At 29.6% G+C, this 47,304-nt stretch carries 39 protein-coding genes, 7 tRNA genes and 1 riboswitch; of the genes, 4 read left to right on the top strand and 42 right to left on the bottom strand.

Features of this window, described 5'->3' with window-relative positions; all coding sequences use genetic code 11:
• Positions 1–43: 43 nt before the first annotated feature.
• The gene (locus ACY1IQ_RS18610) at positions 44–1,198 is read left to right on the top strand and encodes a ribose-phosphate pyrophosphokinase (RefSeq protein ID WP_461615383.1); all 1,155 of its coding nucleotides are present in this window, start codon (positions 44–46) and stop codon (positions 1,196–1,198) included.
• Positions 1,199–1,369: 171 nt separating this feature from the next.
• Here the strand turns inward: ACY1IQ_RS18610 and ACY1IQ_RS18605 are convergent, their stop codons facing one another.
• From ACY1IQ_RS18605 to ACY1IQ_RS18510, 20 genes are all read right to left on the bottom strand, one after another.
• Complete coding sequence (locus tag ACY1IQ_RS18605; protein WP_461615384.1) at positions 1,370–1,549, bottom strand: hypothetical protein; 180 nt, start codon at positions 1,547–1,549, stop codon at positions 1,370–1,372.
• A 256-nt stretch (positions 1,550–1,805) separates the two neighbouring features.
• Positions 1,806–3,122 (bottom strand): histidine--tRNA ligase, encoded by a 1,317-nt coding sequence (gene hisS / locus ACY1IQ_RS18600; RefSeq protein ID WP_461615382.1) that lies wholly within the window; start codon positions 3,120–3,122, stop codon positions 1,806–1,808.
• A 559-nt stretch (positions 3,123–3,681) separates the two neighbouring features.
• Positions 3,682–4,786, bottom strand: a protein-coding gene (gene prfB, locus ACY1IQ_RS18595) for a peptide chain release factor 2 (protein ID WP_461615381.1) whose coding sequence is annotated in 2 segments (ribosomal slippage) — positions 3,682–4,707 and positions 4,709–4,786 — 1,104 coding nt in all. Because the reading frame shifts where the segments join, the coding sequence is not laid out codon by codon here.
• Positions 4,787–4,788: 2 nt separating this feature from the next.
• Positions 4,789–7,293 (bottom strand): preprotein translocase subunit SecA, encoded by a 2,505-nt coding sequence (secA, locus tag ACY1IQ_RS18590; protein ID WP_461615380.1) that lies wholly within the window; start codon positions 7,291–7,293, stop codon positions 4,789–4,791.
• Between the two features lie 317 nt (positions 7,294–7,610).
• A complete protein-coding gene (gene hpf, locus ACY1IQ_RS18585; RefSeq protein ID WP_291565433.1) occupies positions 7,611–8,141 on the bottom strand; it encodes a ribosome hibernation-promoting factor, HPF/YfiA family in 531 nt (176 codons plus the stop codon).
• Positions 8,142–8,616: 475 nt separating this feature from the next.
• Positions 8,617–10,233, bottom strand: coding sequence for a DNRLRE domain-containing protein (locus ACY1IQ_RS18580; protein ID WP_461615379.1), 1,617 nt, complete (start codon positions 10,231–10,233; stop codon positions 8,617–8,619).
• A 488-nt stretch (positions 10,234–10,721) separates the two neighbouring features.
• Entirely contained in the window at positions 10,722–11,399 is a 678-nt protein-coding gene (locus ACY1IQ_RS18575; RefSeq protein ID WP_461615378.1) for a ComF family protein, read from the bottom strand.
• Positions 11,372–12,379, bottom strand: coding sequence for a hypothetical protein (locus tag ACY1IQ_RS18570; protein WP_461615377.1), 1,008 nt, complete (start codon positions 12,377–12,379; stop codon positions 11,372–11,374). The genes ACY1IQ_RS18575 and ACY1IQ_RS18570 overlap by 28 nt, the downstream gene beginning before the upstream one ends.
• A gap of 15 nt (positions 12,380–12,394) precedes the next feature.
• Positions 12,395–14,605, bottom strand: coding sequence for an SF1B family DNA helicase RecD2 (gene recD2 / locus ACY1IQ_RS18565; RefSeq protein WP_461615376.1), 2,211 nt, complete (start codon positions 14,603–14,605; stop codon positions 12,395–12,397).
• A 382-nt stretch (positions 14,606–14,987) separates the two neighbouring features.
• A complete protein-coding gene (gene metK, locus ACY1IQ_RS18560) occupies positions 14,988–16,163 on the bottom strand; it encodes a methionine adenosyltransferase (RefSeq protein WP_461615375.1) in 1,176 nt (391 codons plus the stop codon).
• 80 nt (positions 16,164–16,243) lie between these two features.
• Positions 16,244–16,349: riboswitch (SAM riboswitch) on the bottom strand.
• Between the two features lie 229 nt (positions 16,350–16,578).
• Entirely contained in the window at positions 16,579–17,691 is a 1,113-nt protein-coding gene (locus ACY1IQ_RS18555) for a PQQ-dependent sugar dehydrogenase (protein ID WP_461615374.1), read from the bottom strand.
• Between the two features lie 550 nt (positions 17,692–18,241).
• Positions 18,242–18,326: transfer RNA gene (locus tag ACY1IQ_RS18550), tRNA-Tyr, on the bottom strand.
• An 8-nt stretch (positions 18,327–18,334) separates the two neighbouring features.
• Positions 18,335–18,409: transfer RNA gene (locus tag ACY1IQ_RS18545), tRNA-Thr, on the bottom strand.
• Between the two features lie 18 nt (positions 18,410–18,427).
• A tRNA-Val gene (locus ACY1IQ_RS18540) sits at positions 18,428–18,503 on the bottom strand.
• A gap of 6 nt (positions 18,504–18,509) precedes the next feature.
• Positions 18,510–18,594: transfer RNA gene (locus ACY1IQ_RS18535), tRNA-Tyr, on the bottom strand.
• An 8-nt stretch (positions 18,595–18,602) separates the two neighbouring features.
• Positions 18,603–18,677, bottom strand: a tRNA-Thr gene (locus ACY1IQ_RS18530).
• Positions 18,678–18,694: 17 nt separating this feature from the next.
• A tRNA-Val gene (locus tag ACY1IQ_RS18525) sits at positions 18,695–18,770 on the bottom strand.
• Between the two features lie 5 nt (positions 18,771–18,775).
• Positions 18,776–18,860: transfer RNA gene (locus tag ACY1IQ_RS18520), tRNA-Tyr, on the bottom strand.
• A gap of 368 nt (positions 18,861–19,228) precedes the next feature.
• Complete coding sequence (locus tag ACY1IQ_RS18515) at positions 19,229–19,993, bottom strand: hypothetical protein (RefSeq protein WP_461615373.1); 765 nt, start codon at positions 19,991–19,993, stop codon at positions 19,229–19,231.
• 131 nt (positions 19,994–20,124) lie between these two features.
• Entirely contained in the window at positions 20,125–20,754 is a 630-nt protein-coding gene (locus tag ACY1IQ_RS18510) for a hypothetical protein (protein WP_461615372.1), read from the bottom strand.
• Between the two features lie 502 nt (positions 20,755–21,256).
• On the opposite strand from ACY1IQ_RS18510, the gene yyaC reads away from it, so the two are divergent.
• Positions 21,257–21,802, top strand: a complete 546-nt coding sequence (gene yyaC, locus ACY1IQ_RS18505) for a spore protease YyaC (RefSeq protein ID WP_461615371.1) — start codon at positions 21,257–21,259, stop codon at positions 21,800–21,802.
• Between the two features lie 370 nt (positions 21,803–22,172).
• On the opposite strand, the gene mreB is transcribed toward yyaC, so the two are convergent.
• From mreB to ACY1IQ_RS18410, 19 genes are all read right to left on the bottom strand, one after another.
• Positions 22,173–23,201: a rod shape-determining protein gene (gene mreB, locus ACY1IQ_RS18500; protein ID WP_039635249.1), complete on the bottom strand. Its 1,029-nt coding sequence runs from the start codon at positions 23,199–23,201 to the stop codon at positions 22,173–22,175.
• Positions 23,202–23,291: 90 nt separating this feature from the next.
• Positions 23,292–23,546, bottom strand: a complete 255-nt coding sequence (gene spoIIID / locus ACY1IQ_RS18495; protein WP_039635247.1) for a sporulation transcriptional regulator SpoIIID — start codon at positions 23,544–23,546, stop codon at positions 23,292–23,294.
• Between the two features lie 160 nt (positions 23,547–23,706).
• The gene (locus tag ACY1IQ_RS18490) at positions 23,707–24,411 is read right to left on the bottom strand and encodes a peptidoglycan DD-metalloendopeptidase family protein (protein WP_461615370.1); all 705 of its coding nucleotides are present in this window, start codon (positions 24,409–24,411) and stop codon (positions 23,707–23,709) included.
• Between the two features lie 680 nt (positions 24,412–25,091).
• Positions 25,092–26,195, bottom strand: a complete 1,104-nt coding sequence (spoIID, locus tag ACY1IQ_RS18485; protein ID WP_461615369.1) for a stage II sporulation protein D — start codon at positions 26,193–26,195, stop codon at positions 25,092–25,094.
• A gap of 251 nt (positions 26,196–26,446) precedes the next feature.
• Positions 26,447–27,706, bottom strand: coding sequence for a UDP-N-acetylglucosamine 1-carboxyvinyltransferase (gene murA / locus ACY1IQ_RS18480; RefSeq protein ID WP_461615368.1), 1,260 nt, complete (start codon positions 27,704–27,706; stop codon positions 26,447–26,449).
• A 26-nt stretch (positions 27,707–27,732) separates the two neighbouring features.
• The gene (locus ACY1IQ_RS18475) at positions 27,733–28,428 is read right to left on the bottom strand and encodes a hypothetical protein (RefSeq protein ID WP_461615367.1); all 696 of its coding nucleotides are present in this window, start codon (positions 28,426–28,428) and stop codon (positions 27,733–27,735) included.
• A gap of 449 nt (positions 28,429–28,877) precedes the next feature.
• On the bottom strand, positions 28,878–29,060 hold the full coding sequence (locus ACY1IQ_RS18470) for a hypothetical protein (protein WP_461615366.1): 183 nt from the start codon (positions 29,058–29,060) through the stop codon (positions 28,878–28,880).
• A gap of 293 nt (positions 29,061–29,353) precedes the next feature.
• Positions 29,354–29,758 (bottom strand): F0F1 ATP synthase subunit epsilon, encoded by a 405-nt coding sequence (locus tag ACY1IQ_RS18465; RefSeq protein WP_461615365.1) that lies wholly within the window; start codon positions 29,756–29,758, stop codon positions 29,354–29,356.
• A gap of 187 nt (positions 29,759–29,945) precedes the next feature.
• Positions 29,946–31,337 carry a F0F1 ATP synthase subunit beta gene (gene atpD / locus ACY1IQ_RS18460; RefSeq protein ID WP_461615364.1) on the bottom strand — a complete coding sequence of 464 codons (1,392 nt, stop codon included), beginning with the start codon at positions 31,335–31,337 and terminating at the stop codon, positions 29,946–29,948.
• A gap of 33 nt (positions 31,338–31,370) precedes the next feature.
• A complete protein-coding gene (atpG, locus tag ACY1IQ_RS18455; RefSeq protein ID WP_461615363.1) occupies positions 31,371–32,222 on the bottom strand; it encodes an ATP synthase F1 subunit gamma in 852 nt (283 codons plus the stop codon).
• An 11-nt stretch (positions 32,223–32,233) separates the two neighbouring features.
• Positions 32,234–33,748 carry a F0F1 ATP synthase subunit alpha gene (atpA, locus tag ACY1IQ_RS18450; RefSeq protein ID WP_461615362.1) on the bottom strand — a complete coding sequence of 505 codons (1,515 nt, stop codon included), beginning with the start codon at positions 33,746–33,748 and terminating at the stop codon, positions 32,234–32,236.
• 37 nt (positions 33,749–33,785) lie between these two features.
• Positions 33,786–34,880 carry a F0F1 ATP synthase subunit delta gene (locus tag ACY1IQ_RS18445; RefSeq protein ID WP_461615361.1) on the bottom strand — a complete coding sequence of 365 codons (1,095 nt, stop codon included), beginning with the start codon at positions 34,878–34,880 and terminating at the stop codon, positions 33,786–33,788.
• 1 nt (position 34,881) lies between these two features.
• On the bottom strand, positions 34,882–35,361 hold the full coding sequence (locus tag ACY1IQ_RS18440; RefSeq protein ID WP_461615360.1) for a F0F1 ATP synthase subunit B: 480 nt from the start codon (positions 35,359–35,361) through the stop codon (positions 34,882–34,884).
• Positions 35,362–35,421: 60 nt separating this feature from the next.
• Positions 35,422–35,676 (bottom strand): ATP synthase F0 subunit C, encoded by a 255-nt coding sequence (gene atpE, locus ACY1IQ_RS18435; protein ID WP_461615359.1) that lies wholly within the window; start codon positions 35,674–35,676, stop codon positions 35,422–35,424.
• A gap of 43 nt (positions 35,677–35,719) precedes the next feature.
• Positions 35,720–36,400, bottom strand: coding sequence for a F0F1 ATP synthase subunit A (locus ACY1IQ_RS18430; protein ID WP_461615358.1), 681 nt, complete (start codon positions 36,398–36,400; stop codon positions 35,720–35,722).
• A gap of 15 nt (positions 36,401–36,415) precedes the next feature.
• The gene (locus ACY1IQ_RS18425; protein ID WP_461615357.1) at positions 36,416–36,778 is read right to left on the bottom strand and encodes a hypothetical protein; all 363 of its coding nucleotides are present in this window, start codon (positions 36,776–36,778) and stop codon (positions 36,416–36,418) included.
• 592 nt (positions 36,779–37,370) lie between these two features.
• Positions 37,371–38,492, bottom strand: a complete 1,122-nt coding sequence (wecB, locus tag ACY1IQ_RS18420) for a non-hydrolyzing UDP-N-acetylglucosamine 2-epimerase (protein ID WP_461615356.1) — start codon at positions 38,490–38,492, stop codon at positions 37,371–37,373.
• A gap of 16 nt (positions 38,493–38,508) precedes the next feature.
• Complete coding sequence (locus tag ACY1IQ_RS18415; protein ID WP_461615355.1) at positions 38,509–39,537, bottom strand: MraY family glycosyltransferase; 1,029 nt, start codon at positions 39,535–39,537, stop codon at positions 38,509–38,511.
• 243 nt (positions 39,538–39,780) lie between these two features.
• A complete protein-coding gene (locus ACY1IQ_RS18410) occupies positions 39,781–40,269 on the bottom strand; it encodes a deoxycytidylate deaminase (protein ID WP_461615354.1) in 489 nt (162 codons plus the stop codon).
• A 366-nt stretch (positions 40,270–40,635) separates the two neighbouring features.
• On the opposite strand from ACY1IQ_RS18410, the gene ACY1IQ_RS18405 reads away from it, so the two are divergent.
• Together ACY1IQ_RS18405 and ACY1IQ_RS18400 are read left to right on the top strand one after the other, a co-directional pair.
• Positions 40,636–41,337 (top strand): Crp/Fnr family transcriptional regulator, encoded by a 702-nt coding sequence (locus tag ACY1IQ_RS18405; protein ID WP_461615353.1) that lies wholly within the window; start codon positions 40,636–40,638, stop codon positions 41,335–41,337.
• A gap of 227 nt (positions 41,338–41,564) precedes the next feature.
• Positions 41,565–42,113 carry an NADH peroxidase gene (locus ACY1IQ_RS18400; protein WP_039635209.1) on the top strand — a complete coding sequence of 183 codons (549 nt, stop codon included), beginning with the start codon at positions 41,565–41,567 and terminating at the stop codon, positions 42,111–42,113.
• Positions 42,114–42,288: 175 nt separating this feature from the next.
• Here ACY1IQ_RS18400 and ACY1IQ_RS18395 read toward each other — a convergent pair whose 3' ends face one another.
• The 3 genes from ACY1IQ_RS18395 to ACY1IQ_RS18385 form a co-directional block, all read right to left on the bottom strand.
• Positions 42,289–42,540, bottom strand: a complete 252-nt coding sequence (locus tag ACY1IQ_RS18395; RefSeq protein WP_461615352.1) for a hypothetical protein — start codon at positions 42,538–42,540, stop codon at positions 42,289–42,291.
• Positions 42,537–44,570: a S8 family serine peptidase gene (locus tag ACY1IQ_RS18390; protein WP_461615351.1), complete on the bottom strand. Its 2,034-nt coding sequence runs from the start codon at positions 44,568–44,570 to the stop codon at positions 42,537–42,539. Before ACY1IQ_RS18390 ends, ACY1IQ_RS18395 begins: the two co-directional genes overlap by 4 nt.
• 537 nt (positions 44,571–45,107) lie before the next feature.
• Positions 45,108–47,135, bottom strand: a complete 2,028-nt coding sequence (locus ACY1IQ_RS18385) for a sodium-translocating pyrophosphatase (RefSeq protein WP_461615350.1) — start codon at positions 47,133–47,135, stop codon at positions 45,108–45,110.
• Between the last annotated feature and the right edge of the window lie 169 nt (positions 47,136–47,304).

The raw sequence follows: 47,304 nt of genomic DNA, 5'->3' as shown, positions 1-47,304 counted from the left end.
AAAGAAAAGTAAAGGTTTCTTAATATTTAAAGGAGATGATATTATGAATATAAACTCACCAATTTCTATTCCTCATGGACAGTTAGGAATTATAGCCTTAGAAAGTAGTGGTGAATTAGGTAATAAAATTGATAATTACTTAATAGAAAAAAGAAAAAATGATTTATATGATAATTTCGATGATAAGGATACTTGTAAAAGGTCTTATCTTATTCCTACTAATGAAGTTCGCTTCTCTAATGGTGAAGGTAAAGTTGTATTAGAAGATACTGTACGAGGTAAAGATATCTATATACTATGTGATGTTGGGAATTATAGTTGCACCTATGAAATGTTTGGATTTAAGAATCATAAAAGTCCAGATGATCATTTTCAAGATATAAAGAGAGTTTTATCTGCAATAGGCGGTAAAGCAAGAAGGATTACTGTTATAATGCCCCTACTATATGCTGGAAGACAACATAGACGAAAAGTTAGAGAGTCATTAGATTGTGCTATTGCGCTCCAAGAACTAGAAAGATTAGGTGTTGGTGATATAATTACCTTTGACGTCCATGACCCTAATGTTCAAAATGCCGTACCATTAATATCTTTTGATAACCTTTATCCTACATATGAAATTCTTAAAACCTGTATAAAAGAAGAAAAGGACTTATTTATAGATAAAAGTAAAATGCTTGTGATAAGCCCTGATACAGGTGCAATGGATAGAGCTATTTATTACTCTAGTGTACTTGGTCTTGATATTGGTCTTTTCTATAAAAGACGAGATCATTCAAAAGTAGTTAGTGGTAAGAATCCAATTGTTCAACATGAATATATAGGTAGAAGTATAGAAGGACAAAATATATTAATTGTTGATGATATGATTTCTTCTGGAGAATCTATATTTGATATAGTAACAGAACTGAAAAAGCACAAAGCTGAAAAAATATATGTATCAACAACTTTTTCACTCTTTACTGAGGGTATTGATAAATTTAATGAGTTTTATGAAAAAGGTTTAATAAATAAAGTATATTCAACAAATCTCACCTACATTCCTCAAAATGTTAAAGATTCCAAATGGTTTAAAGAGGTTGACATATCTCAATTTATAGCAAATATAATAGATAATTTAAACTATGATAAGTCAATTAGTCCATTATTAGATGCAACAAAAAACGTTAAGGCTCTTTTAAAGAGCACGAAATCATAATATGGATAGAAATTCCCATTTAAGAAATTGGAGACTCTATTTCTTAAATGGGAATTTTTACAATTAAGCTTAAAATAAATACTTTCTTTACTATTATAATAAAATTCTAGTAAATATACTTATTTCACTTACTAGAAAAATGCATTGTTGCCTCGCTTTTACTTCATAAAATTAACTATCAATTTTATCTTTACTATTTGTTTTTTCATCTATATAAATATCAAATGCTTTAATTCCTCTATGAGCAAGTTTAACAAACAATATAAAACCATATACCCCCATAACAATTAAACCTAAAATAATAATTAAATTTATAAACGATACAAATGTAAAAATCCCCATTCTTCTCAAATTTCTTCCCCCTTAAATTCTATTTAACATCTATATTCTGTTAATCTTAGAAAAACACCTTTTAAAAACCATATAAACTCCTTAATATACTTGAAAATATCCTTATAAGATAATGATTTAAAATAGTTTTTAATTATATTAACCTTATTTTGTATGTTACTAATAGTGACATTTAAAATAAGGAATGAAAAAGAAAATAATAAATTATCATCTTCTTTTTCACTCCTTATATAAATTTAAAATTATTATTGTTTATCTAATTCTTAATTTTTTCTATTATTTCATCAAGAGTTAGCTTATACTGATTTCCAGTACTCATATCTTTTAAGGTTAATATGCCACTTTTTGCTTCATCATTTCCAATTAGAATTACATTTGATATACCTAGTTTATTTCCATAATTTAGTTTCTTAGCCATTTTTCCTTCTTCAAAATACACCTCAGAAATGATTCCTTCTGCTCTCAGTTTACTAGCAACATTAATACAATAATCTAGAGAATCGTCTACTGGAATTACTAAAACCTCTGTTAATGTTGCCTTCCCTTTACCTTCTATAATTCCAGCTTCCCTTAGTTGATAAAAAAGCCTTGTAAGACCAATGGATATGCCAACACCTGGAAGTTTCTCCTTAGTATAATATTCTGCTAAATTGTCATAACGCCCACCAGAACATACGGATCCTATTTGTGGATACTTATCTAACATAGTTTCAAAAACAGTACCTGTATAGTAATCTAATCCTCTAGTAATCTTTAGATCTATAATAAAGTTTTTATCTGGTACTCCAAAGCATCTCATATAGTGAATTACTTTTGAAAGCTCTTCTACTCCTTCAATATAAGAATCATTTGAGATTTCTAATTCCTTTAGAGAATTTAATATTTCATCATTGGTTCCTTTAATATTAATAAACTCTACAATTCTCTTAATATTGTCAGCAGAAATATCTATTTTTTCTAATTCCTTTTCTACTGCCTCCGTGCCAATCTTATCTATTTTATCAACAATTCTTAAAGCTTCTACTTTATTTAAAACTTCAAAATGTTCAAAAACACCATTCATTATTTTTCTATTATTTATGTGTATTTTAAACTCTTTTAATCCTATTTCATTAAATATAGAAAAAATTATACTTGGAATTTCTGCATCATTTATAATATCTAATTTTCCATTACCGATAATATCAATATCACATTGATAAAATTCTCTAAATCGTCCCTTTTGATTTCTTTCTCCTCTATATACCTTTCCTATTTGATATCTACGGAATGGAAAAGTTAAATCTGACATATGCTCAGCTACATATCTTGCTAATGGAACTGTTAAATCAAACCTTAAAGATAAATCACTGCTTCCTTTATTAAATCTATAAACTTGTTTCTCTGTTTCGCCTCCCCCTTTAGCTAATAAAACCTCCGATTTTTCAATCACTGGTGTATCTATAGGTATAAATCCATATCTTTCATAAACCTTTTGTATTTTCTCAAGGATTTTATTAAACAATATTTGATCTTGTGGTAATAATTCCATAAACCCTGGTAATATAGATGGTTTTACAATTTCTTTACTCATTATTTTACCTCCAATAAATTATAAATTTTAATAATAAAAAAACCCTATAGGAGCTGTACCTATAGAGCTGATAGTTTAGCATTTATCTTATCATCACCATAGTTACAATATCTTAGCAACATTAATAGACTTGTATCTATGGCTAATTTTCCCATAAATCAAGTCTTAACAATGATGATGATGAATTGTGTAATTTATTAACTGATATTTTAAAATCACAGTTATTCCTCCTGAATCAAAATTTAGAATATTTTAACATACATTTTTCATATATGCAAGTTAAAGTTATCCCTCTTAAATGGAATAACTAGTCAAAGATACACTCAATATTTAATTCTAAACAAAAACACATAAACTATTGATAATAAATTTATGAGTGAATCATGTTGACCTAATATTATAGAAAATAGACTACATAATTAACTTTTAAATATATCTACATATTAATTCTATAATATTCATTTATAATGCTTATAGTTCTTATCCATAAGGCTTGTTTTCTTTATCTTTAATATAAAAGAAAATAATACCTCTAGATAAAGTTCTAGAGGTATTATTTTTATTTGTTTTGCTTTAAATATCCAGTTATAAACTCATCAAGTTCCCCATCCATCACAGCATTTATATTTGCAGTTTCTACACCTGTTCTATGGTCTTTTACTAGATTATATGGATGAAATACATATGAGCGTATTTGACTACCAAAACTGTTATCTTTAACTTCTCCAGTTAAATCTTCTATTTTATCTTTATGAGCTCTTTCTTTTAAATCGATAAGCTTTGCTTTAAGCATTTTCATGGCATACTCTTTATTAGTATGCTGACTTCTTTGGCTTTGGCATTGAACTACTATACCTGTTGGTATATGCATGATTCTTATAGCTGATTCTGTTTTATTAACATGCTGACCTCCAGCTCCACCAGATCTATAAGTATCGATTTTCAAATCCTCTGATCTTATTTCAATGTCTTGGCTTTCAGTAAGTTCAGGTAAAACTTCACATCCAGCAAAAGAGGTTTGGCGTTTGCCATTAGAATTATATGGAGATATTCTAACAAGTCTATGAACACCTTTTTCAGCTTTCAAATATCCATAAGCATATTCTCCACTTATTTTTAAAGTAACACCTTTAATTCCTGCTTCATCTGCCGGTATATAATCTAATACCTCAACTTTAAAGCCCTGTTTTTCACAATATCTTGTATACATTCTATAGAGCATTTCCGTCCAGTCTTGAGCATCATTACCGCCTACACCAGTATGAAGTGCTACAATAGCGTTATTTTTATCATACTCACCAGATAGTAGTATTTCTATTTTAAACTTATCAACAGTATCACTTAATTCCTTAAGCTCTTTTTTAATTTCTTTATAAGAACTTTCATCCTCTTCCTCTATGCTAAGCTGTATTAAAACTTCTAAATCTTCAACTCTTTCGCTTACAGAATTAAATTTTTCTATTTTATCATTAATACTCTTAGCATCTTGAGTTATCTCTTGAGCCTTATTTACATCATCCCAAAAGTTTTGTTCCTGCATCTTCATCTCTAATTCATGAAGATTTTTTTTAAGAGATGCAATGTCAAAGAGAAACCCTCACTTCCGCTAAATTTTCTTTAAGACTATTTACTTCATTTAATGCTTCTTCTAATTGTAGTATCAATATTATTCGCCTCTTCCACAACAGTTTTTATATTTATGTCCTGAACCACATGGGCAAGGATCATTTCTATTTGGCTTTTCTTTCTTTTTCAAAGGCACTTTTGTCAGTGAGCTATCTTCATTAGTTGAAGTTTCTTTAGCTACTCTTTCTCTTTCTGGAGCCTTTTCTATTCTCACATGGAATAAATATTTAACCGTTTCAACTTTAATATTATCGATCATTTCATCAAACATATCGCTACCTTCCATTTGATATGCTTGAGATGGATCTTGCTGCTTATACGCTCTTAAGCCTATACCTTGTTTTAAATGATCCATATTATCTATGTGATCCATCCATTTAGAGTCAACAACTTTAAGAAGTATAACTCTTTCTATTTCTCTCATTTGTTCTTCGCCAAATACCTCTTCCTTATAATCATACATTTCTTTGGCAACTTTTAAGAAACTTTCTTTAAGCTCATCATTTGACATTTTCTCAAGCTCTTCAAAAGTATATGTTCCCTTTTCCATAAATAACTCTTCCATGTAGTTTATAAGGTTTTTAAGTTCATCATCAAAGGTTTCCTCAACGCCACTAATATGAGAATTAACTGCTGATTCTATAACATCTTCTATCATACCTTGAATTTGATCTTTTAAATCTTCTCCAGTAAGCACTTTCTCTCTTTGACTGTAGATAATCTCTCTTTGTTTATTCATAACGTCATCATACTTAACAACATTCTTTCTAATATCAAAGTTATTACCTTCAACTTTCTTTTGCGCACCTTCTATAGCATTACTTACCATCTTACTCTCTATAGCGTCATCTTCTGTTAACCCTAGTTTTTCAATAACTCCTGCTATTCTTTCAGAACCGAAAATTCTCATTAAATCGTCTTCCAATGATATGTAGAATCTTGATTCACCTGGGTCTCCTTGACGACCTGAACGTCCTCTAAGCTGATTATCTATACGTCTAGACTCGTGTCTTTCCGTACCGATTATTTTTAGTCCTCCAAGGTCTACAACACCTTCTCCAAGTTTTATGTCAGTACCACGTCCAGCCATGTTAGTAGCTATTGTTACCATAGACTTTTGTCCAGCTTGAGCAACTATCTCCGCTTCTTTTTCATGGTATTTAGCATTTAACACCTGGTGCGGTATTCCTTTCTTCTTTAACATCACAGATAGTATCTCTGACTTTTCTATACTTACAGTACCAACAAGTACTGGTTGACCTTTTTTATAAGTTTCAGCTATTTCATCAACTATAGCTTTATATTTTCCTTGTACAGTTTTATATATAGTATCTGGCTGATCTTTTCTTATAACAGGTTTATGTGTTGGTATAACAATAACGTCTAGTCCATAGATTTCTCTAAATTCACTTTCTTCTGTTTGTGCTGTACCTGTCATACCTGCTAATTTTTTATACATTCTAAAATAATTTTGGAATGTAATTGTTGCAAGAGTTTTAGACTCTTTTTCTACTTTAACATTTTCTTTTGCTTCTATTGCTTGGTGAAGACCATCACTATATCTTCTACCTTCCATCAACCTTCCAGTAAATTCATCAACTATTATAACTTCACCGTCTTTAACGATATAGTCTTTTTCATTTTTCATCATATAGTTAGCTTTTAATGCTTGAACTACGTGATGCTGAATATTCATATTCTCTGGATCTGCATAGTTTTCAACATGGAAATATTTTTCAGCTTTTTCAACACCTTCATCTGTTAATATAACAGAGTTAGCTTTTTCATCTTTTGTATAATCTGATTCTTCTTTTAATGATTTCACAAAGAAATCTGCAACTCTATAAAATTCTGTAGATTTCTCTCCTTCACCAGATATAATAAGAGGAGTTCTAGCTTCATCTATTAATATAGAGTCAACCTCGTCAACTATAACATAATTAAGCTCTCTTTGAACCTTTTCTTCTTTATATACAACCATGTTATCTCTTAAGTAATCAAATCCAAATTCATTATTTGTTCCATAAGTTATATCTGCACCATATTGTTCTTGTTTTTCAGCTTGACTTTGTCCATGAATAATAACTCCAACTGTAAGTCCTAAAAACTCATGAACTCTTCCCATTTCATCTCTATCTCTTTTTGCAAGATAGTCATTAACTGTAATTATATGAACGCCTTTACCTGTTAAGGCATTTAAGTATGCTGGAAGAGTTGCCACTAAAGTTTTTCCTTCTCCAGTTTTCATTTCTGCAATTCTTCCTTGGTGTAGTATAATTCCACCAATTAGCTGAACGTCATAATGTCTTAGGCCAAGAACTCTTTTAGATGCTTCTCTTACCACTGCTCCTGCTTCAGGTAGTATATCATCTAAAGTTTCACCATTGTTAAGTCTGTTTTTAAACTCTTCTGTTTTTGCTTTTAATTGTTCATCACTTAGTTTTTCTATATCTGCTTCTAATTCGTTTATTTTTTTAACTATAGGCATAATACGTTTTATTTCTCTTTCACTATATGTTCCAAAAATCTTTTCAAAAAGTTTCATGACCGTCATCCTCACTCTTCATCTAAACTTTGATCTATGTATAACTGGTTTTAGCAACTACTGATATTATAACATATAAAATTATAGCCAAAATAAGCTAATAATAATATGTAGTAAATTCATCTTTATGTTTAATAGTAAATAAATATGCACTTTAAAATTATAGCATTTATTTATCTTTCCTTCAACTTTCTATGTTACATTATTCAAAATTATTAAAAAAATAATGTAAATTTAATTTAACATTTTTAAAAAGAATTGGAACAAAATTAAATTAAAGCTGGTAGATAATCTACCAGCTTTCTATATATTAAGTATTAAAATTGTTGTTCTATTAAACCATAATTTCCATCTTTTCTTTTATATAATACATTAACTTGAGATGTTTCCCCATTCTTATATACAAAGAAATCATGTCCTAAAAGTTCCATTTGAAGAATTGCTTCTTCAGTAGACATTGGTTTTATTGCAAATCTTTTGGTTTTAACTATTCTAGGTTCAACATTGTCATCGTCATAAACATAATCATCTATATTATGAAATCTTAATGAATCTCCATGATTTTTTCTTTGCAATTTTGTTTTTTGTTTTCTTATTTGTCTTTCAATTTTATCTAAAACTAAATCTATTGCTGCATACATATCTTCATTCTTCTCTTCAGCTCTCAATGTAACACCATTAAATGGTATTGTAACCTCTATTTTATGTTTATTTCTTTCAACACTTAAGGTTGTATTGGCCACAACATCCTCCGCAAAGTACTTGCTTAACTTTGAGATTTTCTTGTCTACCACTTCTTTTAGTGCCTCTGTTAATTCGATGTTTTTACCTATTGATTTTACTTTCATAATTACAACCCCTTTCTAGAGTTTGTAGCACTCATGTTTCATATTTAGTTTGTATCAATATTGTAATACTTATGCTGATTACTTTCAATTTAATTTTTTTGAATTTTTTGAAACATAAAGCTAATATCCCTCTACATGTCTTTTACTCTCTTTCACATTATATTTTTCTATAGACTTTTATAAATGCAGTTTATTTATAATTATGATATAATAATTATATGCGTGAGTATGGGAAAATATAGCGTAAAATACCATAAGCTCTTATTACTTTTTAATGTTATTATACTCTTTTTAAGCATTATAAATTATGTTAAATATTTTTATTATAATTTATATTAAAATTTTTAATTATTAATATGTAAAAACTATTTAATAAAAATAATTCTAATTAGATTTAAAATAAAAAATTATTATTTTTTAAAAATAGCTCTTTGTAAGTTCAAAGAGCTATTTTAAATTTATATAAAATATTATATTATCTTAATTGCTTAACTGTTAGTGAAATTGATACTGTTGGTGCTAATGATAAAGTTACTGAAATAAGAGAATTATTAACTATTGTTATTTGATCTCCTGCGGCTAATGTTAAAATTCCCTGTCCGATTACCTCTCCTGTTGCTACTAAAGCACTATAATTAATATTAGTTTGAATTACACCATTTACTGCAATTGCAAATGCTGCATTAACCCCCACAGTTGTAGCAACTATGAATTCAACTTCATAATCACCAGAATTATTTACTATTACCTGTGCATTTCCTGGTGTATGAGTCAATCCTACGACTACACCATTATTAGTTAATGGTAAACTTGCACCTCCTGCGAATACTCCTAATCCAAGAGCTGTGCCTGGTGAATAAAAATATCCATAACTATTTATTCCAGCTCCAGTTGCTCCTGTCGGGCCAGTTGGACCTGTTGGGCCTGTTGAACCTTGTGCTCCCGGTGCCCCTGGTGCTCCTGGCGCTCCGTCTGCTCCAGCTGGACCTGGAGGGCCTGCTGGACCTGTTGCTCCTGGTGCTCCATCTGCCCCTGGTGCTCCTGGCGCTCCAGCTGCTCCTGTTGGACCGGTTGGACCTATCGGACCTGTTGGGCCAGTTGCTCCTGTTGCCCCTGCTGGACCGATTGGACCTGTTGGGCCGGTTGCCCCGGTTGCTCCTGCTGGGCCTGCTGGACCGGTCGGACCTGTTGCTCCGATTGCCCCTGCTGGACCTGTTGGACCGGTTGGACCTATCGGACCTGTTGGGCCTGTTGCTCCTGTTGCCCCTGCTGGACCGATTGGACCTGTTGGGCCGGTTGCCCCTGTTGCTCCTGCTGGGCCTGCTGGACCGGTCGGACCTGTTGCTCCGATTGCCCCTGCTGGACCGGTTGGACCTGTTGGGCCTGTTGCTCCTGCTGGGCCTGCTGGACCGGTTGGACCTGTTGCTCCGATCGCCCCTGCTGGACCGGTCGGACCTGTTGGTCCTACAACACATTGTATGCAGTGATTACAATGATTATTGCAACATCCTCTAGAAATACTTCTTGCTCCATACTCTTCTAATTCATCATCTTCATCATAATAATAAAATTCAATTTCAATATAAGGTGAATTATCACTCCTACTTGAATCATATTGTACTAAAGTAGTGGTATCATTTTCTAGTCCAACTAAAGTCATTCCATAATTAGGATACTTATTATTAATCCATCCATTTACGAATGAAGTAATATCAAATTCAATATAAGAATCAATCTCCACATCATCCATAGTAGTACAATAAGAATCTTCTGAATAACTTGGGGAATGATTCCAAGTAGCTAAATAATCATCAAAATCTTCTACATTTCTATAAACCCTAATATCTTCATTAAATAAATGCATGTCTAATTTATGACTTACATATAAATATAAAGAAGCTTTTTCTATTTTTACATTCTCATTCTCAAAATCACTAAAATCAAATTTTAGCAATGATCTAAACAATTTATTGAATGGTTGAGTTATTGATTTATTACCTGTAAATAAATATTTTACATTTGAAAAATTAGCATTAAAAAATTGTGATGTCACAAAAATATCCGCTTCAGGATATAATGTTATATTATTCATATATATATCCCCTATCATATTTATTTTATGCTTAAGTCTATAAATCGGTTATAGTTATTTATACATTTATGATAGTAATTATCTTAATTATAATAAATTTTATTTTTAGTAAAATTTATTATAATTAAGATTTAAATTATTTTTCTGTTTTAACTAAATTACTTTTAAAGATTATAAGTTGTATAAAAAAATTCTTATTTTTTTATACCTTTAATTATATTTTTCTTAATAAAAAATAATGCTATGTATACAATATTGTATACATAGCATTATTTTTGAGCCGTTTGACCTGGTCTTTGACCCCACACTCGCCTGCTGGAGCTTTCGCTACCCAGATTCACCCTCTCACTACTAACCCTCTCGTTTTTCACGGCAGGACTTACCTCTAAGCCGCACCATGCTCATTAAAACTTTGTTTAACTTACGTGGATCGTTTTGCCTGCGACTGGCATCGACTTTCAACCACAAACCCGACTCATATTTTATTATTATACTACACTTTTTGAAGCAGTCAAGATGTATACTCTTCCAGCTCCAAATTTTTTTAATAATTTTACACAATTCACAGCTGTAGCCCCAGTAGTTATAACATCATCAATTAATAAAATATTTTTTTCTTTAATACAGAACTTCTCATTAAATTTAAAACAATCACAAACATTAATCCATCTTTCTTCCTTATCCAATCCTATTTGATCCTTAGTCTCTTTAAACTTTTCTAATAGCTCTAAGCAAGGTTTATTAATTTTAGAAGATGCTACCTGGGCTAGAAGTTTAGCTTGATTATATCCTCTTTTTCTTCTTACATTTTTACTTATAGGCACAAAAGTAATTATATCAACCTTTAAAGCTTCTTGATCAATTAAATCACCCATATAATTACCTAAAAGCTCTGCTGCTAAATAATTATTAAAATATTTTAAAGACAATACAAGTTTTTTAATAATGTCATCATGCTTTGCTATAATATAGCATTTATATTTCTTATTTTCCCTTATTATATAATAACTCTTATTAATAAACTTTATTTTGCTTTCACAACTGTTACATATTATCTTATCTTTAGTATAGGATTTGCATATAATGCATTGTTCTTTCGTCGGATATATTACCGAAGATATACAATGTATTAGATATTTTAAAATTTTAAGAATCCTTCTTCCCACGCTTTCCTATTTAATTCTCTCATTATAAATTTAGCCTTATGTATATCTTGTGTTTCTTCCTTACAAAGAAAAATCACTTCTCCTCGCTCTAATGATTCCGCTCTTTCTACTTTACTTGTAATATAAACTAGAGTTTTATAATCATAAATTTTATCATCTGCAAAAAATACCATTACATTAATATTATTTAAATCTTCATGAAACTCATCATAATCATCAGTAATTAAAATACTATTATTTGAAAATAAAAATTTTTTAACATATGTCTTATCTTTTTTATCTTTTATATGGTAATATATATTTTCTGTTAATTTTCTTTTTAATTTATCCATATAACTATAAATATTTAGAACTTTAACCTTGTCTGGTACATATATTATAGTTCTTCTATTTAAAGATATAGCCCAAATTAAATATTCATAAGCTGCTAACGGTAAGTCTTCATTTATGTTAATTCTCGTAGTAATTACTCTAGGCTCAATTAACGGCGTTTTATTTTTATTCATAGGAAAATATATACTATTATCCTTTAAAAATACAGATTCAATAGAATATGAAATAGCTATTCCAGTATCACTACAAAGCCTAGTCAAAATTCTTTCTATACTTTTTTTATCTTGAAGTGGCATATATCCTAAATCATCAAAGATAATTAAATCATATCTATTATCTAAGTATAATGCCCTATTATAATTACATATAATCATCTTATCTTTAACTTCCTGTGATGAATCTTTTAAATACACGTATTTTTCTTTATCAATATAATTTAGAATTTCTATTCTATCTTTAGCTTCATTAGTTATATACACTATAGATTTATTATTATTTAAATAATAGAATATGGTGGCTAAAAAAATTGTAGCTGTATTGTAAAAATAAGAAATAACATTTAATCTATCATGTTTATTTCGACAATATCTTAATATATCTTGACTTACTTCTTCTTTACCTCTAAACATGTTTATATTTATAGCCATAGTTATCTCCTCAAATCATATATCAAATATTTCTTTTATTCTCCATTTTAGTGCTGAATATCTTTCAAAAGTTCTATCATTATCTTTCATAAAACTAATAGCTTTTTGAGAACCTACAAGAACAACCATTTGTTTCGCTCTAGTTATACCTGTATATAATAAGTTTCTGTTCATAAGTAGTGGTGGTCCTATAAACATTGGCATTATAACTACAGGAAATTCACTACCCTGACTTTTATGTATAGTTATTGCATAGGCAAGTGTAAGTTCATCTAAAAATACAGAGTCGTATTCTACAATTTTATCATCTTCAAAATTAACTACAACTGTATCATTTTCTTCTTTAATATCAATTATATAGCCCACATCTCCATTAAATACCCCAATACCAGTAGCTTCGTCTTCAGTATTATATTTATTCCATTTTAAAGTATAGTTATTCTTTGTTTGCATTACTTTATCGCCAATTCTAAAAACTATATCTCTAAATTCTTTTTCCATCTTGTTTTTTGATTTAGGATTTAATATATTTTGAAGTTCTTTATTCAAATTATCTATTCCAACTATACCCTTTTTCATAGGAGATAAAATTTGTATATGCTTTGTTTTATCCCATGATTTATTAAATTTAGGAAGTCTAGTATTTATTAAAGATATAATTTGTTCCAATATTTTCTGTGTATCATAACATTCTATAAAATAAAAATCACTACCTTTTTTATTCAGCATAGGCATTTTACCATCATTAATTAAATGGGCATTTACTGTTATCATACTTTCTTTACCCTGTCTAAATATTTCATTAAGCCTTACAGTCTTTATAGAATTACTCTCTATAATATCTCTAAGTACATTTCCTGGGCCTACAGATGGAAGCTGATCTACGTCTCCTACTATTATTAACCTTGTGCCCAATGATATTGCTGATAAAAGGTTATTCATTAAATTAATATCTATCATTGAAGCTTCATCTACTATTAAAACATCACATTCAAGAGGACTACTTTCATCTCTCAAAATTTCAATACCCTCTTCTCCTGCACCTATCTCTAAAAGTCTATGAATAGTTTTAGCCTCTCTTCCAGTAGCTTCTGTCATTCTTTTTGCTGCACGCCCTGTGGGTGCAGCCATAAATACTTTCATACCAGCCTTTTCGAATATACTAACAATACAGTTAATTATTGTAGTCTTTCCTGTACCAGGACCTCCTGTAATAACTTCAACACCGTAAGATATCGCTCCTTTTATAGCCTCAATTTGAGATTTTGCCAACTTTAAATTATTTTCTTTTTCAAAAGACTTTATTTCTTTTTCTCCATTGACCTCTAGTTCATCATAAGAACTTGATGCAAGTTCAACAATTTTTCTTGTTACACCTAATTCTGCATAAAGATATGGAATAGTAAAAACTGCACTTTCTCCATATATATTCTCTATCTTCAATTTACCTTCCAAAACACTATCATATACAGATTTTTGAATGTTTTCTTCATCAACAGATAAAATCTCTTTGCACCTAACAATAAGCTTTTCTAGTGGCATATATGTGTTTCCTAAAAGACAAAATTCATTTACAACATATCTTATTCCACTTTTAATTCTAAAAGGAGAATCTTTATCTATACCTAAATTCTTTGCTATGTTATCTGCGGTTTTAAAGCCTATTCCTGATATAGTTTCTGTTAATATATACGGATTTTCTTTAACGATTCCTACAGAATTTGCTCCAAATCTTTTATATATTTTCATACATTGATTAGCGGAAATTCCATAGGTTTGAAAAAAAATCATAATGCCTCTAAGCTCTTTTTGTGAGGAATAAGATTTCATTATGAGTTCAATTTTTTTCTCCCCTATACCATTAATTTCCCTTAATCGTTCTATATTATTATCTAAAACTTCTAAAGTTCTTTCTCCAAAAAAATCAACTATCTTTTTTGCAGTAACAGGTCCTATTCCTGAAATGACGCCACTAGCCAAATACTTTTCTATCCCTGAAATACTATTTGGCAAAATTTCTTCAATGCTTAGTACTTTTAGCTGTTCACCAAATTTAGGATGAATTACCCATTCTCCGGTTACCTTATAATGCTGACCTTCACTAATATAAGGGATTATACCTACAATAGTTTTTCTAATATTACCATTTCTTATATTGGCAATGGTATAACCATTATCCTCATTTTTAAAGACAATATCATCTATTATCCCTGTTATATCTGTCATGAAAATCTCTCCTAAAAATTCTTCTTTTGATTAATTATATCATAGCTGCTTGTATGGTTCTAATTATACTCTTTATAGGTGTTCCATACAGAACAGAATATGATTAAAAATTGTTAATTTGTAATAATTGACACTTCAATTATGAATCTTGTACTATTTTAAATCTTTCATTATGAATTGGCAAAAATATATTCTATATATAATATATTTTTGCCAATTCATAATCATTACAAACCTGTTAAATTCTATATATACCACTCCTAAATTGAATGTATCTTTGAGAATAATTAGCACTTATTGGAAAAATATCAAATTCACAATCACAAATTTTGAATTGTGCATTAACAAAGCCCTGTACTAAATTAAGTACAGGGCTTTATGCTTATATATATCTTCTAATTTGGGCTACTTTACTTAATTTTTCCCATGGAAGATTTAAATCTGTTCTTCCAAAGTGTCCATAAGCAGCTGTTTGTCTGTATATTGGTCTCCTTAATTCTAATTCTTTTATTATAGCACCAGGTCTTAAATCGAATACTTCTTTAATTATTTCAACAATCTTATCATCTGGTATCTTTCCTGTTCCAAAAGTATCAACTTCAATTGATACAGGATTAGCTACTCCTATAGCGTATGCAAGTTCTACTTCTAGTTTATACGCAACTCCTGCAGCTACTAGGTTTTTAGCCACCCATCTTGCAGCATATGCAGCTGAGCGGTCAACTTTTGTTGGATCTTTTCCTGAGAATGCTCCACCGCCATGTCTTCCGTATCCACCATAAGTGTCAACAATTATTTTTCTTCCTGTTAATCCTGAATCACCTTGTGGTCCGCCTATAACAAACTTTCCAGTTGGATTAATATAGTATTTAGTATTTTCATCTAATAATTCAGATGGTACTATAGCATTTATAACATGTTTCATTAAGTCTTCATAAATTTGCTCTTGAGAAACATCTGGGCAATGTTGAGTTGATATAACTATTGCATCTATTCTTATTGGTTTTTCATCCTCATATTCAACTGTAACTTGAGTTTTTCCATCTGGTCTTAAATATGATAAAGTTCCATTTTTTCTAACTTCTGACAATCTTCTTGATAATCTATGAGCCATAGCTATTGGAAGAGGCATATATTCTTCAGTTTCAGATGTAGCAAATCCAAACATCATTCCCTGATCTCCAGCCCCTACAGCTTCAATTTCCTCTTTCGCTTGTCCTCTTTTTTCTATTGCCTCATCAACACCTTGAGCTATATCTGGAGATTGCTCATCAATAGATGTTAATACAGCACAAGTATTGCAATCAAACCCAAACTTAGCTCTTGTATATCCTATTTCTTCTACAGTTTTTCTAACTACTTTTGGAATATCTACATAACAATTAGTTGTTATCTCTCCCATAACCATAACCATACCAGTAGTTACTGCTGTTTCACAAGCTACTCTAGCATTAGGATCTTTTTCTAATATACTATCTAAAACTGCATCTGATATTTGATCGCACATTTTATCTGGATGGCCTTCTGTAACTGACTCTGAAGTAAATAATCTTCTCATTTATAATCTCCTCCTCACTATATTTATAAAATAAAAAAACTCTTCTTAGATAAGAAGAGGCTAATATACATACTTGCACTCTCTTATCTTGCAGAATTACTTCCACAGGAATTGGCACCGTGGTAAAATATATACCGGTTGCCGGGTTTCACAGGGCCCGTTTCCCTCCACCTCTCTTGATAAGAGTATTATTTTATTATTAAGTTTACTAGATAAATACTAACATAATGTCATTTCTCTGTCAATATTACTACTGTAAATTATATTAAGAGGAAAATTTTTCTATAAACATTACATATATCATAAAAAGACATTCTATAAGTATGTGTTTCTGCTGAGAAGTTAATTTTCTTTCTCTCTATGTTTATTATCTGTTCTACAGATAATGTGAACAAAGTGAGTTCTCTTTGCTTCTTTAAATATCACTTTTTTTCGGAATGAGTCGGATAATTTTATCATCACCTACATTAGGATTTCCTCTTCCATCCATATTACTCGTTGTCAGATAAATCGATCCATCTTTCGCCTGAATAACCTCACGCAAACGCCCATACTCATTCTTTAGCCATGATTCTAGATTCTTTACTTCTGTTCCATCTTCATTTAGGGATATAGCAAGTAGTTGTTCTCCACGCAAAGTAGCAACTAATAATTTTCCTTGCCATGGTCCTTGATTTACGAAGGCAATGCCTGAAGGTGCCCATGTATCTTCTCCACTGTGTATTAAAGGTTTTTGTGTTACAACTTCTTCGGATTCTTCATTTCCTTGAACGAGAGGCCACCCATAATTGGCTCCTGGTTGTATAATATTTATCTCATCATGTCCTATCTGTCCATGGTCTGATTCATATAAGATATCTTTTGAATTCCATGCTAAGCCTTGAGGATTTCTATGCCCTAAACTATAAACAGGTGAATTAATAATTGGATTATCTGCTGGGATACTGCCGTCTGATTCTATTCGCAGTATTTTTCCTGCTTTACTTGTTAAATCTTGTGCTAACATAGAATTTCCTGCATCTCCTGTTGTTATATATAATTTCTGATCTGGTCCTATCTTTATCCTTCCTCCATTATGAATTTGTCCACCAGGGATTTTATCTAGAATAATCCGGTCAATGGATGCCTTATTATTTTCTTCAATCAATCTTACAACACGATTATAAATTTGATTACCTTCTACATATGAATGCATAACATACATATAATTGTTTTGTGAATAATTTGGGTCTAGAACAATACCCATTAACCCTCCTTCCCCCTGACTTATAAAGGGTGCACCAAATGTAATGAGTGGCTGAGTATTAAGTTTGCCATCTTCAATCACTCTAATTGTTCCAGACCGCTCCGTAAAATACACTTTTCCTTCATCGCTTATTGCTATAGCCCAAGGTATATATAGATTTTCAGCGATAATTTCAATTTCATAAGGAAATTCATCTGATGTGACTACATTAACTTTGGCATTAGTTACATTACGACTACGTAATATAATATTAGACAAAACATTGTAAATCGTTTCTCTCATACTATTATCCTCCAAACTTAAATAAATCCATATCTAAATACATACTTTAATTATATTAGGAGATATTTATTTTAATGCATTATTGGCCACGCCTTAAAATGATCAAAAACAGTAGGGATAAATTAATGCTTTCATATTAATAAATTAATCTAAAGATTTCACGTAAAAAGCTATTATAAGCATCCAATATGAAAACTTAAAATATACTCTGAAAAATAATTTTTCTAAAAATAGCTTAAATCTTTAGAAATTAATGATTAACAATTAATAATGAAGAATTTATGAAAGAATTCACTAGAGATGAATTTCTTAAAATAAAATTTATTTTATTTTAAGAAATTCCAAAAGCTTTAGCAAAAGAATTTTTGTTATGGAAGTAAAATCATATATAAGTTAAATTTTTATTGTGGAACCCTATAATATAACACCAATATACAAACAGTAAAAAATGCAGTAGCCTTATGACTACTGCGTATGAAAGCATGATTATTTACAAAATAAAAGCTACATTTGAGCTCTCAAAATAAGAGAACAAATGTAGCTTTTGACTTGGTGGAGGAGGACGGATTCGAACCATCGAAGCGAAACGCAACAGATTTACAGTCTGCCCCCTTTGGCCACTCGGGAACTCCTCCATATATTATGGAGCTGGCAATAGGAATCGAACCTACAACCTGCTGATTACAAGTCAGCTGCTCTACCGTTGAGCCATGCCAGCATATTATACAATTTTCAATGGTGGTCGCAACAGGGATCGAACCTGTGACCCTCTGCTTGTAAGGCAGATGCTCTCCCAGCTGAGCTATGCGACCATAATTTGGTGGAGGAGGACGGATTCGAACCATCGAAGCGAAACGCAACAGATTTACAGTCTGCCCCCTTTGGCCACTCGGGAACTCCTCCATATATTATGGAGCTGGCAATAGGAATCGAACCTACAACCTGCTGATTACAAGTCAGCTGCTCTACCGTTGAGCCATGCCAGCATATTATAAATTTCTAATGGTGGTCGCAACAGGGATCGAACCTGTGACCCTCTGCTTGTAAGGCAGATGCTCTCCCAGCTGAGCTATGCGACCATAATTGGTGGAGGAGGACGGATTCGAACCATCGAAACGAAACGTAACAGATTTACAGTCTGCCCCCTTTGGCCTCTCGGGAACTCCTCCACGTTATAAAACTGACTATTAAAGTAGAACTTAGACTTATTTACTACAAATTAGCTATTCTACTATCAAGAAATGTCAGCATTTTCACAAGTTCTTCAGAAAAAACCCTTAGAACATTGACAAGGAATAGTATATAATTTTATAACTATTTTTTCAAGTTTTTTTTATACCATTTTCAGTATTTATGCTTTATTATCTCCATTTTTCTTATTTTTACTTCATATTTCACCCAACTACAATTATTGTTTTAATTATATATGATTTCTTCCAACACTAAAGATTCAGCTAAATAACGTGCATCAAAGTTACTCAATACACGCTATTTACTCATATATGATATTAGTATATCTTATATATTAAACTAAAGTCTATTCCAAATCATCTTTGTTCTTCATATTTAAAGCAACTGCTTTCATATTTGAAAAGAATGAATCATCTTTAAAAAACTTTTCATATTTTTCACAAGCTTCTATACAATGATCATATTGATCAGTAGATAGATAAACTGTTATTAAATCTTTAATATGGTGTAATTGCGGAGTTACAAATAATAAATCGTCTAAAAAAATATCTGTTTTATGGTTTAATACTTTATTTGTAAATACAGCAAATAAAAGTATTCCTGATATCCAAACATATTTTGCTCCCATAGCTCTAAACTCATTAATATCCCATCCACTTAAATGTTGTTCTGCATCATTACCATAGCATTCATCTTGTTTATAAAAAATATATGGTGTTGATATTATAACACTATCTGCTGTCTTAAAACATAATTCTAGTAGCTTTTTCCCATCTGATTTTTTCAAATGCTCTATAACATCTGCAAGTACTATTAGATCATATTTAGGAAAATCTTTTTTACTTAAAATATCGATTGCATTACCAATATATATATTATCATAAATATAACCATGTATTGGCGTAATATATTTTTCATATATTTCTATTCCATCTATTAATATATTCCAAGGTGCATATCCACCATCATTATTCTCTCTTAAATCTAAATATTCTCTAACTAAAAATCCTATCTTACCAAATCCAACTCCTATTTCTAGTATAGATTTAGGTTCTAAACTATAAATTGCAGGAATTAAATTTGACACTGAAACTAAATTACTAGAAGGCATATAACCAACTCCTAAGATATTTTAAATTCTTCTAGTTATAATATAGATTTCAAAAATAAAAATGTTACCTTAGCCTTAGAAAATACTAAAATGTATTTAAATTATTATTTTTAAGGAGTTTGCTATATAAATTAATCAGCATTCTCTACGGTATCCATATCTATGAATTTTCTCGCTATTTTCTTAACTTCATAAAGCTCTTTTTCTGATAAGTAGTTTTTTAATACATCTAAGCTCTTTCTTACTCCTATCTTTTGATTTTTATATTGCAGATAATCGCTAATTTTATTCTGTTCCTCTTTTGGTATCTTATCACTCATAGAAAAAAGCTTCACTTTATCATTAATAGATAATGCTGTTTCAATTTCTTCTGGTGGTATTTTTATTACTGAATTTTTTTTCCTCTGCTCAATATTATAAGAATCGAATTCTCCTTCTACTATTACTTCTGTACTATCATCAACTTCATCTAAAAATAGTTTTGTATTTAAATCTCTGTCACTAATTTTACTTCTATTATTGTCTATTTCAATATTTTTTTCTAATTTTTCTTCTTTTAAATCTTTTTCTTTATGTAGCTCATTTAACTCATTCTTTTTATGAATACCAAAAGTTTGATCATTATCTATCGCTACGCTCTCTCTATTAAGCATATTTGATACTATCTCTTCATCTCTTTTATCTGTAGCATAAAATTTTAAAATGCATATAGTAAATATAGTATAAAGAATAACTATAAAAGAATAGATCTTTCTTTTCATTACATCACATCCTTGTAGTTAAAATATCTTTTATAATTCTTTACCTAAAATTTAACAAATATACATTTATTACGATGTAATCTTTAGCAGTTCCAATGGCAGTTAAAAACATGTTTTAAATGTTTGTATTTTCGATTATTAGTTTTTCTTTTAATTTCTTTACTTTCCTATATATCTCTATATTTTTATAAAATTCAATAATTACTATATATCATTTAGCATATATATTTTATTAAGACTATTGTATATCAATGTATAAAGTTCTTTAACATTATTTATTTATAAATTTATTGATTCCTCTTTAATATTTAGCAAATGTATCTATAAAATTCTAAGATAAATATTTAAAATCTTTAAATAATATTAAATTTAAATATAACTTTTTTTATTAAATAGGATGTTAAGATACTTATTTCTATAATTTATACTTTTAATTTTTAATTAATTAAAATACACATTATTTAAATTATAATTATAAATAATTAATTAGGAGGTGTAATAGGTGACTAGAGTGAAGACACATTATGACAGTCCCTTAGCCTATTATAATTTAGCAAATTTTATTAAAGACTATTTGGATGAAAATACTATTATTATTTGCATAGGAACTGATAGATGCATAGGGGACTCTTTAGGACCTTTAGTAGGAACTTTTTTAAAGGAGAAACAGTTCCCACTACCAGTTTATGGTACCATTTCAGAACCTATTCATGCCTTAAATCTTGAAAGTAAGCTATCTCAAATAAAAATTAAACATCCTGATGCAAAAATAATTGGTATAGATGCTTGCTTAGGTCCTTTTTCCAGTATAGGAGAAATACAAGTAAGAGATTTCCCTATAAACCCTGGAAAAGGTGTAGGAAAACAACTTCCTCAAGTAGGGGATATATCTATAATTGGAATTGTAGATTCTAGTGAAGATACTGAATTATTTACAAATAGAAATATAAGACTAAATCTAATAATGCAGTTATCTAAAGTAGTAACTCGCGCACTAATACACTCTTATTATTTAGTTTTTAACGAAGAAATTTCAAAAGAATCATAAAAAAGTTCTCTCTAATTTTAGAGAGGCTTTTTCACTTTAATCTACAGTATTAAAATAAAGATTATAGTTATTTAAACTTAAAAACTCACTAAAAAACTACAAAATAAAGTAGAATTTAGAAAAAAAACTTTTAAGATTTCCTCATCTTACTAATTAAATAATGCATTTAATCTTCCCGTACATCATTTTCTTATACCTTCCTTCTACGATATTCAGCCTTTAAACAGTAAATTTTACTAATTCTATTTCTATTAATTATCTTGGTTAAAGAATTTTTGTAAATAAGAATGATGGAACTTTATTAATAAAGTTAAAATTAAAAGGACATACTTTAGGGTATGTCCTTTTAATAACTAACTTTTATATTAAATTAATAAAATGATAAATCTTCTCCACTGAATGAGTCATCCATTTTATCTATGAAGTCTAAAGCTTTTCCAGTTCCTAGTGCAACACAAGAAACTGAATCTTCAGCTACATATACAGGAACTTTAGTATAATCTTGTATTAGCTTATCTAATCCATCTAGAAGTGCCCCACCACCAGTCATAACTATACCCTTTTCAGCTATATCAGCTGCAAGTTCAGGTGGAGTTTTTTCTAATACTGCATGAGTACATTCCGCTATAGCTGCTACTGCCTCTCCTAGAGCCTCTCTCATTTCTGTTGAATTAACAACTATATTTTTGGGAAGTCCTGTAATAAGGTCCCTTCCTCTTATTTCCATACTTATTTCTTCTTCTTTTTTATAGGCAGAACCTATATTAATTTTTAAATCTTCAGCAGTTCTTTCACCGATCATAAGCTTATGCTTCTTTCTTATATAGCGAGTTATTGATTCATCAAAATTATCACCGGCAACTTTGATTGATTCTCTAACAACCATTCCGCCTAGTGAAATAACTGCGATATCTGTGGTACCTCCACCAATATCAATTACCATATTTCCACTTGCCTTTGAAATATCAAGACCTGCACCTATTGCTGCAGCTAAAGGCTCTTCTATTAAATGAACTTTTTTTGCACCAGCATTTCTTGCTGCATCTTCAACTGCTCTTCTTTCAACTTCTGTAGCTTCACAAGGAACACAAATTACTACCCTTGGAGCTGATTTCTTATTTCCACAAGCCTTTCTTATAAAGTGTTCAAGCATTTTTTCTGTTACATCATAATCTGAAATTACTCCATCTCTTAGTGGTCTAATTGCCACTATATTTCCTGGAGTTCTTCCTATCATTTTTCTAGCTTCTTCTCCAACTGCTAAAACTTTATTTGCATTTTTGTTTATGGCAACTACTGAAGGCTCTTTTAAAATAACACCTTTTCCTTTAATATACACAAGCACTGTAGCGGTACCTAAATCTATACCCATGTCTGTCCCCATTCCGAAAAAAAACATCTTAAAATTCACTCCTGCTCTTTCGTATTTTAATATATACAGACTTATAATAAAAATCTTTTATATTCTCTTATTATAATACGAAATATTTTATCCTTCAATCGTTTTGTATTTCATCTTTGTGGCCTTACCGCCTCTTATGTGCCTTTCAGCTTTGTTCAAATCCAAAATATTTTTTGCCTCTTCAGCAATCTTTGGATTTATCTTGGGTAGTCTTTCTGTCATATCCTTGTGTATAGTACTCTTACTTACCCCAAATACTACAGCTGTTTTTCTAATAGTAGCTTGAGATTCAATAATATATTTTGCAACCTCTAGTACTCTATCTTCGATGTAGTCTTTCAAAGTGTTACCTCCTTAACCCTTCTATATTTATAAATATGCTAAAAATTTGGTTTAAATTACTTTGTTATCAGTCATTTTCCGACATAATCGGAAAATGACTAATATTTAAGTTAGTTATGAACTAATATTTTTCACTTAAGATAAATGGTTAACTAAATAGTTATTTTTTATAACTAACAAATTTAGCTGGATCTACATTTTTTCCGTCTTTTAATACTTCAAAATGTAAATGTGGACCATATTCTTCATAAGCAAAGTTTGTTGTATTTCCTATTTTGCCTAATTCTTGAGAAGCTTTAACATTATCACCTTTTTTAACGTTTACTTTTTCTTCTAAGTTACAATACTTAGTAAGAATTCCATTTTGATGATCTACTTCTACATATGTTCCCTCAGTTGAAACATCTACAGTTTTAACAACTCCATCCATAGATACTACAACAGGTGCTCCTTTTTCAGTCTTAATATCCATACCAAAGTGTGGTCTATAGTCCTTAGTTGATGCCATATATACAGGATCTTCTGAATAAGCTCTTGCTAATGAACCTTCAACAGGATTTACAGCTTCACTACTAGCTTGTTTTGATACAGCTTTACTATCATTTTCCTTTTGAACTTGAATATTTGGTACAGGTTCTAATTCTTCTTTTTTAACCTGCAATGCATCATTAAAGTTCTTAGGATCTACAGCTGCCTCACCTTCAGCTTTTGCAGTTTCTTCTATTACAGGTGGATTAGTAGCAACATCTTTTCTATTTCCAGCTGTTATAACTGCTACTGTAGCCACAGCACATAAGCATACAAATAGGATTACGTAGAAGCCCTCCTTCTTTAAGAATTGTTTAAATTTAGATTTATTATCCATAAAAACACCTCCACTAATATTGTTGTCCTATATAAATAACTTCATTCAATTTATATATGAAATTTTTTCCTTATTTTTCGACTAAATTTACTATTTGAATTAATTTATTAATAAATATATTTGTATAATTACATTTTTATAGATATATTTTTAATATAAATAAAAAAAATACAAAAATTAACTAGATTTAATTGAAAATTTATTAACTGAAGATTTAATTATAATAAACGTTTATAGATGGTTTAAAATGAAAAATTTAGGTAATTCATCTTTATATCATACATATTGTATATATAGAGAAATAGTTAATTAATTTTATGTAGAATGAAAGATATTTGCTTATAAAAAAGAAAGTGAATTCATCACTTTCCCTAAAAACTTTCTAAATTTAAAAGTTAGTTCATTAATATTGTGCTTTCCTTAATTATTTATAATTAAAATATTAGAAATAAAATAATTTATTAAAGATACAATGAATATTTAATAAATTAAAAATTGAAAAATGAACAATTATCAATTATGCTTAAAATTAAATTTACAAATTAATTTCTTCAAATATATTTCTTAATAAAAGAGCAACTGTGTGACTTTAAAAGAAATAAATTCAAAACTTTTTTATAAAAGCAAAGTTTAAATAATTCTCTAGTATCAATTATTAACTCTCAATTTTATTTCTAAATTTATCTATTAATTTTAGTTACTTCTACACCTTTATAATAATGACTTAATATTTGTTTGTAGTTTTTACCATCTTTAGCCATAGCATTTGCCCCCCACTGACTCATACCTACACCATGCCCAAAGCCATTGCAGCTTATTTCTAATTCGTTATCTAAAAAATTTAAATTGAAATTAGCGGAATTTAGATTAAATAAAGTTCTAAATTTAGTTCCTGCTATAACAGTGTCTCCTAACTTTATTTCCTTCACGCTTCCACCCTCAGTTCGTCCTAGTATTTTAATTTGACTTTTAATATTACTTACTACCATATTAGAATTATATTCATTATTTGCTTTATCTACTAACTGCTCATAAGGTATTTTCACAATACTTTTATATCTAGGTGCTTGTTCCTCCCCTTTACTTTCAACACTTCTTAAATATGGAAGAGCATTAACAAATACATCCTCAGAATTTTCTGTTCTTCCACTGCTAGTTGAAAAATAATATGCCCCTCTTGCTAATTCATTATTATAGGTAATAACTTGACCTTCTGTTGCTTTCACGACCTCTTCAACTTTCTTCCAATTCTCATTTGCTGAATCTCCCCAAAGCTCCATTCTTCTTTCCTTATTCATATAAACTTGACAATGAATAGTATCACAAAGATCTGCACCATTCCCTTTTGAGCATCCTCCTCCTAATGCTTTAGTATGTGCAATAGTATATGTTCTTGCAGCTACTGCTTGTGCCTTTAAAGCCTCTGTTTCAAAGTTTATAGGCATTTCACTACTTATTACTCCTTTTATATATTCTTCTAATGGTAGTTCTACAACTCTATTCTCTTTACTAAGATAAATTTTTACTACAGGTACATTAATATTATAAGTGGTCGCTGTACCCTTTTCTCTTTTACCATCCTTTATTTTTACTTCTTGCTCCTTTATTTCAAAAGGATTAGTGGTTTCTTCTTTATTATCTCCTAAAATGAAATAAGTTGATAATAATAAAAACACAAATCCTAAAGCTAAAAATATTAGCACTCTAATAATTTGTGAAGCTAAATCCTCAGAGAGTATACCTTTGCATTTGTTTATATTTTTATAGTTATTTGTAGATCTCATTTTATTCTCCCCCCACTCAGTATTTCATAAGCTTTAATGTTAATTTATTGTATGTATTTATAATATTGTCATTAAAATATTATTAAAGTTATTAGATATTTATTAATAAATTTCCAATAATATAACCACTAATTTATTAAAAAATTATTATGTGATGTTAATTTTAAAATAAATGTTTATAATAATATAATTGATATCTTTAGATAAGAAAATAAAAAGAGACTATGAATAAAATCCATAATCTCTTTTATCTATACTCTAATTCTTTCAATATCTGCTCCAAGCTCCCTCAATTTTTTTTCTATAGAAACATATCCTCTATCTATATGGAATATATCTGATACTATAGTTTCTCCTTTAGCACAAAGTCCTGCTAATACCAATGCTGCACCTGCACGTAAATCTGTCGCCTTTATCTCTGCTCCCGTAAGCATATCTACGCCTTCTACCACAGCACATCTTCCATCTATTTTAATGTTTGCTCCCATTCTTATAAGTTCTCCAACTTGCATAAATCTATTTTCAAATATAGTTTCTGTTATTAGACTGGTTCCTTTTACTGTACATAACAGACTCATCATTTGGGACTGCATATCTGTTGGAAATCCTGGATATGGCATAGTTTTTATATCTATAGGCTTTAATATACTATTACCATCAACAATTAAGCTATTACTAGCACATTCAATTGTAACTCCCATTTCCTTCAACTTTGCAATAACTGGTTTTAAACATTCTTCATCAATATTATTTATCTTTATTTTACTTTTAGTAATAGCAGCTGCTATCATAAAAGTTCCTGCCTCAATTCTATCAAATATAGGTGTATGACTTACTCCATTTAATGCATCTACACCTTTTATTATTATTGTATCTGTTCCTTCACCTTGAATATCTGCACCCATTTTTCTTAGAAAAGTAGCTAAGTCAATAATTTCTGGTTCTTCTGCTGCATTTTCAATAATGGTTTCTCCCTCTGCTAAAACCGCTGCCATCATTATATTTTCTGTTGCTCCTACAGAAGGAAAATCCAAATATATTTTTTTACCTATTAACTTTCTTGCTGTAGCCTCTACATATCCATGACCCATAGTAATCTCTGCCCCTAAGGCTGATAATCCTTTCAAATGCAGATCTATAGGCCTTGACCCTATATTACATCCTCCTGGAAGAGAAATTTTAAACCTTCCAAATCGTCCAATCATTGCTCCCATTATTAAAAAGGAAGCTCTCATTTTTCTTACTAAATCATGATCAACATTACTATCATTTAATCTTGAAGTATTTATTGTTACAATATTACTTTTGGAATCTATATCTACGTCTGCATAAAGTGACCTTAACACATCGCAAAGCACATAAACATCTTCTAGCATAGGTGCATTTTTCAAAGTACACTGTCCGCCGCTTAATATAGTCGCCGCTAATATAGGCAACACTGAATTTTTAGCTGAACTTATATTCACTTCTCCTCTTAATGTTTTACCACCTTTTAAAATAAATTTATCCATGTTAATCCTCCATCAATAGTGCTGATTTAAAACGTTAAGGTTATTTCTGGGGTACCCATAATTAAATAATTACCTGAAGAGTATCTTACAACAGCAAATTGGAAGTCTATTAATTCATCATTTACTCTTTTAGCAATATAATTTTTAGTATTACAAATAGTGCTATAACCATTATTCAATTTTACAGTATTTAAACCTGTAGCTTTGCTATCCTCTAAAGCATTTATTATACTGCAATTTACAGTTTCTAAATTCTTTTCTTCAAGCATAGACTTAACTTGAAGATAATATTGTACATTATAAGCATGTTCTAATAATACTTTATCTAATACCCCTTTTAAATCTTCTAATTTATTTTCATTAGTTTTTTCTACTAAATTTATGGTTATTAAAGTTTCATCTTTATAACAAACTTTCTCAATATAACCATAAATATTATCAAACTTAAATTCTCTATAATTAGAGTTATCATATATTGTTTTCTCTTCTATTGAAGTTGTATATTCTCTTAATAATAGTAACAAGTTTTTATAGTAGTAATCATAATTTTTATTTGGTTTAAAGGTGGTTGTAATAGAAATCTCTGCTATTTTGCTATTTGTTATAGATAAGATTTCATTAAATACATCTACTCTCTCTTTAGCTTGAGACAAAAATATATTAAAATTAATTATAACTATAGCTATTATCAAAAAAATTACTGTTCTTTTTCTCTTAACCATATCAATTCCCCCATTCATCTAAATTATTGACTTGGGTATAATTTTTTATTCCCTTATTTAGGAAAATAATAAATTATCCCTCCTCAATTATGAAGAGGGCTATTCATTAGGGTATTGATATGTTATATATTATTAATATATAATCAAAGCATCAAAATTGTGCATTGTTGTTTAATAATGTAGAAAAACAAAAAAAGTTATGATTAATTATCATAACTCTTCATATATATAATTAAAAATTTAAAATAATAAATAGTATATAGTTATAAATAAAAATGACAAATTATTGTATCTCTATTTAAATTTTCCCTATAAATAATAAATACTGCAAGGATTAAACGAACTATTATTTAAAAAAATTTCAAAATATGCTTATAAATTTACATAACAAAGGAGAAAAGTGGCTAAGCACTTTTCATAAAACTCTATAATTATAGCTATATTTAATACTAGCTAAATAAAGAAGAAAAAGTAGAGACATTCTTTAATAATTTAATGGCAGTATTTAAATCAATATACTTCTCTCCATTTAATTCCACACTATTATTCATAAACTGTTTTACTGCTTCTTCATATTCGTATTCAATATTAGCTACAGAAGAATCCGGCACTTTAATTCTATTATTATTCATTTTTCTCTTCCTTTCCAACATAATATATACATAGTATATATTAAAGTAGAAATTTTTATCCTTAAATATATATTTCCTAGGAAATCGACAAGTTTATACATCTAAAATTTTGCAATTTCTATCTAACACATTGTTTAATAAGAAAGATATGTATTACCATTCTCTTACCTGCAGTATAAGCCTTCTCTAAAAATACTTATATTAGGCAAAAAATAAGCTTCCACAAATAGTCACACTATTTGTGGAAGCTTACATTGCAGTATTTATATGCAATATATTATAATACTAATTAATTATTTTATTGAAGATACTTTAAGTCTCATTAAAGATCTTCTAAGAGCTCTTTCTGCTCTTTTAATATCTATACTATCTTTATTTTTTAGTCGTTCTTCTGCTCTCTCTTTAGCAGATTTAGCTCTTTCTTCATCTATGTCTTCTGGCCATTCAGCCGCACTACATAACATTGTCACTACATTATTTTTTACTTTTACAACTCCGTTAGATGTAAAGCCATGAAATTCTTTATCATTTATATCTTGAAAGGTAGTTATAGTTGGTACTAAGTCAGATGCCATAGATATATGATTAGGAAGTATTCCAAATCTTCCTTCACTACTTTCTGAGTTTAATTTCACAACCTCACCTTTATAAAATTCTTTATCTGGAGTCATTATTATAAGTTTGAAACTTCTCTCCATAGCTTTCCTCTTTCATAAATTTTATTCTTAGGCATCTGAAGGAAAATAATAATCCAAAGATGTTAGTATATTTTATATTAGACAAGGCGTCAGGTTCTGCTCATAGTGATGCTATGGGCGGGTTCTGACAACGTAGTATGATAGAAAATAGGCTAACATACTGGTATATTATTTTTTTGAAGATGCCTTAATCTAAAGTTTTAGCCTTTTCTACTGCTTCATCAATAGTTCCAACGAATAAGAATGCAGCTTCAGGTAACTCATCATGTTTACCTTCTAGTATTTCCTTAAAGCCTCTTATAGTTTCTTTTATAGGCACATATTTACCTTTAATTCCTGTAAATTGTTCTCCTACAGTAAATGGTTGAGATAAAAATCTCTGAATTTTTCTTGCTCTACTAACTACAAGTTTATCTTCTTCTGAAAGCTCATCTACTCCTAATATAGCAATTATATCTTGAAGTTCTTTATATCTTTCTAATATATGTTTAACTTTAGCTGCTACCTCATAATGTTCTTCTCCAACAATTCTAGGGTCAAGCATTCTTGAACTTGATTCCAGCGGGTCTACTGCTGGGTATATTCCTAACTCAACTATTGATCTTGAAAGAACTGTTGTTGCATCTAAGTGTGAAAATGTTGTTGCTGGTGCTGGGTCTGTTAAGTCATCCGCTGGAACATATACTGCTTGAACAGAAGTTATAGAACCGTTTTTAGTAGATGTAATTCTCTCTTGAAGCGCTCCCATTTCTGTAGCAAGTGTTGGTTGATATCCAACGGCACTTGGAATTCTTCCAAGTAATGCTGAAACCTCAGAACCTGCTTGTGTAAATCTAAATATATTATCTATAAATAACAGCACATCCTGACCTTGATCTCTAAAATATTCAGACATTGTAAGACCTGTCAATGCAACTCTCATTCTTGCTCCTGGCGGTTCATTCATCTGTCCAAAAACTAAAGCTGTCTTGTTAATAACTCCAGATTCTTTCATTTCGTTATAAAGGTCATTACCTTCTCTTGTTCTTTCTCCAACACCAGTGAAAACAGAAAGTCCACCATGTTCTTTTGCAATATTATTTATAAGCTCTTGAATCAATACAGTTTTTCCTACTCCTGCACCACCAAATAAACCTATTTTTCCTCCACGCTGATACGGCGCTATAAGGTCAATAACTTTGATTCCAGTTTCAAAAACCTCAGGTTCTACAGATTGTTCCTCAAAAGAAGGTGCTGGTCTGTGAATTGTATAATAACTTTCTCCATTAAATTCACCTTGATCATCAATTGGCTTCCCTAATACATTGAAAAGTCTTCCAAGTACAGGGTTTCCTACAGGGATTGCAATTGCTCTTCCTGTATCTACTGCCTTAACTCCTCTTTTTAAACCTTCTGTGCTTTCCATTGCTATAGTTCTTACTATATCATCACCTATATGTTGCTCAACTTCTGCAATTATAGTTTTGCCATCCATTTTTATTTCTATAGCATTATATATATTTGGAAGTGATCCTGATTCAAACTTTATATCTATAACAGGTCCTATGATTTGTACGACCTTTCCTATTCGCTGTGACATATTACCCCTCCAAATTCATCAGTCTTTTTTAAATTATTCTTGTGCCTGTGCTCCACCTACTATTTCTGAAAGCTCTTGAGTTATGGCACTTTGCCTTATTCTGTTATACTTTAGGTTAAGCTCATCCAATAAAGTATCTGAGTTACGAGTTGCTCCATCCATAGCTTCCATTCTGTAACTTTGTTCACAAACCTTAGAATGAAGCATAGAATTTAACACTTTTCCGTTTAAATATAAATTTATTACATTTTCAGTTAAAGTTTCTGAATTAGTATTAAACTCCAAAGTTTCATTAGAATGATCAAAATCCTCCATATTAATTGGTAGTATTTTTTCCATTTTAACATGTTTTTTAAGTTGAGAAATAAATTCTGTATAAACAATATGGACTTCTGAAACTTCTCCTTTTCTGTATAAATCAAAGGCATGATTATATATAGCTGAGGATTCTTTAACTGTAGGTATATCACCTACGTCAACATATTCTGCCACTGTGTCAATCTTATATCTATTGAAAAGTGTTTTTCCTCTTGCTCCTACAACTAGTACTAAACTATTTTCTATATCATTTTCAATTTCATCTATAACATAATTTACTATAGAACCATTAAAGGAGCCACATAAACCCATATCAGAAGTAAGTACAATGTATAACTTTTTAGAACTATTGTTTTTGACGGTGTAAATATTCTCATCTTCATAACTTTTTAAAACCTCATTATACACTTCTTCACACTCTTTAAAATAGTAATTATTAGCTGACAATCTTTGTCTTGCCTTTTTAAGCTTTGAGGTAGCAACTAGTCCTAATGCCTTTGTAATTTTCCTAGTGTTTTTTATAGATTTAATTCTTCTTTTAATTACTATAAGTCCTGTTGCACTCATTTTCTACACCTCTATAGTTCTAATGAGAATTCACTTTTAAACTCCTCTATAGCAGCTACAAGTTTATCCTCAATTTCTTTATCTAATTCTTTTCTTTCTAATATAAGTTTTCCAACTTCTCTATAATTGGTATTCATAAATTCTAAGAAATCTCTTTCAAACTCCTTAATTTTATGCACAGGTACATCCATTAGATGACCATGAACACCAGCATATAGAATCATAATTTGTTTTTCAACTGGCATAGGAACATATTGATCTTGCTTTAGTATTTCAACTAATCTTCTACCTTTTTCAAGTCTTCTTTTAGTTTCTTTATCAAGGTCAGAACCAAATTGCGCAAAAGATGCTAACTCTCTATATTGAGCAAGTTCTAATCTTAATGTTCCAGATACCTGCTTCATAGCTTTTATCTGAGCATTTCCTCCTACCCTAGAAACTGATATACCTGCATTAACTGCTGGTCTCTGTCCTGCATAAAATAACTCTGTTTCTAAGAAAATCTGACCATCAGTAATAGAAATAACATTAGTAGGTATATATGCTGTAACATCGCCTGCTAAAGTTTCTATTATTGGAAGAGCTGTTAATGAGCCTCCACCTAACTTATCAGAAAGTTTTGCAGCTCTTTCTAATAATCTTGAATGTAAATAGAAAACATCTCCTGGATAAGCTTCTCTTCCTGGTGGTCTTCTAAGCAGTAATGCCATCGTTCTATAAGCAACAGCGTGCTTAGATAAGTCATCATATACCACTAAGACGTCTTTACCCTTATTCATGAAATATTCACCCATACTACAACCTGCAAAAGGTGCTAAATACTGTAGTGGTGCTGATTGTGAGGCAGTAGAAGATACTACAATTGTATAATCTAATGCACCCATTTCTTTTAAAGTGTTAACTATGTGTGCAACTGTTGATTGTTTTTGACCTATTGCAACATAGATACAAATAACATCTTTACCTTTTTGATTTAATATTGCATCTAAAGCTAAAGCTGTTTTTCCTGTTTGTCTATCTCCTATAATTAACTCTCTCTGACCTTTTCCTATTGGAATCATTGAGTCAATTGCCTTAATACCTGTTTGTAATGGCTGTTTAACTGATTGACGATCAATAACACCTGGTGCGTTTACTTCAACTGGTCTAAATTCTGTTGTATTTATTGGTCCCTTACCATCAATAGGCATTCCTAATGAATCTACAACTCTACCTATCATCTCTTCACCTACTGGTACTTCTACAATCTTACCAGTTCTGTGTACTATATCGCCTTCCTTGATTCCTTTTTCTGAACCAAGTAAAACACAACCTACATTGTCTTGCTCTAAATTTAGAGCCATACCATATACTTTATTAGAGAATTCTAAAAGTTCTCCCTCTAAACAATCATCTAATCCATATACTCTAGCTATACCATCACCTATTTGAATTACTGTGCCGGCATCTACAGTATTAATCTTATTTTCATATTTATCTAACTCTTTTTTTAGAAGAGCCGTTATCTCTCCTGGTTTAATATGCATTATTTCACCTCAATCCTATATAAAGACATATTTACTTTTAATGTACGGATTGTCTCATACTCTTTATCTTACCTTTAACGGTACCGTCTATTATGTCTTCTCCTATTTTGATATAAACTCCACCTAAAATATTTTCATCAATAACTTCTCTTATAACAACATTAACGCTATAGAATTCTGATAATCTCTTTTCTAGGTCTTTTCTTTGGCTATCATTTAAAGGTTTTGCCGTTCTAACTTCAGCTTCAATAGTCTTCTTTTTATTATCATAGTTTCTTAAATTTTGTTGTTCATCTATACTTTCATCAAGTTCTTCAAAACTTCTATCTGATAATGGACCTTTGAATAAAACTCCTCGATGCTTAAAGTTCATAAGCTTTCCTTTTATTGTAGCATCAATTACATCTTCACCTACGGTTATATGAATTCCGCCCAAGATACTACTATCTATAATCTCTTCTATAACGAACTTTCTTTCATAGAACTTCTCAAGATTAGCTATTAAGTTTTCTCTTTGAATTTCAGTAAGTGGATTAACAGTTTTAACTATTCCTGTTAATACTTTGGACTTATCTTCTAAATAAACTTTATCTTTTCTCTTTTCTTCCATAAGTCCTTTCATTGCTTCAAACCTATTTCTTACAGTTCCATCTATAACGTCGTCTCCAACTTTTATAAATATACCACCTAATAAATTTTTATCAACTTTCTCTGAAATTACAATTTCTTTATTATATTTTTTTTCTAGTTTTTCTTTTAAACTCAATTTTTGTTCATCATTTAGTTTTACAGCAGTTCTAACTTCAGCTTCAATCATATTATGACGTTCAAAATAAATAAGTCTCATTTGGTTATATTTTTCTTTTAAATATAATATTCTATCTTTATCAATTAATAAAATTAAGAAATCTAAAAGTTCCTCACTAACTTGATCTTTAAAAAGTTTTGTGAAAATCTCCTTTTTAGCTGCTCTGTGTATTTGAGGATGTTCTATTATTTTAATAAGTTCATCACCAGTTTCCATACTTTCGACAATGATACTTAAGTCTTCTAAAGTTTGTTCTAAAGTTCCTCGCTTTTCACAAACATCATATAATGCTAATGCGTATCTTCTGTCTAGAAATTCATACATTTTAATTACCTACCTTGGAGATAAACTCATCAATAAGTCTTTTATGCTCATCCTCATCAATTTTCTTCTCTAATGCTTTCTCAGCTAAAACTAAAGATAAATCAATAACTTGTGATTTAATTTCACTTTCAGCTTTACGTTTTTCTCTTTCAATATCCTGCTTCGCTCTTGCACGAACTATATCTGCTTCTTTTTTAGCTTCTTCAATCATTTCGTCATAAACTTTTTCAGCCTTAACCTTATAAGTTTCTATTAGTTTCTGACCATCTTCTCTATATCTCTTAATTTTTTCTTCTTGCTCTACTTTTAAGCTTTCAACTCTACTTTCTTCAAGTTTAGCTTTTGCAAAAGATGACTCAACTTCTTGCTTTCTTGATTCTATCATTTCCATTGTTGGCTTAAAAACAAATTTTCTTAATATAAAAAAGAATATAAAAAAGTTTATTGTTCCAGCTAAAACTATACTTAAATTTATATCCATATAAAATCCTGGTTCTATATCCTAAACCAGGATTTTCACCTACCCTTCTTAATAATTTTTTTAGCCTCTTACGCCAAACAGAACTAGTAATAATCCTATAAGGAAGCCATATATAGCTGTAACTTCTGAGAAAGCTCCTCCTATGATTAATGCGTTCATTATTTTTCCGCTTGCATCTGGTTGTTTTGCTATACTTTCAACAGCTTTAGCAGTGGCATTTCCTGTTCCTATACCTCCACCAATAACTGATAATGCTGCTATTCCAGCACCTACTGCTGACATACCTGCTATAAATGCACCTGAATCTATATTCATAATTAAAATCCTCCTTAAAATACTTTAATTTATTTATATTTTTTTAGTGTTCTGATGTTATCTTGATATGAATCATAGTTAACATTACAAATATTATAGTTTGAATTATCCCATCAAAGAAGTCAAAATAAAAAGCAAAGGGAACTGGAATTCCTATAGTTGCAATAAAGTGGATATGACCTAGCGCGTCATATAAAAGCTCCATAACCATTGTTGCAGCAAATACATTACCAAATAATCTCAAGCTTAATGATACTGGTAACATTACTCTTTCCAATATATTTATTGGTAATAATAGTGCTATAGGGCTAGCATACCCTTTAAAGTATCCTTTTAATCCTAACTTTTTGATTGTGTAACCTTGAATTACTAAAAATGTTGTAAGTGCCAACCCTATGGTTACACTCAGCTCTGATGTAGGTGGCTTTAATCCAAACATACCTATCATATTCAATGAAAATATATATAATGCTAATGCTCCAATATAAGGAACAAAGGCTAATTTATCTTCTCCCATATTTTCACTAACTATTCCACTAAGCTTTTCAATTATTATCTCTATGGCACTTTGAATTTTTCCTGGAACCCTTTTAACTGTTTTACTATAAAGAATAGATAATATTGCCGTTATGCCGATAAAAATCCATTGAATTACTAAACTTAATGTAATATCAAATGGAAACCCAAATATATTTAACGTAAATATAGGTAAAACTTCCTCCATGTAAACACCCCTTTCCTATTGTTTAGCTTTAAAGCCATATAATATTAATGAAATAATTTGAGAAGTATATCCAGCAATAAATATGAAAAAGTTAATAGTACTTCTATTAACTATATAAGCTGCAACTAATGAAACTATAAGTATTCTATAAATTTGACTCAGTATTAAAATTATTTTTGACATTGAGTTATTTTCTTTTAATGATATATTTAACACTAAGCTATTTACTAATAGATTAATTAGTGCAATTCCTATTCCCAACATAAAAAATAAGCACGCTTTTCCAAATATAAAATATCCTATGGATATAAATATTAATGATAAAATCAAATCAAAGCTTGCTACTTGTTTTAAAAGTAATGTATTCTCATTATACACTTGAAATTCCTCTCTCTATGGCCTACTAAGGTATATGCTTATTAAGCTACAATAAATTATATGCTTAGACATAATATTAATAAACACTGTAATTTGACTATATTGGCTCGTTTTTCTGAATTGCAGTTTAATACACCTAAATATTTCATTGTGGATATGTTTTGCTCTCTTTTAATCTATTTTTCTGAGCCATTAGATATTTCCTTCAATTGTTATTCAATTCTTCAACAACGTGAAATTTTCTGACTGATTAGTTCATAATGGTTATGAATAACGCTTCATAATATAATTCAATAAATTAATAGTGCATTACAAATTAAACGATTTTATGAATTTATTATTTTCCAAAATTTCATTTTACTGAAAATTACATAGACGTTATTATTTATCACTTTTAATAATATGAATAATCCAAATAGAGTTTTATGCATTTTTTATTATATTTATATAGGTATTTTGTGAATTAACACATGAAAATATTCAAGTTTAATCTACTTTATACTTTTATTTACTCTTATTTCCTCACTAATTCAAAAAAAATAAAAGCATTAGAATTATGAAAGTTAATTCTAATGCTCTATAATTTTACACATTAATTGGAAAAGTAAGCTTTTAATATATTGCATATTTCAATAGAAGTTTTTCCATTCCCATAAGGATTTGAAAGATTACTCATATGCTCATAAACCTTCTTATCTCTAAGAAGTTTGTTAGCTTCTAAAACAATTATATTTATATCTGTTCCTACTAGCTTAACAGTACCAGCCTGTAATGCTTCTTGTCTTTCTGTAACATGTCTTAATACCAGTACAGGCTTGCCTAAATGAGGGGCCTCCTCTTGAATTCCTCCTGAGTCTGTCATAACCATATAACATTTATTCATAAGATTATGAGCTTCTTCAGTATCTAATGGATTTAATAAATGTACTCTTTTAACTCCACCTAAATATTTTTCTACATCCTCTTTAACTATAGGATTTAAATGAACCAAATATACTATTTCTACATCTTCATTCTCATCAACTATTTTTTTTAAAGATTTACATATATTTTCTATTCCTTCTCCCCAATTTTCTCTTCTATGGGCAGTTACCATAATTACTTTTTTATTTTCAAAATCAATATTGTTTAACTTTTCAGTTTTAAATTTATAATTTTCCTTAACAGTATAATTCATAGCATCTATTGCAGTATTGCCTGTAACAAAGACACTATCTTCTCTAACATTTTCTCTTAATAAATTTTCCTTTGTAAGAGTAGTAGGTGCAAAATGTAAATCTGCTATAGAACCTGCTAACTTTCTATTCATTTCCTCTGGGAAAGGAAAATATTTATCAAAAGTTCTAAGCCCAGCTTCTACATGTCCCACTTTTGTTTTATTATAAAAAGCAGCTAGTGAAGCTACAAATGTAGTGGTTGTATCTCCATGCACTAATACTATATGTGGTTTTTCTTTTTGTATGACTTCCTCTATACCCTCAAGTGCTTTACAAGTTATTCCACTTAAACTTTGCTTTTCAACCATGATATTTAAATCATAATCTGGTTTTATAGCGAAAATCTCTAATACCTGATCTAGCATTTCTCTATGCTGTGCAGTTACACATACCATCGAATCAAATTCTTCTCTTTTTTCAAGCTCTTTAACAAGCGGTGCCATTTTAACTGCTTCTGGTCTCGTTCCAAAAACAGACAAGACCTTAATTTTTTCCATAGATTTCACTCCTTAACTATTGTTCTCCATCGAATAAACCAAGTTCCCAAGCTATAAAGGCAATAAAAGTAACTACTGATGCCAATAAGAAATATGCTTTCTTACTGCTTATCTGCATTGCAATTATAGCTATGCCACCTAATATTGCACTAATTAAATACATTATTAAAACGACCTGTCTTTGTGTTAATCCAAGTCCTAATAATCTATGGTGAAGATGTCCTTTATCTCCTTGCATTATAGGTTTACCATTTACTTTTCTTCTTATCATTGCAAATAGTGTATCATAAATTGGAAGACCTAAGGCTAAAAGTGGAACAGCTATGACTAAAGCTGTAGCAGATTTAATTGCTCCATCAATAGAAATAGCGGCTAATAAAAATCCTAAAAGTTGTGAGCCTGTATCTCCCATAAATATACTTGCAGGATTAAAATTATAAGGCAGGAATCCAATAATTGAGCCACTTAATATAGCAGTCAAGAAAGCTGCATCTACTCTTCCACTTATGATAGAAACTATAAATAAAGTTACTGAAGATATAAATCCTACTCCAGCAGCTAAGCCATCAACTCCATCTATTAAATTAAAGGCATTTGTTATACCTATAACCCATATAATAGTTAACGGAACTCCTAATAGTCCTAAATTTAAAAAGCTACCTCCACTATTTAATGGATTTGTAACTAATGTTATCTTAAGTCCAAATACTATTAAAATAATTGCTGCTACTATTTGAAAAAGCAACTTATATTTTGGTCTTAATTCTTTAATATCATCAATTATTCCACCAATTACAATTACAGTAGCACCAATAAGAAGTCCTAAATCTTGAATAGAAAAATTACTTATATTTAGAACTACTCCTATAACAAAAGCAATATAAATTGCTACTCCGCCCATAAGTGGAGTAGGTTTATTATGTATTCTTCTTGAATCACTTGGAATATCTATTGCCTTTAATTTAATGGCTAATTTTCTAACTAATGGTGTTGCTACTCCTGATATAATCGCTGTAATAATCACCAATAAAACTATATTATCCATATAAAACCTTCCTATGAAATTTTATTCGCTTTAGTTTCTAAACTAAAATAATGCTGTTTAATGCAATAACTACTAAAACTCAATAATTTACATAATTATAATTAAGTATTAATTTTTTAAATTTATTAAATAAACCATATTTATGATAATAAATATTCATAGTTGATTTAACTCTTAGTTAGTTAATAATTAAATATTTTAATTATTTAAATGTGAAACTTTTCCTAAAATATTATCTCAGTTTTAATATCCATCTTCTTCTGTAAGAGAGTCATCATTTTCAATCCATTTGCTAACATACACTTCCCTATAATCTGTTTTGGTATCTCTTATTATAACCTTTTCTATACCAGCATTTATTATAAATCTTTTACAAAGTGCACAAGGAGATGCATTTTCAACTAATTTTCCTGTAGATTGTTCTTTTCCTACTAAATATAACGTTGATCCTATCATATCATGTCGTCTTGCAGAGATTATCGCATTTTGTTCTGCATGAACTGATCTACAAAGTTCATACCTAGTTCCCCTAGGAACTCTTAATTCTTCTCTTCTACACACACCAATATCACTACAATTTTTTCTTCCACGAGGTGCTCCTGTATATCCAGTAGCCATTATCTCATCGTTTTTTACTATCAACGCTGCAAAATTTCTTCTTAAACAAGTTCCTCTTTCCAAAACTGTTTCACATATATCTAAATAATAATTATGTTTATCTATTCGTTCCATAAAATCCCCTCAAAAATTAATATGTATTCTACCTTATTATATAAAAAAACTATAATAAAGTCACGTATTTTCAGTTTTCACCTTAAACTGCTATAATGTTAACTCCTTTTAATTCACTATTAAATACTAGACGGAATTTCATAAATTACTTTTCTTAATAGATTTTATATTTTAGTAATAATTTAAAAAGTTTTATAAGATAAAAATAAAGTAAGGAGTAAAAATTATAAATAGGTTTATTAACATTTGTCTAAACATGTAATTTGTAGTAAAATGATTTATATGTAAATTATGTAAATACCTTTGAAGTTTAATATAATATAAAATATAATTAACTAAATACTTATAAAATTGCAGAGGTGTATTATGGATTATATAATAAAAGCACTTAAAAAATGCATTCTTTTTAAAAACCTATCAGAAGAAGAAATAAAAAAAACTTTATCCACAGTCAGATGCACTATATATAATCAATGCAAAAATTGTGCTAATTGCAAAACTTGTGTTTTGGCACTTGAAGGTGATGATTGTACTTCCTTAGGTATTGTACTTGAAGGAACTATAGAGATTCAAAAGCAATATCCTAATGGTAAAATAGTATCACTTAGTACATTGAAAACAGGAAATATATTTGGAGAAGCAATTGTTTTTTCCCAGCACCATAAATATCCTGCTACAATTATCAGTAACAAAAATTCAATAGTTATGTATATTTTAAAAGAAGATATCATATCAATGTGTAGTGGCAATGCATTAATTTTAAATAATTTTATGGAGCTTTTATCCAGTAAAATACTTAATTTAAATAAGAAAATCACTGAGCTATCTTTAGAAACTTTGAGACAAAAACTCTGTTTCTATTTACTACAAGAATATAAAAAGCAAAAAAATTTAAAATTAACTATTCCTATGTCCAAGAAAAGTTTATCAGAATATTTTGGTGTTCAACGCCCTTCTCTTTCGAGAGAATTAATTAATATGAAAAATGATAAATTAATTAATTCTGATAAAAATACTATAGAAATTTTAGACTTAGATAGACTTCAGCAGTATATTGATATATATTAGTTATTAGCTAAAGCCTTATATTTCAATGATTCATGGCATGATTTTAAAAGTTTCTAAAAATTTGGTTAAAAAATAATAATTTTCTCTTGATAATTATTATCCGATAGTATATAATAATCTTGTAAGGAAGATTAAAACAATTAAACAAAATAATTCATTAAATTAGTAAATCATAATTACACTATAAACTAAAAAATATTTTTATTTATTGAGGAGGATTTTTTATTATGAAAAAGTTTGTTTGTACAGTATGTGGATATATTCATGAAGGAGATTCAGCACCAGAGTTTTGCCCAATTTGTAAAGCACCAGCTGACAAATTTATAGAAAAAGTAGAAGGACAAATGACTTGGGCTGATGAGCATAGAATAGGAATAGCTAAGGACGTAGATCCTGAAGTTATAGAAGGATTAAGAGCTAACTTTGTAGGAGAATGTACAGAGGTTGGAATGTACTTAGCAATGAGCCGTCAAGCTGATAGAGAAGGATATCCAGAAGTTGCTGAAGCTTATAAGAGAATAGCTTGGGAAGAAGCAGAACACGCTTCTAAATTTGCTGAATTATTAGGAGAAGTTGTAGTTGCTGATACAAAAGCTAACCTACAAGCAAGAGTTGATGCTGAGCATGGAGCTTGCCAAGGTAAAAAAGATCTAGCTACATTAGCTAAGAAATTAAACTTAGATGCAATACATGATACAGTTCATGAAATGTGTAAAGATGAAGCTAGACATGGAGCTGCATTCAACGGATTACTAAACAGATATTTTGGAAAATAATAAATAAAAATAGATTATTTTAATATAGGCTATAGCATACTCTATAGCCTTTCATTCCCTATCCCATAATAAAAAAAGCATGGATTACCATGCTTTTTTTATTTAAAATGAGTATTTTATTTTTATTATGATTTTAATTGGTAATTATATTAAACATAGCTTATTTGCTTCTCTTTTAAATTTTTCTATAAGCAAAAGGTATCTGATATTTCTCACTTAAATCATTTTTATTGGTAAAAATAATGTATCCCTCATAATAGCCTAATGGTGAATCTTCAGGTACAGCTATCCTAACATCAACTAATTTACTATCCATACTATTTATAGTTACATTCTCATCAATCTCAATTATCACATTGTTTTCAATAGCACTATTTCCTATTTGGCTCTTTAAATATTTAACATCTATATTAAAATTCTTATTCAATGCTGAATTTTACTTATTTTAAGACTTTTAGTTTTAGCTATTTGATTACTTGTATTTTCATTAAAATTTAATGATGGTGTTATGTTATCTATCTCTATTTTTTCGTGGTTTTTATTTAACGAAGCTGTCTTATCTAAAACCTGAAATTTAACTTTTGAATATACTGCTTCATAAACATCTATCATCCCTGCTCCAATCTCATATACACTATAATCATATTCTAAATCATCAGCAGTATTCATTAAAGCTGATTTTATATCAGAAGGACTATAGTTCTTATTTTTATCTAATATTAAAGCAACAACTCCAGTTACATAGGCAGTTGCCATAGAAGTCCCCGATTGTCTTTCATATGCTTTATCATAATTCCCTATTCCTTCTTCTCCTTTAAAATAGCTAGGCACAGAAGATAGTATGTTGGCTCCTGGTGCAACTATTTCAGGTTTTATTATATAAGTTTCATTTACTGGTCCACGAGAGCTAAAATCTAATAATACTCCTTTAGTTATTTCTAAATTAGAAAAACTATTAATTTTAAATTGTATTCCTTTTTCTTTAACTGTAAATAAAACAGCTTGTCCTTCTTTAAATGGTAAAGTAAACACAGTAGGATAATCTTTATGTTCTCCAAAATACATAGGTATATATCCTTCTTCTTCATTATCATTAATCACTATAGTAAAAAGGGCTCCTTTTTCTTTTGCATTTTTTCCTTTTTCTATTAAAGTATTTTTTCCTCGACTAACTAAAGCTATAGAATCATTTAGTTTCTTATCCTTAAAATCTTCTTTCATACCATATCCACAATAAACAACTTTAAGACTTTTATTATTATAAGGTTGTAAACTCTGCATTTTATCTTTTAATAATAGTCTTAAAGTATAACTTTCATCTAAGGAATTAAAAATTCCTTTTATAGTAGGTATTATCATATTATTATTACTAGCTCCTACTGTTATCCCTAATGAAGCTGTTCCCGGTGTAGATATTGTATACGGCTTTGAACCATTATTTCCTGATGCTGTCACTACCATAACTCCTAAGTTAATAGCATTGTTTATAGCTATAGATGTAGGATATAGTGGATCATTTACATCTATTCCTAAGGATAAATTTAAAATATCCATACCATCCTCAACAGCCTTTTCTACTCCACTTATAATACTTTCCATAGTCCCAATTCCATAAGGTCCTAAAACTCTATATGCATATATCTCCGCTTCAGGTGCTATTCCTAAAATACCTAAGCCATCATTTTCTTTAATCCCTTGTCCAGCTATTATTCCTGCTACATGAGTACCATGAGTAGTATAATAAGTATTCTCACCCTTTTCATCATATTCAGGTGCTTTAGAATTTTTCCACTGTTCATATGTAGTCTCCATAGGATCATTATCATTATCAATAAAATCATACCCACCTTTATAAGTATTCTTTATTGTTGGATGATTATAATCAATTCCTGTGTCTAAAATTCCTATCTTTATATTTTTCCCTTTAATTCCTTCTCCATGTAATTTATCAATATTCTTTAAAGGTACTGAACTAATTAGCTTTGAATCTTCACTTAAATTTTCTTCAACTTTAATAGGTTTTATTTTTACTTCACAATCACTATAAATACTCTTAATCATAGGTATCTTCGATAATTCCTCTATCTTATTAGCCGGAACATTTATTGCTGCTCCATTAAATACCTTTTCATAAGAATTTGTAACTTGAACTTCAGTAATTTTCTTTTTATTAACTTCTTTAATGAATTTCTCATTAGTCTCGTCATTTTTAAAGTTACTAATAGTACTTCTATATTCATATGGATTTTTTTCATCAAACTGAACAATTACCTTTACTTTCTCATTGCTATTTAAATCTATATTCTCATCTAACTTTAGTACTTCTTCAGTGGATTCAGTATTGTTATTTGACGCTTCACAATACTCTTTTGCCATTATCATTTCACTACCACTTAAAGTAATAAAAGTAGTACAAATAAATATAGCTAACAATTTCTTAAAGTTTCTCTCTTTCACTTTTATCCCCCTTACCCACTTTATTATAGATAAACTACTCTAAAATTTAATGTATATCATGGTATTTTAATTCACAATTCACAATGCAAAATTCACAATTGTTGAAATTAGTTTTAATCAAACTAATTTCTTTAATAAATTTTTAATAATTTAGTAACACAATTATATAAATCTATAAATTACATTTGGAAGTAGTACATCTATATATATTTGTACTTTAATTGTAAATTCCCTTCTTTTTTTCAATATAAATCTATTTAATAAATGCTTATATTACTATTCTAATTCATAATATTTATACTTATTTATCTTCATTTTGATATAGTATATATGATGATTATAGATTAAATTTATATTTTCCCATGAAAAATGAACAAAATTAGAGAAAACTTTTTAAAATCTGTTTTCTTAATGTTCTCCTACATTTATAGCTTGCATTTTAATGTAAGCTATTTTTATATAATTTATAAATATTTCTTTTAATAATAAAATACAAATTTAAAGCCCCGAAATTATATCGGGGCTATAATACTTAGATTATTTAATTAAAAATTCTAATAATACTCCACCATATTCGGCTATTAATGGAGCAAATACTAATGATATTATAGTCATAAGTTTAACTAATATATTCATTGATGGACCTGATGTATCTTTAAATGGATCTCCTACAGTGTCTCCAACTACTGCTGCCTTATGTGTTTCACTGCCCTTTCCTCCAAAGTGTCCTTCCTCAACATACTTTTTAGCATTATCCCAAGCTCCACCAGCGTTAGCCATCATTATAGCCATTAAAACTCCGCTGGCAACTGCACCGCTTAGTAATCCTCCTAAAGCCTCTACACCAAATAAAAATCCAGTTAATATAGGAACTACTATAGCTAATACACCCGGAAGTATCATTTCTCTTAATGCAGCGCGAGTTGATATTTCAACACATTTTGAATATTCAGGAGTATTCTTTCCTTCCATTATTCCATCTATTTCTTTAAATTGTCTTCTTACTTCTTTAACCATGTCATTTGCTGCCTTACCTACTGATTCCATTGTTAAAGCACTAAATAAGAATGGAAGCATTACTCCTACAAGTACTCCAACTAGAGTAACTGGATTTAATATATTTATCTCAATAAGCCCAGAAGCTTCTGCAAAAGAAGCAAATAATGCTAATGATGTTAATGCAGCAGACCCTATAGCAAATCCTTTACCTTTTGCAGCTGTAGTGTTTCCTACAGAGTCTAACTTATCTGTAATTTCTCTAACTTCTTCAGGCAAATCTGACATTTGAGCTATTCCACCTGCATTATCCGCAATTGGCCCATAAGCATCAACAGCAACAATAAGGCCAGTTATTGATAACATTCCTACTGCTGAAAGAGCAATTCCATATAGTCCCATTGAACTATTATTACTTCCACCCATTACAAAGTAAGCTATTAGTATTTCAAGAGCTATTAATAATATCGTTCCCATAGTGGATTTCATACCAACTGCCATACCAGAAATAATGTTAGTTCCTGCTCCTGTTTGTGATTGATCAGCTATTTTTTTCACACTTTTATAATTAGCTGAAGTATAAACTTCTGTCAATGAACCTATTAAAATTCCTATAATCATTCCACTACCAACAGCAAAGAAACTGTTCAAGGTACCAAAAATCATCTTACTAGCAAATAACGCTCCTACTAAGAACAATCCACCAGCAATATAAGTGCCTGAGTTTAAAGATTTCTGTGGATTTTCACTTTTTGAAACTTTAACATATATAGCCCCTATAATTGAAGCTATTATACCTAAAGACACTAGAATTATAGGATAGGCTACTCCATTCAAACTATCTCTATAAACCACAGTTCCTAAAGTTATTGCTGAAATAATAGACCCAACATAAGATTCAAATAAATCAGCTCCCATACCTGCAACGTCTCCAACGTTATCTCCAACATTATCTGCGATAACTGCTGGATTTCTTGGATCATCTTCTGGTATTCCTGCCTCAACCTTACCAACAATATCTGCACCTACGTCAGCGGCTTTAGTATATATACCACCACCAACTCTTGCAAATAGTGCTATTGAAGATGCACCTAATCCAAATCCTGTTAATATACTCGTATCTCCATTAAAGACTAAATATATTATTGAAATTCCTAGTGCTCCTAATCCTACAACACTCATTCCCATAACTGCTCCACCAGAGAATGCAATAGATAATGCCTTTGCTATACCATGTTTTGCTGCCTCTGCTGTTCTTACATTGGCTGATGTAGCTATCTTCATTCCGAAATATCCAGCTAAAATTGAAAATACAGCTCCGCATAGGAATGATATCCCAGTTTCAATATTTATGAATATGCTAAGTAAAATTACAACTATAATTATAAAGACACTTAAATAAGTATATTCTTTTCTTAAGAAAGCCATTGAACCTTCTTTTATATAGGATGCTATTTCTGACATCCTTTCATTTCCTATTTTCTCTTTGACAATTGTTTTACTTAAATAAAACGCGAAAATTATTGCAAGCACTCCGCCTACAATTCCTAATAAATATGCTTGTTCCATAATATCACCCAAATATAATTTTTAATATTTTATTAAAATAATAAATAAAATTATATTTTTATCCTTTTCCCTTAATTAAATTCCTTAAATTGGACTAATTTATCCTTGATATATAGGATAAATTTTTTAAAATATTTCAAAACCAAAACTTTTTTATTAAATAAATATA

Source organism: Clostridium sp. Marseille-QA1073 (genome assembly GCF_054863625.1).
Note: the sequence above shows the minus strand (reverse complement) of the source record. Positions and strands in the feature narration are given on the sequence as shown.

What these genes read in the sequence shown, in the direction of transcription:
- ACY1IQ_RS18610 (WP_461615383.1), top strand. Translation starts at nt 44, where the DNA reads ATGAATATAAACTCACCAATTTCTATTCCTCATGGACAGTTAGGAATT.
- hisS (WP_461615382.1), bottom strand. Translation starts at nt 3,122, where the DNA reads ATGAGTAAAGAAATTGTAAAACCATCTATATTACCAGGGTTTATGGAA.
- secA (WP_461615380.1), bottom strand. Translation starts at nt 7,293, where the DNA reads ATGAAACTTTTTGAAAAGATTTTTGGAACATATAGTGAAAGAGAAATA.
- hpf (WP_291565433.1), bottom strand. Translation starts at nt 8,141, where the DNA reads ATGAAAGTAAAATCAATAGGTAAAAACATCGAATTAACAGAGGCACTA.
- ACY1IQ_RS18580 (WP_461615379.1), bottom strand. Translation starts at nt 10,233, where the DNA reads ATGAATAATATAACATTATATCCTGAAGCGGATATTTTTGTGACATCA.
- ACY1IQ_RS18570 (WP_461615377.1), bottom strand. Translation starts at nt 12,379, where the DNA reads ATGGCTATAAATATAAACATGTTTAGAGGTAAAGAAGAAGTAAGTCAA.
- recD2 (WP_461615376.1), bottom strand. Translation starts at nt 14,605, where the DNA reads ATGACAGATATAACAGGGATAATAGATGATATTGTCTTTAAAAATGAG.
- metK (WP_461615375.1), bottom strand. Translation starts at nt 16,163, where the DNA reads ATGAGAAGATTATTTACTTCAGAGTCAGTTACAGAAGGCCATCCAGAT.
- ACY1IQ_RS18555 (WP_461615374.1), bottom strand. Translation starts at nt 17,691, where the DNA reads ATGAGAGAAACGATTTACAATGTTTTGTCTAATATTATATTACGTAGT.
- ACY1IQ_RS18515 (WP_461615373.1), bottom strand. Translation starts at nt 19,993, where the DNA reads ATGCCTTCTAGTAATTTAGTTTCAGTGTCAAATTTAATTCCTGCAATT.
- ACY1IQ_RS18510 (WP_461615372.1), bottom strand. Translation starts at nt 20,754, where the DNA reads ATGAAAAGAAAGATCTATTCTTTTATAGTTATTCTTTATACTATATTT.
- mreB (WP_039635249.1), bottom strand. Translation starts at nt 23,201, where the DNA reads ATGTTTTTTTTCGGAATGGGGACAGACATGGGTATAGATTTAGGTACC.
- ACY1IQ_RS18490 (WP_461615370.1), bottom strand. Translation starts at nt 24,411, where the DNA reads ATGGATAATAAATCTAAATTTAAACAATTCTTAAAGAAGGAGGGCTTC.
- spoIID (WP_461615369.1), bottom strand. Translation starts at nt 26,195, where the DNA reads ATGAGATCTACAAATAACTATAAAAATATAAACAAATGCAAAGGTATA.
- murA (WP_461615368.1), bottom strand. Translation starts at nt 27,706, where the DNA reads ATGGATAAATTTATTTTAAAAGGTGGTAAAACATTAAGAGGAGAAGTG.
- ACY1IQ_RS18475 (WP_461615367.1), bottom strand. Translation starts at nt 28,428, where the DNA reads ATGGTTAAGAGAAAAAGAACAGTAATTTTTTTGATAATAGCTATAGTT.
- ACY1IQ_RS18470 (WP_461615366.1), bottom strand. Translation starts at nt 29,060, where the DNA reads ATGAATAATAATAGAATTAAAGTGCCGGATTCTTCTGTAGCTAATATT.
- ACY1IQ_RS18465 (WP_461615365.1), bottom strand. Translation starts at nt 29,758, where the DNA reads ATGGAGAGAAGTTTCAAACTTATAATAATGACTCCAGATAAAGAATTT.
- atpD (WP_461615364.1), bottom strand. Translation starts at nt 31,337, where the DNA reads ATGTCACAGCGAATAGGAAAGGTCGTACAAATCATAGGACCTGTTATA.
- atpG (WP_461615363.1), bottom strand. Translation starts at nt 32,222, where the DNA reads ATGAGTGCAACAGGACTTATAGTAATTAAAAGAAGAATTAAATCTATA.
- atpA (WP_461615362.1), bottom strand. Translation starts at nt 33,748, where the DNA reads ATGCATATTAAACCAGGAGAGATAACGGCTCTTCTAAAAAAAGAGTTA.
- ACY1IQ_RS18445 (WP_461615361.1), bottom strand. Translation starts at nt 34,880, where the DNA reads ATGTATGAATTTCTAGACAGAAGATACGCATTAGCATTATATGATGTT.
- ACY1IQ_RS18440 (WP_461615360.1), bottom strand. Translation starts at nt 35,361, where the DNA reads ATGGATATAAATTTAAGTATAGTTTTAGCTGGAACAATAAACTTTTTT.
- atpE (WP_461615359.1), bottom strand. Translation starts at nt 35,676, where the DNA reads ATGAATATAGATTCAGGTGCATTTATAGCAGGTATGTCAGCAGTAGGT.
- ACY1IQ_RS18430 (WP_461615358.1), bottom strand. Translation starts at nt 36,400, where the DNA reads ATGGAGGAAGTTTTACCTATATTTACGTTAAATATATTTGGGTTTCCA.
- wecB (WP_461615356.1), bottom strand. Translation starts at nt 38,492, where the DNA reads ATGGAAAAAATTAAGGTCTTGTCTGTTTTTGGAACGAGACCAGAAGCA.
- ACY1IQ_RS18415 (WP_461615355.1), bottom strand. Translation starts at nt 39,537, where the DNA reads ATGGATAATATAGTTTTATTGGTGATTATTACAGCGATTATATCAGGA.
- ACY1IQ_RS18410 (WP_461615354.1), bottom strand. Translation starts at nt 40,269, where the DNA reads ATGGAACGAATAGATAAACATAATTATTATTTAGATATATGTGAAACA.
- ACY1IQ_RS18405 (WP_461615353.1), top strand. Translation starts at nt 40,636, where the DNA reads ATGGATTATATAATAAAAGCACTTAAAAAATGCATTCTTTTTAAAAAC.
- ACY1IQ_RS18400 (WP_039635209.1), top strand. Translation starts at nt 41,565, where the DNA reads ATGAAAAAGTTTGTTTGTACAGTATGTGGATATATTCATGAAGGAGAT.
- ACY1IQ_RS18385 (WP_461615350.1), bottom strand. Translation starts at nt 47,135, where the DNA reads ATGGAACAAGCATATTTATTAGGAATTGTAGGCGGAGTGCTTGCAATA.